General features: G+C 73.7%; 51 protein-coding genes and 3 tRNA genes (2 of these 54 only partly in view). 22 read left to right on the forward strand and 32 right to left on the reverse strand.

Annotated features, from left to right (window positions below; translation table 11 throughout):
• Window positions 1–897 carry the 3' portion of an ROK family protein gene (locus tag AC4OR8_RS02930; protein WP_492164074.1) on the forward strand. The gene continues 324 nt to the left of window position 1, outside the view, so the window shows 897 of its 1,221 coding nt (coding positions 325–1,221); its start codon lies off the left edge, out of view; the stop codon is at window positions 895–897.
• Between the two features lie 156 nt (window positions 898–1,053).
• Here the strand turns inward: AC4OR8_RS02930 and ppsA are convergent, their stop codons facing one another.
• Window positions 1,054–3,492, reverse strand: a complete 2,439-nt coding sequence (ppsA, locus tag AC4OR8_RS02935; RefSeq protein ID WP_492164075.1) for a phosphoenolpyruvate synthase — start codon at window positions 3,490–3,492, stop codon at window positions 1,054–1,056.
• Entirely contained in the window at window positions 3,489–4,439 is a 951-nt protein-coding gene (locus tag AC4OR8_RS02940; RefSeq protein WP_492164076.1) for a pyruvate, water dikinase regulatory protein, read from the reverse strand. The genes ppsA and AC4OR8_RS02940 overlap by 4 nt, the downstream gene beginning before the upstream one ends.
• Window positions 4,440–4,594: 155 nt before the next feature.
• Here AC4OR8_RS02940 and tpx point away from each other — a divergent pair, with 155 nt between their 5' ends.
• Complete coding sequence (gene tpx, locus AC4OR8_RS02945) at window positions 4,595–5,089, forward strand: thiol peroxidase (protein WP_492164077.1); 495 nt, start codon at window positions 4,595–4,597, stop codon at window positions 5,087–5,089.
• On the opposite strand, the gene AC4OR8_RS02950 is transcribed toward tpx, so the two are convergent.
• Genes AC4OR8_RS02950 through AC4OR8_RS02960 form a run of 3 tightly spaced genes read right to left on the reverse strand, consistent with a single transcriptional unit; the run spans window position 5,059 to window position 9,766 of the window.
• Window positions 5,059–6,324: an MFS transporter gene (locus AC4OR8_RS02950; protein ID WP_492164078.1), complete on the reverse strand. Its 1,266-nt coding sequence runs from the start codon at window positions 6,322–6,324 to the stop codon at window positions 5,059–5,061. The genes tpx and AC4OR8_RS02950 overlap by 31 nt on opposite strands.
• Window positions 6,325–6,348: 24 nt before the next feature.
• A complete protein-coding gene (locus AC4OR8_RS02955; RefSeq protein ID WP_492164079.1) occupies window positions 6,349–7,647 on the reverse strand; it encodes an AI-2E family transporter in 1,299 nt (432 codons plus the stop codon).
• 34 nt (window positions 7,648–7,681) lie between these two features.
• Window positions 7,682–9,766, reverse strand: coding sequence for an MMPL family transporter (locus tag AC4OR8_RS02960; RefSeq protein WP_492164080.1), 2,085 nt, complete (start codon window positions 9,764–9,766; stop codon window positions 7,682–7,684).
• A 65-nt stretch (window positions 9,767–9,831) separates the two neighbouring features.
• Here AC4OR8_RS02960 and AC4OR8_RS02965 point away from each other — a divergent pair, with 65 nt between their 5' ends.
• Together AC4OR8_RS02965 and AC4OR8_RS02970 are read left to right on the forward strand one after the other, a co-directional pair.
• Window positions 9,832–10,293, forward strand: coding sequence for a MarR family winged helix-turn-helix transcriptional regulator (locus AC4OR8_RS02965; protein ID WP_492164081.1), 462 nt, complete (start codon window positions 9,832–9,834; stop codon window positions 10,291–10,293).
• Between the two features lie 90 nt (window positions 10,294–10,383).
• Window positions 10,384–12,045 carry an alpha/beta hydrolase gene (locus AC4OR8_RS02970; RefSeq protein ID WP_492164082.1) on the forward strand — a complete coding sequence of 554 codons (1,662 nt, stop codon included), beginning with the start codon at window positions 10,384–10,386 and terminating at the stop codon, window positions 12,043–12,045.
• 361 nt (window positions 12,046–12,406) lie between these two features.
• Here AC4OR8_RS02970 and AC4OR8_RS02975 read toward each other — a convergent pair.
• Window positions 12,407–12,490 (reverse strand) — tRNA-Leu (locus AC4OR8_RS02975).
• 184 nt (window positions 12,491–12,674) lie between these two features.
• On the opposite strand from AC4OR8_RS02975, the gene AC4OR8_RS02980 reads away from it, so the two are divergent.
• The 7 genes from AC4OR8_RS02980 to pknB all read left to right on the forward strand — a co-directional run bounded on the left by AC4OR8_RS02980 (window position 12,675) and on the right by pknB (window position 21,768).
• On the forward strand, window positions 12,675–13,400 hold the full coding sequence (locus tag AC4OR8_RS02980) for an FHA domain-containing protein (protein WP_492164083.1): 726 nt from the start codon (window positions 12,675–12,677) through the stop codon (window positions 13,398–13,400).
• Window positions 13,393–13,869, forward strand: coding sequence for an FHA domain-containing protein FhaB/FipA (locus AC4OR8_RS02985; RefSeq protein WP_492164084.1), 477 nt, complete (start codon window positions 13,393–13,395; stop codon window positions 13,867–13,869). The genes AC4OR8_RS02980 and AC4OR8_RS02985 overlap by 8 nt, the downstream gene beginning before the upstream one ends.
• Complete coding sequence (locus AC4OR8_RS02990; RefSeq protein WP_492164085.1) at window positions 13,866–15,200, forward strand: PP2C family protein-serine/threonine phosphatase; 1,335 nt, start codon at window positions 13,866–13,868, stop codon at window positions 15,198–15,200. Before AC4OR8_RS02985 ends, AC4OR8_RS02990 begins: the two co-directional genes overlap by 4 nt.
• Window positions 15,200–16,624 (forward strand): FtsW/RodA/SpoVE family cell cycle protein, encoded by a 1,425-nt coding sequence (locus tag AC4OR8_RS02995; RefSeq protein ID WP_492164086.1) that lies wholly within the window; start codon window positions 15,200–15,202, stop codon window positions 16,622–16,624. Before AC4OR8_RS02990 ends, AC4OR8_RS02995 begins: the two co-directional genes overlap by 1 nt.
• A gap of 67 nt (window positions 16,625–16,691) precedes the next feature.
• Window positions 16,692–18,191 carry a peptidoglycan D,D-transpeptidase FtsI family protein gene (locus AC4OR8_RS03000; RefSeq protein WP_492164087.1) on the forward strand — a complete coding sequence of 500 codons (1,500 nt, stop codon included), beginning with the start codon at window positions 16,692–16,694 and terminating at the stop codon, window positions 18,189–18,191.
• A complete protein-coding gene (locus AC4OR8_RS03005; RefSeq protein WP_492164088.1) occupies window positions 18,188–19,852 on the forward strand; it encodes a serine/threonine protein kinase in 1,665 nt (554 codons plus the stop codon). Before AC4OR8_RS03000 ends, AC4OR8_RS03005 begins: the two co-directional genes overlap by 4 nt.
• Complete coding sequence (gene pknB, locus AC4OR8_RS03010) at window positions 19,849–21,768, forward strand: Stk1 family PASTA domain-containing Ser/Thr kinase (protein WP_492164089.1); 1,920 nt, start codon at window positions 19,849–19,851, stop codon at window positions 21,766–21,768. Before AC4OR8_RS03005 ends, pknB begins: the two co-directional genes overlap by 4 nt.
• Here the strand turns inward: pknB and AC4OR8_RS03015 are convergent.
• The gene (locus AC4OR8_RS03015; protein ID WP_492164090.1) at window positions 21,744–22,562 is read right to left on the reverse strand and encodes a DUF881 domain-containing protein; all 819 of its coding nucleotides are present in this window, start codon (window positions 22,560–22,562) and stop codon (window positions 21,744–21,746) included. The two genes, pknB and AC4OR8_RS03015, sit on opposite strands and share 25 nt — an antisense overlap.
• 96 nt (window positions 22,563–22,658) lie before the next feature.
• Between AC4OR8_RS03015 and AC4OR8_RS03020 the strand changes: the two genes are divergently transcribed.
• Entirely contained in the window at window positions 22,659–23,117 is a 459-nt protein-coding gene (locus AC4OR8_RS03020; protein WP_492164091.1) for a cell division protein CrgA, read from the forward strand.
• A 359-nt stretch (window positions 23,118–23,476) separates the two neighbouring features.
• Here AC4OR8_RS03020 and AC4OR8_RS03025 read toward each other — a convergent pair whose 3' ends face one another.
• Window positions 23,477–24,403: a rhomboid family intramembrane serine protease gene (locus AC4OR8_RS03025; protein WP_492164092.1), complete on the reverse strand. Its 927-nt coding sequence runs from the start codon at window positions 24,401–24,403 to the stop codon at window positions 23,477–23,479.
• A 48-nt stretch (window positions 24,404–24,451) separates the two neighbouring features.
• Entirely contained in the window at window positions 24,452–24,964 is a 513-nt protein-coding gene (locus AC4OR8_RS03030) for a peptidylprolyl isomerase (protein ID WP_492164093.1), read from the reverse strand.
• Window positions 24,965–25,133: 169 nt separating this feature from the next.
• Here AC4OR8_RS03030 and AC4OR8_RS03035 point away from each other — a divergent pair, with 169 nt between their 5' ends.
• Complete coding sequence (locus AC4OR8_RS03035) at window positions 25,134–25,898, forward strand: hypothetical protein (protein WP_492164094.1); 765 nt, start codon at window positions 25,134–25,136, stop codon at window positions 25,896–25,898.
• A 213-nt stretch (window positions 25,899–26,111) separates the two neighbouring features.
• Here the strand turns inward: AC4OR8_RS03035 and AC4OR8_RS03040 are convergent, their stop codons facing one another.
• From AC4OR8_RS03040 to dnaA, 14 genes are all read right to left on the reverse strand, one after another.
• On the reverse strand, window positions 26,112–26,540 hold the full coding sequence (locus tag AC4OR8_RS03040; RefSeq protein WP_492164095.1) for a DUF3817 domain-containing protein: 429 nt from the start codon (window positions 26,538–26,540) through the stop codon (window positions 26,112–26,114).
• Window positions 26,537–27,349 (reverse strand): SURF1 family protein, encoded by an 813-nt coding sequence (locus AC4OR8_RS03045; protein ID WP_492164096.1) that lies wholly within the window; start codon window positions 27,347–27,349, stop codon window positions 26,537–26,539. The genes AC4OR8_RS03040 and AC4OR8_RS03045 overlap by 4 nt, the downstream gene beginning before the upstream one ends.
• 60 nt (window positions 27,350–27,409) lie before the next feature.
• Window positions 27,410–28,321 (reverse strand): hypothetical protein, encoded by a 912-nt coding sequence (locus AC4OR8_RS03050; RefSeq protein WP_492164097.1) that lies wholly within the window; start codon window positions 28,319–28,321, stop codon window positions 27,410–27,412.
• Window positions 28,322–28,426: 105 nt separating this feature from the next.
• Window positions 28,427–28,499 (reverse strand) — tRNA-Ala (locus AC4OR8_RS03055).
• Between the two features lie 33 nt (window positions 28,500–28,532).
• The gene (locus tag AC4OR8_RS03060) at window positions 28,533–28,658 is read right to left on the reverse strand and encodes a DLW-39 family protein (protein WP_492164098.1); all 126 of its coding nucleotides are present in this window, start codon (window positions 28,656–28,658) and stop codon (window positions 28,533–28,535) included.
• Between the two features lie 62 nt (window positions 28,659–28,720).
• Window positions 28,721–28,797, reverse strand: a tRNA-Ile gene (locus AC4OR8_RS03065).
• A 116-nt stretch (window positions 28,798–28,913) separates the two neighbouring features.
• Window positions 28,914–29,546, reverse strand: a complete 633-nt coding sequence (locus AC4OR8_RS03070; protein WP_492164099.1) for a DUF3566 domain-containing protein — start codon at window positions 29,544–29,546, stop codon at window positions 28,914–28,916.
• Window positions 29,546–32,311, reverse strand: a complete 2,766-nt coding sequence (gene gyrA / locus AC4OR8_RS03075; protein ID WP_492164100.1) for a DNA gyrase subunit A — start codon at window positions 32,309–32,311, stop codon at window positions 29,546–29,548. Before gyrA ends, AC4OR8_RS03070 begins: the two co-directional genes overlap by 1 nt.
• A gap of 133 nt (window positions 32,312–32,444) precedes the next feature.
• The gene (gene gyrB, locus AC4OR8_RS03080) at window positions 32,445–34,547 is read right to left on the reverse strand and encodes a DNA topoisomerase (ATP-hydrolyzing) subunit B (protein ID WP_492164101.1); all 2,103 of its coding nucleotides are present in this window, start codon (window positions 34,545–34,547) and stop codon (window positions 32,445–32,447) included.
• 239 nt (window positions 34,548–34,786) lie between these two features.
• Entirely contained in the window at window positions 34,787–35,380 is a 594-nt protein-coding gene (locus AC4OR8_RS03085) for a DciA family protein (RefSeq protein WP_492164102.1), read from the reverse strand.
• Complete coding sequence (recF, locus tag AC4OR8_RS03090; protein ID WP_492164103.1) at window positions 35,373–36,614, reverse strand: DNA replication/repair protein RecF; 1,242 nt, start codon at window positions 36,612–36,614, stop codon at window positions 35,373–35,375. The genes AC4OR8_RS03085 and recF overlap by 8 nt, the downstream gene beginning before the upstream one ends.
• 6 nt (window positions 36,615–36,620) lie before the next feature.
• Window positions 36,621–37,565 carry a phosphogluconate dehydrogenase (NAD(+)-dependent, decarboxylating) gene (gnd, locus tag AC4OR8_RS03095; protein WP_492164104.1) on the reverse strand — a complete coding sequence of 315 codons (945 nt, stop codon included), beginning with the start codon at window positions 37,563–37,565 and terminating at the stop codon, window positions 36,621–36,623.
• Window positions 37,566–37,620: 55 nt separating this feature from the next.
• The gene (dnaN, locus tag AC4OR8_RS03100) at window positions 37,621–38,760 is read right to left on the reverse strand and encodes a DNA polymerase III subunit beta (protein WP_492164105.1); all 1,140 of its coding nucleotides are present in this window, start codon (window positions 38,758–38,760) and stop codon (window positions 37,621–37,623) included.
• Between the two features lie 653 nt (window positions 38,761–39,413).
• Entirely contained in the window at window positions 39,414–40,859 is a 1,446-nt protein-coding gene (gene dnaA / locus AC4OR8_RS03105; RefSeq protein ID WP_492164106.1) for a chromosomal replication initiator protein DnaA, read from the reverse strand.
• A gap of 538 nt (window positions 40,860–41,397) precedes the next feature.
• Here dnaA and rpmH point away from each other — a divergent pair.
• From rpmH to AC4OR8_RS03145, 8 genes are all read left to right on the forward strand, one after another.
• Entirely contained in the window at window positions 41,398–41,535 is a 138-nt protein-coding gene (gene rpmH, locus AC4OR8_RS03110) for a 50S ribosomal protein L34 (protein WP_091199530.1), read from the forward strand.
• Window positions 41,536–41,559: 24 nt separating this feature from the next.
• Complete coding sequence (rnpA, locus tag AC4OR8_RS03115; RefSeq protein ID WP_492164107.1) at window positions 41,560–41,892, forward strand: ribonuclease P protein component; 333 nt, start codon at window positions 41,560–41,562, stop codon at window positions 41,890–41,892.
• Entirely contained in the window at window positions 41,889–42,158 is a 270-nt protein-coding gene (gene yidD, locus AC4OR8_RS03120; RefSeq protein ID WP_492164108.1) for a membrane protein insertion efficiency factor YidD, read from the forward strand. The genes rnpA and yidD overlap by 4 nt, the downstream gene beginning before the upstream one ends.
• 3 nt (window positions 42,159–42,161) lie before the next feature.
• Window positions 42,162–43,163: a membrane protein insertase YidC gene (gene yidC, locus AC4OR8_RS03125; RefSeq protein WP_492164109.1), complete on the forward strand. Its 1,002-nt coding sequence runs from the start codon at window positions 42,162–42,164 to the stop codon at window positions 43,161–43,163.
• A 209-nt stretch (window positions 43,164–43,372) separates the two neighbouring features.
• Window positions 43,373–43,828 carry a Jag family protein gene (locus tag AC4OR8_RS03130; protein ID WP_492164466.1) on the forward strand — a complete coding sequence of 152 codons (456 nt, stop codon included), beginning with the start codon at window positions 43,373–43,375 and terminating at the stop codon, window positions 43,826–43,828.
• Between the two features lie 98 nt (window positions 43,829–43,926).
• The gene (gene rsmG / locus AC4OR8_RS03135) at window positions 43,927–44,664 is read left to right on the forward strand and encodes a 16S rRNA (guanine(527)-N(7))-methyltransferase RsmG (RefSeq protein WP_492164467.1); all 738 of its coding nucleotides are present in this window, start codon (window positions 43,927–43,929) and stop codon (window positions 44,662–44,664) included.
• A 176-nt stretch (window positions 44,665–44,840) separates the two neighbouring features.
• Window positions 44,841–45,779: a ParA family protein gene (locus tag AC4OR8_RS03140; RefSeq protein ID WP_492164110.1), complete on the forward strand. Its 939-nt coding sequence runs from the start codon at window positions 44,841–44,843 to the stop codon at window positions 45,777–45,779.
• Window positions 45,776–46,825 (forward strand): ParB/RepB/Spo0J family partition protein, encoded by a 1,050-nt coding sequence (locus AC4OR8_RS03145; RefSeq protein ID WP_492164111.1) that lies wholly within the window; start codon window positions 45,776–45,778, stop codon window positions 46,823–46,825. Before AC4OR8_RS03140 ends, AC4OR8_RS03145 begins: the two co-directional genes overlap by 4 nt.
• Window positions 46,826–47,011: 186 nt before the next feature.
• Here the strand turns inward: AC4OR8_RS03145 and AC4OR8_RS03150 are convergent, their stop codons facing one another.
• Window positions 47,012–47,785 (reverse strand): lysophospholipid acyltransferase family protein, encoded by a 774-nt coding sequence (locus tag AC4OR8_RS03150; RefSeq protein ID WP_492164112.1) that lies wholly within the window; start codon window positions 47,783–47,785, stop codon window positions 47,012–47,014.
• A complete protein-coding gene (locus AC4OR8_RS03155; RefSeq protein WP_492164113.1) occupies window positions 47,785–49,110 on the reverse strand; it encodes an aminotransferase-like domain-containing protein in 1,326 nt (441 codons plus the stop codon). Before AC4OR8_RS03155 ends, AC4OR8_RS03150 begins: the two co-directional genes overlap by 1 nt.
• A 105-nt stretch (window positions 49,111–49,215) precedes the next feature.
• Between AC4OR8_RS03155 and AC4OR8_RS03160 the strand changes: the two genes are divergently transcribed.
• Window positions 49,216–49,944, forward strand: coding sequence for a GNAT family N-acetyltransferase (locus AC4OR8_RS03160; protein WP_492164114.1), 729 nt, complete (start codon window positions 49,216–49,218; stop codon window positions 49,942–49,944).
• On the opposite strand, the gene trxA is transcribed toward AC4OR8_RS03160, so the two are convergent.
• The 7 genes from trxA to AC4OR8_RS03195 form a co-directional block, all read right to left on the reverse strand.
• Window positions 49,916–50,242, reverse strand: a complete 327-nt coding sequence (trxA, locus tag AC4OR8_RS03165) for a thioredoxin (protein WP_492164468.1) — start codon at window positions 50,240–50,242, stop codon at window positions 49,916–49,918. The two genes, AC4OR8_RS03160 and trxA, sit on opposite strands and share 29 nt — an antisense overlap.
• Window positions 50,243–50,349: 107 nt before the next feature.
• Window positions 50,350–51,375 carry a thioredoxin-disulfide reductase gene (gene trxB / locus AC4OR8_RS03170; protein WP_492164115.1) on the reverse strand — a complete coding sequence of 342 codons (1,026 nt, stop codon included), beginning with the start codon at window positions 51,373–51,375 and terminating at the stop codon, window positions 50,350–50,352.
• 155 nt (window positions 51,376–51,530) lie between these two features.
• Window positions 51,531–52,511, reverse strand: a complete 981-nt coding sequence (locus tag AC4OR8_RS03175; protein ID WP_492164116.1) for a hypothetical protein — start codon at window positions 52,509–52,511, stop codon at window positions 51,531–51,533.
• A 73-nt stretch (window positions 52,512–52,584) separates the two neighbouring features.
• Window positions 52,585–53,262, reverse strand: coding sequence for an RNA polymerase sigma factor SigM (gene sigM, locus AC4OR8_RS03180; RefSeq protein WP_492164117.1), 678 nt, complete (start codon window positions 53,260–53,262; stop codon window positions 52,585–52,587).
• The gene (locus AC4OR8_RS03185) at window positions 53,259–55,217 is read right to left on the reverse strand and encodes a protein kinase family protein (RefSeq protein ID WP_492164118.1); all 1,959 of its coding nucleotides are present in this window, start codon (window positions 55,215–55,217) and stop codon (window positions 53,259–53,261) included. The genes sigM and AC4OR8_RS03185 overlap by 4 nt, the downstream gene beginning before the upstream one ends.
• A gap of 98 nt (window positions 55,218–55,315) precedes the next feature.
• Window positions 55,316–57,088: a murein biosynthesis integral membrane protein MurJ gene (gene murJ / locus AC4OR8_RS03190; protein WP_492164119.1), complete on the reverse strand. Its 1,773-nt coding sequence runs from the start codon at window positions 57,086–57,088 to the stop codon at window positions 55,316–55,318.
• Window positions 57,085–57,671: the 3' portion of a DUF6049 family protein gene (locus AC4OR8_RS03195; protein ID WP_492164120.1), read on the reverse strand. It continues 1,777 nt past the right edge of the window; the window shows 587 of its 2,364 coding nt (coding positions 1,778–2,364); its start codon lies beyond the right edge, outside the window; it ends in the stop codon at window positions 57,085–57,087. Before AC4OR8_RS03195 ends, murJ begins: the two co-directional genes overlap by 4 nt.

The raw sequence follows: 57,671 nt of genomic DNA on the forward strand, positions 1-57,671 counted from the left end.
CAGATCGGCCTCTTCGACCTCGCCGGGCGCGAGGTGGTCGGCGACACCCGCGACCACGTCGTCGGCACCTCCCCCGACGCGCTGATGCCGGCCGTCGCCGAGCGTCTCGCCGGGCTGCTGGAGGGCACCACGCTGCCGGTGGCCGGCATCGGCATGAGCCTGCCCGGCACCGTCGACCCCGAGAAGGCGATGAGCGTGGACGCCCCGGTGATGGGCGGCTGGGACGGCGTCGCGCTGGCGCCGTACCTCGCCGAGGTGTGCCCCGCGCCCCTCCACCTCGCCAACGACACCGCCGCGCTGGCCCGCTCCGAGCTGTTCGGCGTCGTCCCGCCGGCCGACGCGCTGGTGGTGAAGGCCTCCACCGGGCTCGGGCTCGGCGTCGTCGCCGACGGCCGCCTGCTGGGCGACGCCCGCGGTGTCACCGGCGAGCTCGGCCACACCCGCGTGGAGGCCGCCGCCGACCTGCTGTGCCGGTGCGGGGCCACCGGCTGCCTCGAGGCCGTGGCGGGCGGCTGGGCGCTGGTCAACACCATGGTCGACGAGGGCCGCGACGTGCGCCACGTGCGCGACCTGGTGCACCTCGCCCTCGACGGCGACACCCTCGCGCGTCGGCTGCTGCGCCAGAGCGGACGCCACCTCGGTGAGGTGCTGGCCACCGCGGTCAACCTGCTGCACCCGCAGGTCGTGGTCGTCGGCGGCGACATGGGCGCCGCCTTCGACCTCTACACCGCGGGCATCCGCGAGACCGTCTACGCCCGCGCCGCCGCCTCGGTGGTGCGCGACCTGCGCTTCGCTCCCGCCACCCACGGCGAGTCGGCCGGCCTCGTCGGCTGCGCCGCCATCGCCATCGACGCCGCGCTCACCCCCGCCGCCGTCGACGCCCGCCTCCGCGCCTGACCCCCGCCGCCACGGGTCTCGACACGCTCGCTGGCGCTCGCTACTCGACCACCGAACCGGGGCCCCTCGCTGGCGCTCGACCGACCGACCGGTTCTCGGTGGTCGAGTGCCGAGGAGCGCCAGCGACGAGGTGTATCGAGACCCGGCGGGCAGGCCTCAGCCGGCGGTGACCCCGCCGAGGCGCAGCCAGGTGTCGACGACGGTGTCGGGGTTCAGCGACATCGACTCGATGCCCTGCTCGAGCAGCCAGTCGGCGAGGTCGGGGTGGTCGGAGGGCCCCTGGCCGCAGATGCCGACGTACTTGCCCTGACGCTTGCAGGCCTCGATGGCCGACGACAGCATGTGCAGCACCGCCGGGTCGCGCTCGTCGAAGCCGTCGGCCACCAGCGCGGAGTCGCGGTCGAGGCCGAGGGTCAGCTGGGTCATGTCGTTGGAGCCGATGGAGAAGCCGTCGAAGTGCTCGAGGAACGCCTCGGGGATCACCGCGTTGGACGGCACCTCGCACATCATCACGACCTTCAGGTCGTTCTCGCCGCGGCGCAGGCCGTGCTCGCCGAGCAGCTCGATCACGCCCTTGGCCTCCTTGACGGTGCGCACGAACGGGATCATCACGCGCACGTTGGTCAGCCCCATCTCGTCGCGCACGTGGCGCAGCGCCTCGCACTCCATGGCGAAGCAGTCGGCGAAGTCGGCCGAGAGGTACCGCGACGCGCCGCGGTAGCCGATCATCGGGTTCTCCTCCTCCGGCTCGTAGCGGGTGCCGCCGACGAGGTTGGCGTACTCGTTGGACTTGAAGTCGCTCATCCGCACGATCACCGGCTCGGGGGCGAAGGCCGCGGCGATCATCGAGATCCCCTCCGCGACGCGCTGCACGAAGAACTCGCGCGGCCCGGCGTACGCCGCGATCGTCTCCTCGATCTCCGCGCGCAGGTCGGCGGGCAGCGCCTCGGGGTCGGCGGCGAGCTCGAGCAGCGCCTTGGGGTGGATGCCGATCTGGCGGTTGATCACGAACTCCAGGCGCGCCAGCCCGACCCCGCGGTGGGGCAGCCGGGAGAAGGCGAAGGCCTGCTCGGGGGTGCCGACGTTCATCATGATCTTGACCGGCACGTCGGGCATCGAGTCGAGCTCGGTGCGCTCGACGGAGAAGTCGAGGACGCCCTCGTAGACCAGGCCGGTGTCGCCCTCGGCGCACGAGACGGTGACCTCGCGGCCGTCGGCGAGGTCGCGGGTGCCGCTGCCGGTGCCGACGACGGCCGGGATGCCGAGCTCGCGGGCGATGATCGCGGCGTGGCAGGTGCGCCCGCCGCGGTTGGTGACGATGGCCGAGGCGCGCTTCATGATCGGCTCCCAGTCGGGGTCGGTCATGTCGGCGACGAGCACCTCGCCCTCGTGGAACTCGTGCATGTCGTCGATCGAGCGCATCACCCGCACGGCGCCCGCGCCGATCTTCTGCCCGATGGCGCGGCCCTCCACCAGCACGTCGACGCCGCTGGTGGCGGCCTTGTCGATGCGGTAGCGCTCCAGCGCGCCGGCGCGGCGCGACTGCACGGTCTCGGGGCGCGCCTGCAGCACGTAGAGCAGCCCGTCAAGGCCGTCCTTGCCCCACTCGATGTCCATCGGGCGCCCGTAGTGCTCCTCGATGGTCAGCGCGTGGCGGGCCAGCTCCTCCACCTCGGCGTCGGTGAGGCTGAACAGCCGGGCCTGCGCGGGGTCGACGTCGACGAACTCGGTGGTGCGGCCCACCGCGGTGTCCTCGGTGTAGACCATCTTGGTGGCCTTGGCCCCGATGCCGCGCTTGAGCACCGCGGGGCGCCCGGCACGCAGGGCGGGCTTGTAGACGTAGAACTCGTCGGGGTTGACCGCGCCCTGCACGACGCCCTCGCCCAGGCCGTAGGCGGAGGTCACGAAGACGGCGTCGTCGAAGCCCGACTCGGTGTCCATGGTGAACAGCACGCCCGAGGAGCCCACGTCGGAGCGCACCATGCGCTGCACCCCGGCCGACAGGCCGACGGCGTCGTGCTCGAAGCCGTGGTGCACGCGGTAGGCGATGGCGCGGTCGTTGTAGAGCGAGGCGTAGACCTCGCGGATCGACTGCAGCACCGCGTCGATCCCGCGCACGTTGAGGAACGTCTCCTGCTGCCCGGCGAACGAGGCGTCGGGGAGGTCCTCGGCGGTGGCCGAGGAGCGCACCGCGAACGACGGCTCCTCGCCGTCGGCGCCGCGCGACTGCTCGACCAGCACGTCGTAGGCCGCGCGCACGTCGGCCTCGAGGTCGGGCGGGAACGGCTGGCCGACGACCTCCTCGCGGATGGTGCGGCCCACCTCGGCGAGGCGGCGCACGTCGTCGGTGTCGAGGTCGGCCAGCAGCCCGCTGATCCGCTCGGTCAGGCCGCCGGAGCCGTCGACGTCGGTGGCGATGAAGCGGTGGAAGGCCTCGGCGGTGGTGGCGAACCCGTCGGGCACGCGCACCCCGAGGTCGGTGAGGTGGGAGACCATCTCGCCCAGCGAGGCGTTCTTGCCGCCCACCTGCTCGAGGTCGCCGAGGCCCAGCTCGGAGAACCACCGGACGTTCGAGTGGGGGGTCTGCTCGCTCACGGGATGCCTCTTCCTGGTGGGGTGACCGGACGCGGGGGTGTGGGGGTGCGGCGGCTGGTCGGTCGACCGCCGCGCCTGAGGGTCTGGATGATCAGCGCCGAGATCTCCTCCACGGACTTGGCCGAGGAGTCGACCACCGGCACGCGGTGGGCGGCGAAGAGCTCGGTGGCGCGACGCAGCTCCCAGCGGCACTGCGCCGTGCTGGCGTACGTCGAGCCGGGCCGGCGCTCGTTGCGCACCCGGCTGAGCCGGTCGACGGTGGTGGTGATGCCGAAGCAGCGCTCGCGGAAGTCGCGCACCGGGCGCGGCAGCTCGTCGGACTCGAGGTCCTCGTCGACCAGCGGGTAGTTGGCGACGAAGAAGCCGTGCTGCAGCGCGAGGTACATGCTCGTCGGTGTCTTGCCGCAGCGCGACGGCGCCAGCAGGATCACGTCGGCCTTCTCGAGCGCGCGCAGGCTCTGCCCGTCGTCGTGCTCGATGGTGAACTCCACCGCCGCCATCCGGGTGTTGTAGCGCTTGATGTCGCCCACGCCGTGCAGTCGCAGCGGCGCCCGCACCCCCTGCTGGCCGAGGATGGCCTCGACCTTGGTCATGTGCATGTCGAAGAAGTCGATCAGCGGCGCGCGGGTGCGGGCCAGCGCGAGGCGCACCTCGTCGACCGCGGCGGTGGTGAACGCCAGCGGCGTCACGGGGCCGTCCATCGCCTCGTCGAGGATCTCCACGACCGCCCGGGCGTCGTCGACGGTGGAGATGAACGGGATCAGCGTGCGCTCGAAGTGCCGGTCGGGGAACTGCAGCAGCAGGGCGTTGCCCATGGTCTCCGCGCTGATGCCGGTGCTGTCGGAGAGGAAGAAGACGGGCACGACCTCCGCAGGGTCGACCTCGGGGTCGACCTCGGTCTCGGGGTCGGGCTCGGGGCCGGCCGGCGGGTCGTCGGACTGCGACACGATGCCTCCGGTGGTCGGGATCCCCGGAGGCTACCGCGCGGGTCCCCCGGTGCGCCCGGGGCTCAGCCCGCGGACGCCCCTCCCCAGCCGCTCCCTGCGCCGGCCTGCAACGGCCCCGCACCGGCCGCTACCCCGCTCCTGCTACACCTGGGCCCATGACCACGACCACCGCACTCGGCGGCACCCCCTGCTCCCTGGTCGGCGACCTGCCCGCCGTCGGCACCATCGCCCCGGAGGTGGCCCTGGTCGGCGCCGACCTCGCCGACGTCACCCGCACCCCGGGCCTGCGCACCGTGCTCAACATCTTCCCCAGCGTCGACACCGGCGTCTGCGCCGCCGGCGTGCGCGGGTTCAACGCCCGCGCCGCCGACCTGGTCGACACCGAGGTCGTCTGCGTCTCGCTCGACCTGCCGTTCGCGCTGGCCCGCTTCTGCGGCGCCGAGGGCATCACCGACGTCGTCGCGGCCTCGGCGTTCCGCTCCACCTTCGGCGACGACTACGGCGTGCGCCTGGTCGACGGCGGCTTCGCCGGGCTGCTGGCCCGGGCCGTGGTCGTGCTCGACGTCGACGGCACCGTGCTGCACTCCCAGCTCGTGCCGGAGATCGGCGAGGAGCCCGACTACGACGCCGCGCTGGCCCCGCTGGCCTGACCCGGCCCGTACGCCTGCGCCGCCCGGCGGCGCCGCTCGGCGGCCACCATCGCCACCGCCCCGAGCGCCGGGCCGAGTGCCAGCACCACCAGGGCCGCGCGCCACGACGCCGCCTCCACCAGCGCCGGCACCAGCCACAGCGTCACCGTGGTGGTGAGGTAGCCCGCCGCCAGCTGCACCGACAGCGCCCCGCCGACGCTGCCGGGCGGCGCGTGCTCGGTGACCATCGCGGAGAACTGCGCCGAGTCGGCGACCACCCAGAAGCCCCAGCAGCAGCACAGCGCGACCACCACCGCGAGCGGGGCGACGTCGTGCGTCGCGGCCAGGGCCAGCGCCGAGCCGCCGGAGCAGACCAGGCTCAGCAGCGCCGAGCGCGGGCGTCCCCACCGGTCGGCCAGCAGCCCGCCCACCAGGCAGCCCGCGGCGCCCACGCCGATGCTGGCGAAGGCCAGCACGGCGGCCAGGGTGGCGGCGTCGGGGCGGGCGGCGACCTGGGGCAGCGCCGCCAGGAACACCCCGATCCCGGCCCACATCGCGTAGAGCTCCCACATGTGGCCGACGTAGCCGAGGTCGGCGAGCAGCACGTCGCGCCGGCGCAGCGCGCGGAAGCCCGCGGCCAGGCTCACCGCGCCGCGGGGGAACGGGTGGGGTCCCTCGCCGCGCACCACCAGCAGGAGCAGCCCGCCCGCCGCGGCAAGCACGCTGGTCACCGTCACGACCAGGCGCCAGTCGGGGCCGGCGCCGGGGTACGACGTGCCGCCGAGCGCGCCCACGAGGTGGGGCAGTGCCGAGCCGAGCGTCAGCGCGCCGACCATCAGCCCGAGGGCGGTGCCGCGCCCGCGGCCGAACCACGACGACACCTCCTTGAGCGCCACCGGGTAGAACAGCGCCAGGGCGACCCCGGTGAGGGCGCGCAGCGCCACCGCGGCCGCGGGCCCGTCGGCCAGCAGCAGGCCGGCGTTGGCGGCGGCGGCCCCGCAGGCGCCCAGGAGCATGAGCCGGCGGGCCGGCACCGCGTCGGCCAGGCCCAGCACGGCCGAGCCGACCGCGCCCACCACGAAGCCGAGCTGCACCGCCACGGTGAGCAGTGCGGTGCCGTCGAGCGCCCACTGGTCCTGCAGCTGGCGCGCCACGACCGTGGCGGAGAACCACACGCTCATCGTCAGCAGCGTGCTGGCGGCCACCACGGCCAGGGCGGTGGTGGGCCGGCTCGGGCGCGCGCCGGCGGCGCTCACCGGCGCCTCACCCGCGCCCGGCGCTCAGGCGCGCGCCGGCGGCGACGCGTCGGGCGCACCCGGCTCGTCGGTGTGGGCCTGCTCGCGCACGTCGTCGGGGTCCACCTCGCCGCGGCGCAGCTCGTCGGCGTGCCGGTCGAGCTCGGCCCGCTCGGCGTCGGTGCGCTCGGCGATCACGGTGTCGGAGCCGGGGTGCGGCATCGGGCCGTCGCCGGTGCGGGCCGTGAGCACCTCGTCGAGGTAGCGCAGCACGACGGCCACCACGGCCACCACCGGCACCGAGAGGAACGCACCGGCCACGCCGAAGAGGGTGGAGCCGAGCACGATCGCCAGCAGCACGACGCCGGCGTGCAGGCGCAGGCTCTTGCCCTGCAGCCACGGCAGCAGCACGTTGCCCTCGAGCTGCTGCACGGCGAGCACGATGGCCAGCACGATCAGCGCCGAGACCCAGCCCTCGGCCACCAGCGCCACCAGCACCGCCACCGCGCCGATGGTCACCGCACCGACGATCGGGGCGAAGGCCGCGACGAAGGTGAGCACCGCGAGCGGGCCGGCCAGCGGCACGCCGACGATCACCAGGCCCAGGCCGATCAGCACCGCGTCGATGAGGCCGACCAGGGCCTGGGTGCGGATGAACGTGCCGAGCGTCGACCACGCCCGGCGCAGCACCTCGGCGAAGTGGACGCCGACGCCGCGGCCCGAGACGTGGGTCAGCCACGGCAGGAAGCGGTGGCCGTCCTTGATGAAGAAGAAGGTGAGCACCAGCGTGAGCAGCAGGTTGATCAGCGCGCCGCCGACCGCGCTCACGCCGACCAGCACGCCGGAGGCGATCGCGCTGGCGCTGGCCTGAAGCCGGTCCTGGGCCGCGGCGACGCCGTCGTCGATCTGCTCGGAGGTGACCGGGAGGCTGCTGTCGAGCAGCGTGTCCTGGAGCCGCGAGAGGCCCTGGGAGGCGCTGTCGGCGATGTCGACGACCTGGTCGCCCACCGAGGGGGCGATCAGGCCCACCACCAGGGCGACCGCGGCGAGGGCGCCGAGGATGACCAGGGCGGCCGCCAGCGCACCGGGCATCCGGGTGCGGCGCTGCAGCGCGTGGGCGCCCGGGGCGAGCACGGTGGTGACGATCAGGGCGAGCACGATCGGCAGCAGGATGCTCCACAGGTACTGCACGAGCTCGCCGAGCACGTAGGCCCCGACCGCGATCACCAGCCAGCGCAGCGTCCAGCGCGACAGCCAGTGCACGCCGCGACCGATCTCCTGCTCCCGCGTCGCGGGGCGCGCGTCGTCGATGCGGTGGTCGCGCGTGGTGTCGAAGGGGGTCACGGGGCGCATCCTCCCAGCGCAGCCCCCCTCGCTCCTACACCGCGAGGGGGGAGCGGTCGCCCGCGGTCCCGCCGGCCCCGCCTGCCTGCGCCGGGCCGACCCGGGCCGGCCACCAGAAGCGGTCACCGAGCTGCACGGCCAGGGCCGGGACCAGCACGGTGCGCACCAGCAGCGTGTCGAGCAGGACGCCGACGCAGATGATCGTGCCGAGCTGGGCCAGCACCACCAGCGGCAGCACGCCCAGCACCGCGAACACCGCGGCCAGCAGGATGCCCGCGCTGGTGATCACCCCGCCGGTGGCGGTCAGGGCGCGCAGCATCCCGGCCCGGGCGCCGTGGACGACGGCCTCCTCGCGGGCCCGGGTGACCAGGAAGATGTTGTAGTCGACGCCCAGCGCCACCAGGAAGAGGAACGCCAGCAGCGGGACGCCGCTGTCGAGGGCGTCGAAGCCCAGCACGCCGGTGAACAGCCACCACGACGCGCCGAGGCTGGCGGCGTACGTCGCCACCACCGTCGCGACCAGCAGCAACGGGGCCACCACGGAGCGCAGCAGCACCACGAGGGCGCCGAGCACCAGCGCGAGGATGAGCGGCAGGATCACCAGGCGGTCGCGGGCGGCGCCCTCCCCGGCGTCCAGGGCCTCGGCCTCGCTGCCCGTCACGTGGGTGTCGGGGAGGTCGGCGAGCCCGGCGCGCAGGTCCTCCACCGCGGTGCGGGCGGCGTCGCTGCCGGGGGACGCGTCGAGCACGGCGTCGACCTGGGTGATGCCCTCGGCGCTCTCGGTGACCCGGGCCGAGGCCACCCCGGGGCTGTCCTCGACGAGGGCCAGCACCTCCTGCGCGGGCGCCCGGGTGAGCACCTGGGTGGGGTCGGAGACCCCGGCGGGGAACGACTCGCCCAGACGATCGGCGGCGGCGATGGCCTCCGGCTCGTCGAGGAACTGGTCGGCGGGGTCGAGGCCGGTGTCGATGCGCAGCACGCCGAGCGCGAGCACGGCCAGCACCGCGAGGGTGCCCACCACGAACGCCGTCGGTCGCCGCGCCACCCGCGCACCGACGCGGTGCCACAGCGAGTCGGTGTCGGCGAGGGCGGGCTGGCCGACCCGCGGCACCCGTGGCCAGAACACCCAGCGCCCGAGGCACACCAGCGCTGCCGGCAGCACCACCAGCGCCGCCGTCGCCGCGACCACGACCCCGATCGCGCAGGCCAGGCCCAGGCCGCGGGTGGTCGGCACCAGCGAGAGCAGCAGGGTGAGCAGGCCCAGCACCACGGTGACCGAGCTCGACAGCACCGCCTCGGCCGTGCGCCGCAGCGCCGTGGCCATCGCGACGTGGCGCGACTCCTCGTGGCGCAGCTCGTCGCGGTAGCGGGAGATCAGCAGCAGGGCGTAGTCGGTGCCGGCGCCGAAGACCAGCACCGACAGGATGCCGATGGTCGACTCGTCCCACGCCACGCCCAGGCCGGCCATCACCTGCGTGGAGACCACGGCGGCGAGCCGGTCGGCCACCGCCACCACGGTCAGCGGCACGACCCACAGCACCGGGCTGCGGTAGGTGAGGATCAGCAGCACGGCGACCACGGCGGCGGTGGCGCCGAGCAGGCGCAGGTCGGCGCCGTCGAAGACCGCGGCGAGGTCGGCCTGGGTCGCCGCCGGCCCGGTCACCTGCGCGCTCACGCCGTCGGGCACGGCCTCGGCGAGACGCTCGCGCAGGGCGGTGACGGCGTCGGCGGTCGCGGTCGCCGAGCCGGCCCGCACCGGCACCACCACGAGCGCGGCGGTGCCGTCCTCGGCCAGGGTGACCGGCCCGTCGGGACCGGAGCCCACCCCGCCGACGTCCTCGGCCAGGGTCGCCAGCTCGCGCGCGGTGGGCGGGGTGAACGACCCCTCGTCGGCACTCAGCAGCACCACGGCGGCGCTGGACTCCTCGGCGGGCAGCGCGTCGCGCAGCTCGGTGCCGAGCGTGCTGTCCAGCCCGGCGGGGACCGCGTCGGTGCTCCTGGTGTCGCGCTCGCCCTCCCCCACCAGGAAGATGGCCAGCACCGCGAGCAGCAGGGGCACCAGGGCCACGACCGCAGCGGTGCGGCGTCCGGTGACCGTGGTGACGAGGCGGTCGCGCATGAGGTGCTCCTGGGATCGACGTACGATGTAGTTCACAACCTTAGTCGCTAAGTTGGTGAAAGAAAATGCCGGAGCCCGCCGGCCCTCCCGAGGGACCCGTCTCCTCCTACCTCCTGCGGGAGGTCGTCGGTGCCGCGCTGCGCCTGCGCCACGAGCTGGCCCGCCGCACCCGCGTCAGCGACTCCGAGCTCACCGCGCTGGAGCACGTCGTGCGCGAGCCGTTGGGGCCCGCCGAGCTCGCCCGCCTGCTGGAGGTCAGCACCGCCGCGTCCACCGGCATCGTCGACCGGCTCGAGGCCAAGGGGTACGTGCAGCGCAGCCCCCACGCCGCCGACCGGCGCCGCACCGTGGTGACCCCCACCGACTCCGGGCGCGCCGAGCTGCTCGGCCACCTGATGCCGATGTTCGAGGGGCTCCGGGCGCTCGACGCCGACCTCGACGACACCGAGCGGGCCGCGGTGGAGCGCTACCTGCGCGGGGCTGCGGCCGCCCTCGACGCCGCCACCACCTCCCACCCCGACCGCTGACGCCCTCCCCCACGGCCCGTCGGGAACGGCCGCACCAGAGTGGGTGACACGTCTGTTGCCAGGGGGTCCGCGGGGCAGCATGCTGACGCGGTGAGAAAGCAAAGGCCCCGCGCCCGGTCCACCCGTTCACCCCTCGTCACCGGCCTGCTCGCGGCCGCCCTCGCCGTCGGCCTCTCCGCCGCCGCCGTGCCCACCGCCCTGTCCACCGCTACCGCCGCCCCGGCGTCCCCCGCCGCCGCGACCTCGGCAGCCACGGCACCCGCCGCCGAGCGCGCCGTGCCGCGCGCCGACTTCCGCCGCTGCGGCAACGGCTACCGCTGCGCCACGGTGGAGGCCCCCCTCGACTACGACCGTCCCGGCGGCGCCACCGTCGACCTCGCCGTGCTGAAGGTGCCGGCGCGCGACCCCGAGCGCCGCATCGGCACCCTGTTCGTCAACCCCGGCGGCCCCGGCGGGTCGGCCACCGACTTCGCCACCTACGCCGGCCAGTTCCTCGGCCCGCGGGTCAGCAACCGGTTCGACGTCGTCGGCATCGACCCGCGCGGCGTCGGTGGCACCGGCGAGCTGATCTGCCGCGGCAACGGCGACGCCGCCTACCCGCGCACCGCCTACCCCCGCACCGCCTCGCAGATCGAGGCCTGGCTCGACTTCGACGCCCAGGAGCGGCGCCTGTGCGGCGACCGCCGCATCGTCGACCACATGACCACCGCCGACGTCGCCCGCGACATGGACCTGGTGCGCCGCGCGATGCGCGAGGACACCGTCAGCTACTTCGGTGCGTCGTACGGCAGCGTGCTCGGCGCCACCTACGCCTCGATGTTCCCCGACACCATGCGGGCCTTCGTCGTCGACGGCGTCCTCGACCCGGTGGAGTGGACCGCCGGGCGCGACGGCACCGGCACCACCGTGCCGGTCACCACCCGCATCCGCAGCGGCGAGGGCACCCGGGAGGCGCTCGAGGCCGGCCTGGCCGCCTGCGACGCCGCCGGGCCCGACGCCTGCCGCCTCGCCGGCCGCTCGCAGTCGGCGATCGAGCGCTACGACGCCGTCGCCGACCGGCTGAAGAACGACACCCGCACGGCCCGCGCGATCGGGGTCCGCTACGACGACCTGATCTACACCACCGTGGGTGTCCTCTACTCGGGCGACGTGCGCTTCATCGCCCGGCTGACCCGCCAGGCCGAGCGCGCGATCGCCGCCCACGACGCCGACGCCCGCGTGGTCGGCGGCGCCGGCCGGCTGCAGGCCGCGCTCCGCGACGCCGAGGAGGCGGCCGAGGCCGCGCCGTTCCCCGGCCCGTACGCCCGCACCAGCATCAGCGGCTCGTTCCACGGCGTGCTGTGCTCCGACAGCACCAACCCGTCGTCCATCGACGCCTGGCCCGCCGCGGCCGCCGCGTCGGACGCCGCCGACGCGAAGCACTTCGGGCCCTACTGGACCTGGGCGTCGTCGGCCTGCCTCGGGTGGCCCGGGTCGTCGGCCGACGCCTTCCAGGGTCCGTTCACCACCCCCGACCCCGGCAAGGTGCTGATCGTCAACAACCGCTACGACCCCGCCACCCCGCTGTCGGGCGCCCTCGCCCTGCAGCGTGAGTTCGCCGGATCCCGCCTCGTGCTGGCCGAGGACTACGGCCACGTCGCCACCGGCACCAGCCAGTGCGCGACCGCCCTGGTGTCGCGGTACCTGCTCACCGCCCAGCCGCTCGCGGCCGACGTCGTGTGCCCGAGCGAGCGGCCGCCCTTCCGCGGCTGAGCACCGCCCGGACACGGGCGCCTCGCCCCACCCCGACGCGGACCCCGAGAATTTTCTGCACGAACGAGGTTTGCCGGCCCGGCCTGCCGGGCAAGGAGGATGCAGGCACCCGAGCAATGCGCTCCCCGCCCCCGCCCCAGGTCGACGACCAGGGTCGGGGGCGGGTCGCATTTGCGGCCGTTGCGACTCCACCGTCCGCGTGACGCACCCACCCGGACCCCGGCGAGGCCGGACGTCATCCGAAACGTGGGTGCGACCCCACCGTCCGCACGACGCCCGCCCCGACCCCGGGGCGCGAGCCGAACGGCCGGGAACGACGAGACCCGCAGGCCGGGGGCCTGCGGGTCTCGGTGCCGCTCGGTGCGCGAGGGGGGAGTTGAACCCCCACGTCCTTTCGGACACACGGACCTGAACCGTGCGCGTCTGCCTATTCCGCCACTCGCGCGAGAAGCATGAGGACCGTATCCCAGCCCCCGGGTCTTCCCCAAACCGTCACCGACCCCCCGGCGGAGGTGAAGGCCCCACGAGCGCGGTCCCGTTACGATCGCTGCCAACCCGGGCCGACACCGGGTCGGTCCGCCTGCCGTGGCGCAGGTGCCGGTCGACGACGACGGAAGGGAGGCGACACCGTGGGTGGCCTGCAGAAGTTCGAGCAGCGGCTCGAGAACGCTATCTCCGGCGCCTTCGCCCGCGCCTTCCGCTCGGCGGTGCAGCCCGTCGAGATCGCCGCCGCGCTGCAGCGCGAGTGCGACAACAACGCCCAGATCCTCTCGCGCCAGCGCCGGCTGGTGCCGAACGCCTTCCACGTCGAGCTGTCGATCACCGACCTCGACCGGCTCGCGCCGTACGACTCGGCCCTCGCCGACGACCTGACCCGCCAGCTGCAGGAGCACGCCGACGCCCAGGGGTACGCGTTCCCGGGGCCGATCGTCATCGAGTTCGAGGAGGCCGGCGACCTCAGCACCGGCCGCTTCCGCATCCGCAGCCGAGCCCAGGCCCGCGTCACGGGCAACGCCACGCACACCCAGGTGAGCCGGGCGCGCGCGCTGCTGGAGGTCAACGGCACCCGCCAGCCGCTGTCGCCCCCCGGTGTCGTGGTGGGCCGCGGCAACGAGGCCGACCTGCGCATCAACGACCCCGGCGTGAGCCGCCGCCACATCGAGTTCCGCGTCGCCACCCGCACCACCGGCACCGACGAGGGCGTGCACATCGAGGTGCACGACCTGGGCTCGACCAACGGCATGCTCGTCAACGGCCAGAAGATGACCCGCTCGATCGCCGACGACGGCACCGAGGTGAAGATCGGGAACACCACGCTGACGGTGCGGATCGTCGAGGAGCGCGTCGATGTCTGAGCTCACCCTGCTGCTGATCCGCATCGCCTACCTGGCGATCCTGTGGATCTTCGTCCTCTCCGCGATCTCGGTGATCCGCTCCGACATGTTCGGCGCACGGGTGCCCGAGGCCGCCCGCGGGGCCGCCCCGCGCACGGCCAAGGAGAAGAAGGCCAAGCCGGTCAAGCCGCGCCGCGGCTCCCCCAGCCACGTGCTGGTCGTCGAGGGCTCCAGCGCCGGCGAGCGCGCCGAGCTCGAGGCGGCCCCGATCCTCATCGGCCGCGGCAGCGACGCCGCCATCCGCCTCGAGGACGACTACGTCTCCACCCGGCACGCCCGCATCGCCGCCTCCGGCGACCAGTGGTTCGTCGAGGACCTCGGCTCCACCAACGGCACCTACATCGGCGCGGCCCGCATCACGCAGCCCACCACGATCACGCTCGGCACCCAGGTGCGCATCGGCAAGACGATCCTGGAGCTGCGCAAGTGACCTTGCGACTGGACTACTCAGCGATCTCCGACGTCGGTCGGGTGCGCAAGGACAACCAGGACTCGGGGTACGCCGGCCCGTGGCTGCTCACCGTCTGCGACGGCGTGGGCGGCGCGGCCCGCGGCGACATCGCCAGCAGCACCGCCGTGCAGCAGCTGCGCCGTCTCGACGACGCGCCTCCCGGCGAGGTCTCGCCCGAGGACCTGGTCGGCCAGGTGGCCGGCGCGCTGCACCGCGCCCACGACCGCATCGGCGAGCTCGTCGACGAGGAGCCCGCGCTCAACGGCACCAGCACGACCGCCACCGTGCTGCTCTTCGACGGCTCGCGGGTGGCGGTGGGCCACGTCGGCGACAGCCGGGCCTACCTCTACCGCTCCGGGGAGCTGAGCCAGCTCACCACCGACCACACGTTCGTGCAGAGCCTCATCGACGAGGGCCGCATCACCGAGGCCGAGGCGCGGGTGCACCCCCACCGCAACGTCATCCTCAAGGCGCTCGACGGCGTGCACGAGGCGGAGCCCGACCTGTTCCTCATCGAGCTGCAGGCCGGCGACCGGGTGTTCCTGTGCAGCGACGGCGCCTGCGGCGTGCTCGACGACACCCGCCTGGCCGACATCCTCTCCTCCGGCACCCCCGACTTCGCCGCCGTCGAGCTGGTGCGCGCCAGCCTGGAGGCCGGCAGCTCCGACAACGTCACCTGCCTGGTCGCCGACGTCCTCGACGACGACGGCGCGGCCCGGCGCGCCACCGAGCTGGCCGAGCTCGAGCCGCTGCTGGTGGGCGCGGCCGCCGAGCTGCGCCGCCGGGTGCCGCGCGGCACCCGCAGCCCGGCGCTGTTCCGCGGCCACCGCTCCGGTGACACCGGCGAGCTCGACCCGGTGCCGGGCGACATCCCCGACGGCCTGCCCCCCGGCGCCCACGCCATCCCGTCCGACCCCGTCGACCCCGAGGTCGCCCGCTACGCCCTGCGCCCGCCGAGCCGCTTCGGCTGGCTGCGCTGGCTGATGCTCGCCCTGGTGGTGGCCGGCCTGGTGTGGGTGGCCGCGGCCGCCGCGTGGTCGTGGAGCCAGCAGCAGTACTTCGTCAGCGAGGACGACGGCGTCGTCTACGTCTACCGCGGGGTCAACACCGAGCTGCCCGGGGTCTCGCTCAACGAGCCGTACGAGCGCACCAACGTCGACCTCGAGCGGCTCACCGCGCTGCAGGCCGACGACGTGCGCGCCGGCATGAGCTCCGACAGCCTCGACGGCGCCCGCCGCATCGTGGAGAACCTGGTGGCGGCGATGGAGCCGGTCGAGACCGGCACGACCACGTCGGCGGGGGCCCGCTGATGGCCCGGGCGAGCCGCGCCGCGGCGACGGCCCCCGGGTCCACCGGCAACAACCCGATCATGGGCTTCGTGCACCGGCGCCGCCGTGGCGCCGAGCTCTTCCTGCTCGTGCTGGCGCTCATGGTCGGCGTCGGCGCCTACGCCGCGGTCGGGATCGGCGTCGAGGGCCGGGTGCCGGCCGACGTCGTCGGCTACGGCGGCTGGCTCACCGCGCTGGTGGTGGCCGCCCACGTCGTCGTCCGCCTCGTCGCGCCGTACGCCGACCCGGTGCTGCTGCCCGTGGTGGCCGCGCTCAACGGGCTGGGCCTGGCCTTCATCCACCGCGTCGACCTCGCCGACGACGGCTCCCTGGCGCGGGCCCAGCTCACCTGGATGACCCTCGGCGTGGTGCTCTTCATGATCACCCTGCTGGTGCTGCGCGACCACCGCGTGCTGACCCGGTTCACCTACACCGCCGGCCTGGCGGCGATCGTCCTGCTGCTGCTGCCGATGATGCCGGTGATCGGCAACGAGATCCGCGGCGCGAAGATCTGGATCGCGGTCGGGCCGTTCAGCTTCCAGCCCGGCGAGGTCGCCAAGGTGCTGCTCGTCATCGCCTTCGCCGGCTACCTCGTGCTCCACCGCGACGCGCTGGCGCTGGCCGGTCGCCGCGTGCTGTTCGTCGACCTGCCCCGCGGGCGCGACCTGGGGCCGATCCTCGGCATGTGGCTGGTCAGCCTCGGGATCCTGGTGCTCCAGAAGGACCTCGGCTCCAGCCTGCTGTTCTTCGGCCTCTTCCTGGTGATGCTCTACGTCGCCACCGAGCGGCCCGGCTGGCTGGTCGTCGGCGCTGCGCTGTTCCTCGCCGGGGCGTTCACCGCGTGGCGGATCTTCAGCCACGTGCAGACCCGGGTCAACGTGTGGCTCGACCCGTTCGCCTACTACGGCGAGGGCACCAACGAGACCGCCTTCCAGCCCGTCGAGGCGACGTTCGGCATGGCGTGGGGCGGCCTGCTGGGCCGCGGCTTCGGCGGCGGCGACCCCACCCGGGTGCCGTTCGTGGAGTCCGACTTCATCATCGCCGGGCTCGGCGAGGAGCTCGGCCTGACCGGCGTCCTGGCCGTGCTGCTGCTCTACGGCCTCATCGTGGAGCGCGCCCTGCGGGCGGCGATCATCTCCCGCGACGGCTTCGGCAAGCTGCTGGCCACCGGCCTGGGCAGCGTCTTCGCGCTGCAGGTCTTCGTGGTGGTCGGCGGGGTCACCGGGCTGATCCCGCTCACCGGCCTGACCACGCCGTTCCTGTCGCAGGGCGGCTCGTCGCTGGTGGCCAACTGGGTGATCATCGCGCTGCTGCTGCGGGTCTCCGACCTGGCCCGCCGTCCCGTGCCCGACCTCGCCGCCGAGGAGGAGGAGGCCGAGGAGTCGACGCAGGTGATCAGGCTCTGACGATGGCGCTGACGTCCCCCGGGTCCCCCACGACCTGCACCCCACCCCTGGCGAAGGAGGCAGCACGATGAACAAGCCCATCCGCACGATCTCCGTCGGCATCCTGCTGCTGTTCGTGGCGCTCATGCTCAACGTCACCTACCTGCAGTACTGGCGCGCCGACAGCCTCGACAGCAACCCGCAGAACCGGCGGGCGGTCGACGCGACCTTCTCCCGCGAGCGCGGCGCGATCGTCGTCGGCCGCGACGCGGTGGCCGAGAGCAAGCCCGTCGACGACCGCTACGACTACCAGCGCACCTACAGCACCCCGCTGCTGTACGCCCACGCCACCGGCTGGTTCAACTACTACAACGCCCAGTCGAGCGACTGCACGACCTGCCAGCAGTGGATCGAGCAGACCCAGAACGACATCCTCTCCGGCGACGACGACCGCCTCTTCGTGACCCGGCTGGTCGACCTGCTCAGCAACCAGGGCCAGACCGGCGGCAACGTCGAGCTGACCCTCGACCCCGAGGCCCAGCGGGCGGCGTACGACGGCCTGCTCGACGTCGTCGGCCCCGACGGCCAGGGCTCCGTGGTGGCGATCGAGCCCCGCACCGGCAAGATCCTGGCGATGGTCTCGCTGCCCAGCTTCGACCCCAACCGGCTGGCCTCGCACGACCTGACGGAGGTCAACGACGCCTACGACGCCCTCGAGGCCGACGAGGACGAGCCGCTGACCAACCGCGCCATCCAGACCACGCTGCCGCCCGGGTCGACGTTCAAGCTCGTCACCGCTGCGGCCGCGATCGAGAGCGGGCGCTACGCCGCGGAGGACCAGGTGCCGGGCGGTGCGACCTACCAGCTGCCGCTGACCTCCGGCGACAGCGGACTGGTGGACAACGAGGGCCGTGACTGCGGCACCGACCTGATCCCGTTCACCCAGGCCATGGAGCAGTCGTGCAACACGACCTTCGCCCGCCTCGCGGTCGAGGTCGGGGCCGACGCCATGCGCGACCAGGCCGAGGCGTTCGGCTTCAACCAGGACTACCTCGAGGACCTGCAGCCCCAGGCGACGTCGGTGTTCCCCGAGGACATGAACGAGCCGGAGACCGGCCAGAGCGGCATCGGCCAGTTCGAGGTGCGCGCCACGCCGCTGCAGATGGCGATGGTCGCCGCCGGCATCGCCAACGACGGCTCGGTGATGCGTCCCTACCTCGTCGACGAGGTGCAGTCGCCGGAGTTCGAGCGCATCGACGCCACCGAGCCCGAGGAGCTCTCGGAGGCCGTGAGCCCGTCCACGGCCGACCAGCTCACCGACCTGATGGTCTCCACCGTCGACAACGGCACCGCCAGCCCGGCCGCCATCGAGGGCTTCGACGTGGCCGGCAAGACCGGCACCGCCCAGAGCGGCGTCGACGAGGTGCCGCCGTACGCCTGGTTCACCTCGTTCGCCCCCGCCGACGACCCGCAGGTGGCCGTCGCGGTGATGATCCAGGAGGCCCCGGGCGTCGAGCGCGGCGAGATCGCCGGCGGCCTGCTCGGCGGCCCGATCGCCAAGGCCGTGATGGAGGCGGTGCTCCGGTGACCACCTCGACCGGGGAGCGCTTCGCCGACGACGCCGACCGCTACCGCCTCGAGTCGCGCATCGCGACCGGCGGCATGGGCGAGGTGTGGCGCGCCAGCGACACCTCGCTGGAGCGCACGGTGGCGGTCAAGCTGCTGAAGACCGAGTACGCCGACGACCCCACGTTCCGCTCCCGCTTCGAGACCGAGGCCCGCCACGCCGCGTCGCTGCACCACCCCAACATCGCGGCCGTCTACGACTTCGGCGAGGCCGGCAGCACCGACGGCTCCGGCGTGCCCCGGCCCTACCTGGTGATGGAGCTCGTCGAGGGCCAGCCGCTGTCGGCGCTGATCCGCCCCGGCGTCGGGATGGACCCCGCCGTCACCCGCGACCTGCTGGCCCAGGCCGCCGACGCCCTGGGCGCCGCCCACGCCGCGGGCATCGTGCACCGCGACGTGAAGCCGGCCAACCTGCTGGTGACCGGCGACCGCCAGGTGAAGATCACCGACTTCGGCATCGCCCGCGCCGCCCAGGCGGTGGGCCTCACCCAGACCGGCCAGGTCATGGGGACCCCCCAGTACCTCTCCCCCGAGCAGGCCCGTGGTGCCACCGCCACCGCGGTCAGCGACGTCTACAGCCTCGGCGTGGTGGCCTTCGAGTGCCTCGCCGGTCGTCGCCCCTTCCAGGGCGAGAGCCCGGTGACCACCGCGCTGGCCCACCTCAACCAGCCGGTGCCCGACCTGCCCGACGACGTGCCGGCCGACCTGGCCCGGGTCGTGCACCGCGCCCTGGCCAAGGACCCCGCGCAGCGCTACCCCGACGCAGCGGCGTTCGCCGCGGCCCTGCGCGACCCGTCGTCGAGCGCCGCCGATCCCGACCCCGGCGACGCCACCCAGGTGCTCGGCGCCGCTGCGCTCCCGCTTGCCGGCGCGACCCAGGTGATGCCGGCGGGGGCCGCCTCGGTGTCCGACCCCACCCCCACCCCGACGTCCTCCACCCCGGTCACCCCGGTCACCCCCGCCGATGACGACGACCGCCGGGGCACGCCGGGCTGGGTGTGGGCGCTGCTGCTCCTGGCCCTGCTGGGCGTCGCCGCGCTGGTGCTGTGGCTGGTGCTCGGCTCCGGCGGTGACGACGAGGACGCCCCCGAGACGCAGTCCACCCCGACGCGCACGCGGGAGACCCCGCGCGAGCCGTCGTCGAGCGCCCCGAGCGCCGAGACCGTCACCGTCGACGCCGGTCAGTACGTCGGGCGCGACTACCGCGACGTCGAGGAGGCGCTGCAGGACCTCGGGCTGGAGGTCACCCTCAACGAGGTCGACAACCCGGGCGAGGAGTCGGAGGGCGTCGTGGACGCCGTGAACCCCACCGGCACGCTGACCGTGGGCGACACCGTCACCGTCAGCTACTGGGGCGCGGCCCCCGAGCCCACCCCGACACCGACCCCGACGCCGACCCCCACGCCCACGCCGACCCCCACGCCGACACCGACCCCGACGCCGACCCCCACGCCGACCCCGACCCCCACGCCGACGACCGCGACGCCCACCCCGGTCTCGCCGCCGGCCGGCGGGAGCCCCGGTGAGTCCGACCGGCAGCCGGTGGAGCCCGCCCAGCCCGAGGCGACGCCCGGCGCCGCCGGGTCGTCGTCCGCGTCGCGCCCCGAGGCGGCCACGCCGTGACCGGCTCGCCGTCGACCATCGGTGGTCGCTACGAGGTGGGCGAGCTGCTGGGCCGCGGCGGCATGGCCGAGGTGCGCAAGGGGACCGACACCCGGCTGGGCCGGGTGGTGGCGATCAAGCGGCTGCGCACCGACCTGGCCAGCGACGCGACGTTCCAGGCGCGCTTCCGTCGTGAGGCGCAGTCGTCGGCCTCGCTCAACCACCCCTCGATCGTCGCGGTCTACGACACCGGCGAGGAGCAGGCCACCGACGGCTCCAGGGTGCAGCAGCCCTACATCGTCATGGAGTTCGTGGCCGGGCGCACCCTGCGCGACATCCTGCGCGAGGGTCGCAAGATCCTCCCCGAGCGGGCGCTGGAGATCACCTCCGGCGTGCTCTCGGCCCTCGACTACAGCCACCGCGCCGGGATCATCCACCGCGACATCAAGCCCGGCAACGTGATGCTCACGCCCAGCGGCGACGTGAAGGTGATGGACTTCGGCATCGCCCGGGCCATCAGCGACGCGGCGTCGACGATGACGCAGACCGCGGCCGTCGTCGGCACCGCCCAGTACCTCTCCCCCGAGCAGGCCCGCGGCGAGACCGTCGACTCCCGCTCCGACGTCTACTCCGCGGGCTGCCTGCTCTACGAGCTGCTCGCCGGCCGGCCGCCGTTCGTCGGCGACAGCCCGGTCGCGGTGGCCTACCAGCACGTGCGCGAGCAGCCGCAGCCCCCGTCGGACCACGACACGTCGCTCCCCGACGAGATCGACGCCATCGTGATGCGCTCCCTGGCCAAGCGGGTCGAGGACCGCTACCAGTCGGCGGCGTCCATGCGCAGCGACATCGAGCGCTACCTCGCCGGCCGGCCGGTGCAGGCCACCGTGCCGCCGCCCGTGGTGGCCGCACCGCAGACCCCGCCGCCGCGACCGATGCCGGTCGCCGCCGGGGCCGCCGGAGCCGCTGTGGCCGCGGCACCCACGGGGGCCACCGCGGTCGCCGACCAGGACGACGACTCCCGCGGCCCCCGGGCCGGGCTGCTGGTCGGTCTCGCGCTGCTGCTGGTGGCCCTGGTGGTCGCCGGGGTGCTGGCGTGGCCGCGGCTGTTCCCGTCGGCGCCCGAGCAGACGCAGGTGCCGGACGTCGTGGGCCTGCCCAAGGCACGCGCCGAGGCAGCGCTAGGCGACGCCGGGCTCGCCATCGGCAATGCCGACTACGTCGCCAGCGACACCGTGGCGTCGGGCCGCGTCATCGAGCAGGACCCCACCGGCGACCAGTTCGTCGACCCCGGCAGCGAGGTCGTGCTGACCGTGTCGACCGGCGTCCCGGAGGTCGCCGTGCCGGCCGTGGTCGGGCAGGGCCGGCGCGCCGCCGTGAGCGCGGTGGAGGCCGCGGGCCTGGTGCCGGCGGTGGTGGTCGGCGAGTCCGACGCACCCGAGGGGCAGGTCACCAGGTCGAGCCCGCCGGCCGGGCAGGAGGTCGAGGAGGGCGCCACCGTCACCCTCACCGTCTCCGACGGCCTGGAGACCGTGCCGTCGGTGGTGCAGACCAGCGAGGCGGAGGCGCGGCGCGCCATCGTGGACGCCGGGTTCAACCCCGTCACCCGTCCCGACACCTCCGGCGAGGTCGACCCCGGCGTGGTGGCCGACCAGTTCCCCCAGGCCGGCGAGCCGCTGGAGCAGGGCAGCGACGTGCTCATCTTCGTCGCCGTGGAGCCCGAGGAGCCGTCCGACGAGCCCTCCGAGGAGCCGTCGGACCAGCCGTCCGACGACCCCAGCGACCAGCCCGGCGACCAGCCGAGCGACGAGCCCGGCGATCCGTCCGCCCAGCCGTCGGACGAGCCGTCCGACGGCCAGGGCTCCGGGGGCGCGTCCGACGGCCCGGGCCGGCCGCAGGGCGTCGGCCGCCCGGGTCAGCCGTCGAGCGGCTCCGCGTAGCCGAGGTCGAGCAGGCCGTCGTACGCCGGCGCCGCCACCTCGGGCTCCAGGGCGAGGTCCCACCCGATCTGCACGTCGGGCAGCTCGCTCTGCTCGCGGTAGAAGCCGAGGTAGTCGTCGTCCTCGATGGCCGCGGCGATGCGGTCCTGGTCGCCGACGGCCTCGATCACGTAGGGCTGCGGGTAGGGCACGTCGTGCAGCGTGACGGAGTTGCCCTCGCACTTGATGCCGGTGGTCGACACGATGCGCTGGCCGGCCACGGTCACCGCGCTGGCACCACCGCGCCACATCGCGTTGACCACCGCCTGGATGTCCTGCTCGTGCACCACGAGCAGCCGCTCGTCCTGGGTCGAGGTGCGGGCGACGTCCTCCGGGGAGTCGGCCAGTGTCACCGACACGCCCTCGCCCGCCCGCGGCTCGAGGCCGGCGGGGTCGCGCAGCGCGGCGACGTCGGCCTGTGCGCGCCGCGACGCGGGGTCGTCGCCCACCAGCTCGCTGAGGGCGGCCACGTCTGCGGTGGTCTCCTGCACCTCGCGGCGCAGCCGCTCGTAGCGCTGCGACTCCGCGCGCACCAGCGAGGCCACGTCGCTGTAGCGGCCGGGACGCAGGTCGGTGCCGTCGCTCGACTCCGCGCTGACCACGAACAGCGCGCCGCTGAGCAGCACGACCAGCGGCGTGCCGAGGCGCCACACCAGCGGGCGGTGCGGGCCGTCGCCGGTCGTGCGCGCAGGCAGCCGCCAGCGTCGCGCAGGGCCTCCGGGCTCCGGCGCGCTCGCGTGGGAACCGGCGCTCATGGCGACTAAGGTAGCCCGCGACCCCGCGTGGACCGCACCCGACGGCCCCGCCCGACCGCACGACGCCGGCGCCTGTCCGGACGAGGAGCCCCCACCGTGAAGCTGAAGGACAAGGACCCGTTCGCCGAACCCCGCCTGGGCCCGGCCGTGGGACCGCGCTTCATCGTCGCGCTCGTGCTGATCGCGGCCGGCATCGCCTGGATCGTCTACTACTACACCGGGGTGCGCGCCGACCCCGAGGTGCTCGACTCGAAGACGTCCGGGCCGGCCTTCATGGGCGACATCGAGCGGTGGAACTACGTCATCGGCTTCGGGCTGGTCCTGCTCGGCCTGGTCATCTCGGCGCACCCCTCCACGCCGCTCGGACGCGGCCGCGGCGTCGTCGTCGGCATGCTCGGGTGCTTCCTGGTGGGCCTGGTGTGGATCTGCACCTTCTACATCTTCAGCGACGACCTCACCGGCGTGCCGGTCTTCAACGACCTGAACCAGAGCAACCTGATCGTCGGCATCGCGTTCATGGCCGTCGGGTTCGTCTTCGCCACCCGCTGGGAGTGACCCCCGCGCCCTGAGCGTCCGCCCGACCGAGCCGCCCGTCGTCCACCCGGACGGCGGGCGGTTCTGCACACCTGGGGACAAACCTGTGGAGAACTACACCGATGTAGTTCTCCACATGTGATTCCACAGCTGTGGACAACCCGGGCACGCCGGGGCCCCCGCTCGTCGGTCGAGGTGGGCACCCGTTCGTCGGTCGATCAGGGAACGCAGCGCCCCGTTCCCGTTCGTCGGTCGAGCAGGGCGCGCAAGGTCCCGGCCCCGCTCGTCGGTCAAGCAGGGCGCAGCGCCCGTGTCGAGACCCCCGCAACCGACGACGAGGTCGGCACCGCTCCGGTCCCGGCGGAAGGTCGGGTGCAGCCTCAGAGAGAGACGGCGCGGAGCGCGATGGCGACGGCGATGAACGCCGCGACGCCGACCAGGCCGGCGACCTGCACCCGGGTGCGGCGCTCGCCCTTGGGCGCGTAGGCCAGCACCAGCGCGATCACCGCGCCGCCGAGGAAGCCGCCCAGGTGGCCCTGCCACGAGATGAAGCTGCGCCCCACGACGGTGATCAGGAAGTTCAGCCCGATCCACATCAGGATCTGCTGGTAGTTGCCGCCCACCTTGTAGGCGATGACGAGCAGCGCGGCCATCAGGCCGAAGATGGCGCCCGAGGCGCCCAGCGTGCCCTGGTACTCCGCGGCCGCCCACATCACCAGGGCGGAGCCCGCGAGGGCGGAGAGCAGGTAAAGCGCGAGGAACCGGGCGCGGCCCAGCGCGAGCTCGAGCTGTGGGCCCAGGACGTAGAGGGCCAGCATGTTGAACAGGATGTGGAACGTGTCGAGGTGCAGGAACGCACTCGACAGCAGCTGCCACACGGCGCCGTCGGCGACCCCGGGCAGCCAGGTGCCGCCGGCCGCGCTGCAGGCGGCGGCGCCCTGGTCCTGGAAGTAGCCGTTGTTCAGGTCGCAGTAGCCGTTGGCCCGCAGCACCAGCCAGTCGAGCAGGCGGCTGGCCCGCCCGCCCGAGGCCTGCACCATCAGCCAGACCACGACGTTGATGCCGATCAGCACCATCGAGGTGATCGAGGCGTTCGTGGGGCGGAGCCCGCCGTACGCCGTGCGCCCGCTCCTGGTCGTCTTCGCGCCCGCGGCCACGCAGTGCGGGCACTGGAACCCGACGGCCGCGTCTCGCATGCAGTCGGGACAGATGCGGCGACCGCACCGCTGGCAGCGGATGTGCGCCTCCCGCTCGGGGTGCCGGTAGCAGGTGGGCACCCCGGTCTCGGGGGTCGGGTCAGCGGTCACGGCGCGGTCGGTCCTGGGCGGTCGGACGAAGCAGGAGCGGGCGGTGGGTCAGATGTCGCGGATCTCGACGGACTCGAAGACCACGGGCTCCGAGGGACGGTCGCCGGGGCCGGTCTTCATGGCGCCGATGGCGTCGACGACGTCGCGGGAGGCCTGGTCGGCCACCTCGCCGAAGATCGTGTGCTTGAAGTTCAGCCACGGGGTCGCGCCGACGGTGATGAAGAACTGCGAGCCGTTGGTGCCGGGGCCGGCGTTGGCCATCGCGAGGAGGTAGGGCTTGTCGAAGGTGAGCTCGGGGTGCGGCTCGTCCTTGAACGTGAAGCCGGGGCCGCCGGTGCCGGTGCCGAGGGGGCACCCGCCCTGGATCATGAAGCCCGCGATCACGCGGTGGAAGCCGAGGCCGTCGTAGAACGGGCCGGTGTGGCCGTTGCCGGCGTCGTACTTCTTCTCACCCGTCGCGAGGCCGGTGAAGTTGGCCACGGTCTCGGGGGCGTGGTTCGGGAAGAGGTCGAGGACGATGTCGCCCTTGTTGGTCTTGAGGACCGCCTGCGGCTGCGCCATGACTGCCTTTCGGTGCTGATTGGGTACTTCGGGGTGTGCGAAGAATGCCCACCCGTGCGGGACGATCCTCGCACGAGCCGCAAGGCCGACCCCGCCTGCCCGGGGGTCGCCCGGTCACGCCCGACCGTGGTTCGATGGACGAGCACCCCGACGGAAGGAAGTGACGCGAATGCGTCTGCGCAAGAAGAAGTCCCTGATCGAGCAGGCAGGTGACTACGTCGAGTCGGTGAGGCCCCAGATCGAGCTGGCCGTCGCCGCCGCCCGCGAGGAGGCCGTGCAGCTGATCGGCGAGGCCCGCGAGCGCGCCGTGCCGGCGTTGGCCGACGCCCGCGACAAGGCGACGCCGTACGTCGTCGACGCCCGCGACAAGGCCGCCCCCTACCTCGCCGACGCCCGTGAGAAGGCGGTCGTGCTCGGCGCCGAGGCCAAGGTCCTGGCCGCCGAGCTCGGCGACAAGGCGGCCGAGACCGCCTCCACGGTCGGCAGCGAGGCCAAGACCCGCGCCGCCGCGGCGTCGGTCGCCGGGGTCGCCCTGGCCGGCAGCAAGGCCACCGACCTGCAGGAGGCCGCCCAGGCCACCGTGGCCCGCCTCAAGGGCGAGCCCGAGCCGCCGAAGAAGAGCGGTCGGCTCAAGAAGCTGCTCGTCGTCGGCGCGCTCGCAGCCGTGAGCGGCGTGGTGGCCAAGAAGGTCACCGGCGGCAAGCACGCCGACAACTGGCAGTCCTCCTACGTGCCGACCCCGCCCCCGGCGCCGGCCGCGACCGCACCGGGCGTCGTGACGCCGGCCGCCCCCCTGGGCGCCGAGCTGACCGACGACGCCGCGGGTGCCTCGCCCGACGAGGCGCTGGCCGACCAGGCCGAGACCGCCCACCCCATCACCACCCCGGACGAGCCGGCCGAGGTCGTCGACCTCGACGACACGACCACGCACTAGCTCGCAGCCACCAGCGCCGGCCGGAGGACTCGTCCTCCGGCCGGCGCTGCTGCGTCCGGACGACGGTGGTTTCGAGACGCTCGCTGGCGCTCGCTCCTCAACCACCGTGCGTGCGTGATCCCGGTGGTCGATGAGCGAGCACACCAGAGAGTCCCCTCGGTGTTCGGGAGCGAGGAGCGCCAGCGACGAGCGTCTCGAAACCACCAACGGCAATCAGCCGACGGGCGTGGGCACCGTCGCCGCGCGGGTGCGGGCCGTGGCGCGGTGCTCGGCCCAGAAGCTCAGCAGCGGCACGGTGCCGCACAGCAGGGTCACCACCGTGAAGCCCGGCTCCCAGCGCGCCTTGCGCGAGAGCAGGAACGCGGTGACCAGGAAGATCATGTAGAGCCAGCCGTGGGCCACCCCGAGGTACTCGGTGATGGCCTCCCCCACGCGGTGGGCCGTGGAGCCCGCCGACCAGATGTCGGGGGTGCTGGGGAAGATCCCCCACATGCCGGTGCCGTCGAAGTTGGCCAGCGGCACCCCCACCAGGATCAGCACGACGAGCAGCACGCCGACGATCGTGGCCATCACGCGGTAGCGCAGCAGCGCGCCCCGCACGTCGTGCTCGGCGACCGGGGGCGGGGAGGCGGGGATCGTCACGGCTGCGACGCTACCGGGTCGCGCGCAGGCTCCGGCTCGGCCTCCGGGCCGTCGGTCTCGGCGGTGACCTCGCGCACGTAGCGCCACCAGATGAAGGCCGCGAACACCGCGAACACCCACCACTCGAGGGCGTAGAGGAAGTTGCGCAGCCCGGTGGACGCGCCGGCCTCCGGCAGCTGCTCGAGTGCGGCCGGCTCGAGGCCAGCGGTGCCGTCGTTGACCGCCGCGTCACCGCTGGGCCAGGCGCCCGGGGCGACGTCGGAGGCCACCACGCCGTAGGCGCCGTACAGGTCCTGGTCGACGTGCTGGATGAGGTCGGCGGTGCGCACCTGGGGGATCACGTCGTCGCTGCGGTCGGGGTCGGCCTCCCCGGTGCCCTCGGTGGGCTGCAGCCAGGCGACCAGCTCGGCGTCGCCCTCGGGGGCGGCCGGCGCCTGCTCGGGCTCGTCGACGAACCCGCGGACCACGGGCAGCGCCGGCTGGGCGTCGCCGCCCACGGCCAGAGGGGTCACCACCCAGTAGCCCTCGCGGCCGTCCTGCTCGCGCCCGGAGACGTAGACGGTGCCGTCGGACACCCAGGTGCCGTCGACGACCACGGGCTGGCCGACCCGGTCGCCCGGGAACGGGTCGTCGGCGCCGATGACGTCGGCCAGCGGCACGGGGTCGAGGCGGGTGAGGTCGGCGGCCTCCGCGGTGCGCTGGGCCTGCCACGCGTCGAGCTGCCAGAAGCCGAGGCCCGAGGCGGCCACCACCGCGGCGACCCCGATCGCGTGCACGCCCCACATGCGCGGGGCGAAGGGCGAGGTCACCCCGCCAGTGTACGAACGCCTCCGCGGGGGGACGGCAGGGTCACGGCGCCGTGGGCGGGGTCACGGCGCGCAGACGGTGAACGGCAGCCCACCCTGCTCGGCGAGCTCGACGGCGGCCGGGGGGTCGACGAGGCGGAACCCGACCCGGCCGTCGGCGGGGTCGGCCACCCCGCCCGAGAAGGCCGCGGTGAAGGCGGGGTCGTCCTCGCCGAGCCGCATCCGGACGAAGGCGTCGGAGCGGTCCGGGCCGAGGGTCGCGGTCGCCAGGCCGCCCTGGAAGCCGACCGCCCACACCTCGAGGGGCTCCAGCTCACCGGTGTCGGCCCCGGAGGCGTCCTCGGTGCACCCGCGGTCGAGGTACGTCGAGATCGCGGCGTCGCCCACGAGCGCGGCGATCGCGGGGTCGTCGGCGAACGACCCGCCCGAGGCGTCGAGGCCCTGCACCACGACGCCCTCCTCGGCCAGCACCTCGGCACCGGCGAGCGGGCCGACGCCGGCGTCCACGGCGTCCTGGAGGGCGGCGGGCTCCACGGACTCGTCCATGCCGAGCACGAAGCCCAGCTTGGAGCCGGCCTCGTCCAGCACCGTCGCCTCCCAGGCCACCTCCTCCTGGCCGAAGCCGAAGCGCTGCACGAGGGTGTCCCCCACGCCCCGCAGCACCCCGTCGCTGAGCACCGCCGTCTCGGCGGCGGCGCGGCGGTAGAACGACGCGCGGTCGGCGGCGGGGTCGCCGGAGCTGATGTCGTCGACGCCGAGCTGCAGCGCGACCCGCGCCCAGTCGGTGACCAGCACCCGGTCGGCCTCGGCCGGCACGTGGGGCAGCACCAGGACGGCGGGCTCCGGGTCGTCGCTTGCTGCGGTCTCCACCGTCGGCGCGGCCGGAGCTTGCACGGCGTCGGGGGGCGGGATCTCGTCGGCGCAGCCGGTGAGCAGCAACACGGCGCACACGGCGAGGGGCAGGCGGGCTAGCACGCGCGGCAGTCTGCCATCGCCGCGAGCTCAGCGCGGGCGAAGTCGGCACAACAAGATTGCTCGCTCGGGAAGGGCACTACCGAGTGGTGCGACGTGGAGGAGGGGTGGAGCCTAGGGGACTCGAACCCCTAACCCCCTGCTTGCAAAGCAGGTGCGCTACCAATTGCGCCAAGGCCCCGTGGCGGCCGTGGCCGCGGGTGGTGGAGCAGCGTCAGGAACGCGCGACCGGGTCGGTGGCCTCGGCCCAGAGGGCCTGCTCGGCGCGGCCGTCGTCGATCTTGCGCTTGGCGAGCACGGCGCCGGCTGCGGCGGCGACCAGCAGGACGATCTTCTTCACGACGTTCCTCCGCGGGTCGGGGTGGGGCTCGTGCCCCGGTGCTGCCGGGGCCGGAGCCCCGGTGGTGGGCCTAACAGGACTTGAACCTGTGACCTCTTCCTTATCAGGGAAGCGCTCTAACCGTCTGAGCTATAGGCCCGCTCCCTGGACGGACCAGGGGAGTGGACGCCGGGCGACCGAGAGGGGACACTACCCCACCCGCCGACGGCCCGACAAAACGGCTGCCGGGCCGGGTCGCGGCGTACGTGCGGAGGGTCAGCTGTCCTCGGACAGCGTGACCTCGATGCCGCCGAGCAGGGCGGCCGCCATGTTGTAGAGGAACGCGCCGAGCGTGGCGATCGCGGTGATCAGCACGACGTCGACGGCCGCCACCAGCATGGTGAAGCCGATGACCCGCGACGTGCCGACGTACTCCTCCACGTCGAAGTCGCCGGCGTCCTGGCCGCCGATCATGTCGCGCACCGTCTGGTTGATGGAGTCCCAGACGCCGGCGGCGCCGAGCACCGACCAGACCATCAGCACCGACACGACGGTGACCACTGCGAAGGCGATCGCGAGCAGGAACGACGTCTTCATCACCGACCACGGGTCGATGCGGGTCAGCCGCAGCCGGGCCCGGCGCGGGCCGCGCCCGCCCGGCACCGTCGCCGAGGACGACGCGGCCGCCGGGGCGGACGACGGACCGGTCGAGCGGGTCGACCGCGAGGCGAACGCCGCCTGCACCCGCTCGGTGATGGCCGGTCGGGTCGCGGTGTCGTCGCTGCTGCGGCTCGTCGACTCCGTCGAACCCCGGGTCACCTCCCGGGTCGCGTCCGGGCCAGCGCCCTGCGGCGCGGCGTGCTGGGCATCGGTGCGGGTGGCGCCCGGCTCGGTGGGTCGGTCGGTCATCAGTCCTCGCCCTCTCCGTCGCCAGCGGGTGCGGCGGAGTCGGTGTCGGTGTCGGCGGAGGCCGCGTCGTGGTCAGCGAGCACCTCGGGAGACGTACCCACGCCGTCGATTGTTGCATCCGGGTCCGCATCCGCGGAGCCGGCGACGGCCTCCTCCACGAGCTCCTCGACCTTCGCCTCGACCGAGCGGGCCACCACGGCCACGGCGTCCCCGGCCTTGGGGCCGACGAACTTCACGCCCATCGTGGAGCGACCGGTGGGCCGGAACTGCTCGTTGACGGGGCTGCGGACGACCTGGCCGTTCTGCGTGATCGCCATGACCTCGTCGCCGTCCTCGACGATGAACCCGCCCACCAGCACGCCGCGGTCCTCGTTGGCCAGGGCCATCGCCTTGATGCCGAGACCGCCGCGCGACTGCAGGCGGTACTCCGAGATGCGGGTGCGCTTGGCGAAGCCGCCATCGGTGATCGTGAAGACGTACTGCGGCTTCACCTCGTCGCCCTCCTCCACGGGGGAGACCAGGTCGTGGGAGGCCGGGTCGACGTCGGGGGTGTCCTCGTTGCGCTCCGAGAGGCCGGCGGCCACCTCGGCGGCCACCTGGGAGGCGCGGATGACCGACATCGACAGCAGCGCGTCGCCGGCGCGGAACTTCATGCCGGAGACGCCGGACGTCGCGCGCCCCATCGGCCGCAGCTGGGCGTCGTCGGCGCGGAACCGGATCGCCTGGCCCTTGCGGGAGACCAGCAGGATGTCGTCGTCGGAGCTGACCAGCTCGGCGCCGATCAGCTCGTCGTCGTCCTCGCGGAAGTTGATCGCGATGACGCCGGCCTGACGCGGGCTGTTGTAGTCGGCGAGCCGGGTCTTCTTCACCAGGCCGCTGCGGGTGGCCAGCACCAGGTAGGGAGCCTGCTCGTAGTCGCGGATCGCCAGCACCTGCGCGATCGACTCGTCGGGCTGGAACGACAGCAGCCCGGCGACGTGGCCGCCCTTCGCGTCGCGGGAGGCCTCGGGCAGGTTGTACGCCTTGGTGCGGTAGACGCGGCCGGCGGTGGTGAAGAACAGCAGCCAGTGGTGGTTGGACGTCGCGATGAAGTGCTCCACCACGTCGTCGCCGCGCAGGGTGGCCCCGCGCACGCCCTTCCCGCCGCGCTTCTGGGTGCGGTACTGGTGGCGCAGGGTGCGCTTGGCGTAACCGCCGCGGGTGATGGAGACGACGAGCTCCTCGTCGGGGATCAGGTCCTCCATCGAGAGGTCGCCGTCGGCGGCGATGATCTGCGTGCGGCGGTCGTCGCCGTACTTGTCGACGATCTCGGCGAGCTCGTCGGCGATGATCTGCCGCTGCCGCGCCTCGTTGGCCAGGATGTCCTCGAGGTCGGCGATGACGACCTCGATCTCGGCGAGGCGGTCCATGATCTTCTGTCGCTCCAGCGCCGCGAGGCGGCGCAGCTGCATGTTGAGGATCGCGTCGGCCTGCACGTCGTCGATGCCGAGCAGCTCGATCAGGCCCTGGCGGGCGTCGTCGACCTCGGGCGAGCGCCGGATCAGCGCGATCACCTCGTCGAGCGCGTCGAGCGCCTTGACCAGGCCGCGGTAGACGTGGGCCTCGCGCTCGGCGGCGGCGAGGCGGTAGCGGGTGCGCCGCTGGATGACCTCGACCTGGTGGGCGACCCAGTTGCTGATGAACTGGTCGATCGACAGCGTGCGGGGCACGCCGTCGACCAGTGCCAGCATGTTGGCGCTGAAGTTGGTCTGCAGCTCGGTGTGCTTGAGCAGGTTGTTCAGCACGACCCGGGCGACCGCGTCGCGCTTCAGCACGACCACGAGGCGCTGGCCGGTGCGGTCGGAGGTGTCGTCGCGGACGTCGGCGATGCCCTGCACCTTGCCGCTGAGCGCCAGGTCGGCGATCTTCTCGGCCAGGTTGTCGGGGTTCACCATGTACGGCAGCTCGGTGATCACCAGGTTGGTGCGGCCGCGGGCGTCCTCGTCGACGTCGATGACCGCGCGCTGGGTGATCGAGCCGCGACCGGTGCGGTAGGCCTGCTCGATGCCCTGGCGTCCGGTGATCAGCGCGCCGTTGGGGAAGTCAGGACCCTTGATCCGCTCGATCAGCGCGTCCTGCAGCTCCTCACGGGAGGCGTCGGGGTGCTCCAGGGCCCAGCGGGCGCCGTCGGCGACCTCGCGCAGGTTGTGCGGCGGGATGTTGGTGGCCATGCCGACCGCGATGCCGGCCGAGCCGTTGACCAGCAGGTTGGGGAACCGCGAGGGCAGGACGACGGGCTCCTGCGAGCGGCCGTCGTAGTTGGGCTGAAAGTCGACGGTGTCCTGGTCGATGTCGCGCACCATCTCGAGCGCGAGCGGGGCCATCCGGCACTCGGTGTACCGCATCGCGGCCGCCGAGTCGTTGCCCGGCGAGCCGAAGTTGCCCTGGCCGTTGATCAGCGGCGCGCGCATCACCCACGGCTGCGCCAGGCGCACCAGGGTGTCGTAGATCGCGGAGTCGCCGTGGGGGTGGTACTGACCCATCACGTCGCCGACGACGCGGCTGCACTTGGAGAACCCGCGGTCGGGGCGGTAGCCGCCGTCGAACATCGCGTAGAGCACCCGGCGGTGCACCGGCTTCAGCCCGTCGCGCACGTCGGGCAGCGCCCGGCCCACGATGACCGCCATCGCGTAGTCGATGTAGGCCCGCTGCATCGAGGTCTGCAGCTCGACGGGCTCGATGCGGCCGCCGGGAGGGGTGGTCCCGTCGGTGGGCGTCTCAGTCATGGGGTCTTACCTTCCGGGAATCAGCGTGGGGAGGGCCGTGTGCTGGCGAGGCGGAGGAGCGAAGGCGGCCTTCGAGCGAAGCGGGCCGTCAAGCGACGACAACGCCGCCAGTGCGCGGCCGTCGCCGCGCTGATCAGATGTCGAGGAACCGGACGTCTTTCGCGTTGCGCTGGATGAACGAGCGGCGCTGCTCGACGTCCTCGCCCATCAGGATCGAGAAGATTTCGTCGGCGTGGGCGGCGTCGTCGAGGGTGACCTGCAGCATCAGGCGCTGGTCGGGGTCCATCGTGGTCTCCCACAGCTCCTTGGCGTTCATCTCGCCGAGGCCCTTGTAGCGCTGCACCGGGTTCTCCTTGGGCAGCTTCTTGCCCGCGGCCTGGCCGTCGCGCAGCAGCGCGTCGCGCTCGGAGTCGGAGTAGACGAACTCGTGCTCGGCCGGCTTGTTCCACCGCAGCCGGTAGAGCGGCGGCTGGGCCATGTAGACGTAGCCGCCCTCGATCAGCGGGCGCATGAAGCGGAACAGCAGCGTGAGCAGCAGGGTGTTGATGTGGTGGCCGTCGACGTCGGCGTCGGCCATCAGCACGACCTTGTGGTAGCGCAGCTTGGCCTCGTCGTACTCCTCCTGGATGCCGGTGCCCAGGGCAGAGATGATCGACTGCACCTCGGTGTTGCCGAGCACGCGGTCGATGCGCGCCTTCTCGACGTTGAGGATCTTGCCGCGGATCGGGAGGATCGCCTGGATGCGGGGGTCGCGGCCCTGGCGGGCCGACCCGCCGGCGGAGTCGCCCTCGACGATGAAGACCTCGCACTCGGCGGGGTTGGTGGACTGGCAGTCCGACAGCTTGCCGGGCAGGCCGCCGCCGCTGCCGAAGCCCTTGCGGGAGCGGGCCAGGTCGCGCGCCTTGCGGGCGGCGATGCGGGCCGAGGCCGCCGCCTGCGACTTGCGGACGATGTCCTTGCCCTCGGCGGGGTTCTGCTCGAACCAGGCGCCGAGCTGGTCGTTCATGATGCGCTGCACGAAGCCCTTGGCCTCGGTGTTGCCCAGCTTGGTCTTGGTCTGGCCCTCGAACTGCGGCTCGCCCATCTTGATCGAGATGATCGCGGTGAGGCCCTCGCGGATGTCGTCGCCCGACACGCGGTCCTCGGGCTTCTTCATCAGGCCCCACTCGAAGCCCCACGTGTTGACCAGGCTGGTCAGCGCCGCGCGGAAGCCCTCCTCGTGGGTGCCGCCCTCGTGGGTGTTGATGGTGTTGGCGAAGGTGTGGACCGACTCGGTGAAGGTGGTGTTCCACTGCATCGCGACCTCGAGGCTCATGTGGTTGTCCACCACCCCGGGGGTCTCGGCCTCGAAGGAGATGACCGTGGGGTTGGCCACCTGCTTGCGTCGGTTGAGGTGGTCGACGTAGTCGACGAGGCCGCGCTCGTACTTGAAGACCTGCTCGAGCCCGCCGGACTCCGCCTTCTTGATCGCGTCGTGGCCCGCGGAGTCCATGGTCTCGTCGGCGGTGATGTCGTCGACGGCGTCGGCCACGCCCTCGGCGCTGCTGCGCTCGTCGCGCACCACGATCTCGAGGCCCTTGTTGAGGAAGGCCATCTCGCGGATGCGGCTGCTGATGGTCTCCAGGGAGTACTGCGTGGTCTCGAAGATCTCGGGTGAGGCCCAGTAGGTGATCGTGGTGCCGGTGCGCTCCCCCGGCTCCATCTCGCGCACCTGCTCCAGCGGGCCGTCGGGCACGCCGATGGTGAAGCTCTGGCGCCACAGGTGGCCGCGGTTGCGCACCTCGGCGACGAGGTGGGTGGACAGCGCGTTGACGACCGAGACGCCGACGCCGTGCAGGCCGCCGGAGACCTTGTAGCCGCCGCCGCCGAACTTGCCGCCGGCGTGGAGCATGGTCAGCGCCATGGTCAGCGCCGCCATCTCCTGGCCCGGGGCGGTGTCGGTGGGGATGCCGCGTCCGTTGTCCTCGACGCGCACGGAGCCGTCGTCGGCGAGGCTCACCACGATGCGGTCGCAGTAGCCCGCGAGCGACTCGTCGACCGCGTTGTCCACGATCTCCCAGATCAGGTGGTGCAGCCCGCGCTCACCGGTGGAGCCGATGTACATGCCCGGACGCTTCCGCACGGCCTCGAGGCCCTCGAGCACCTGGATCGCCGACGCGTCGTACTCGACGCCGTTGGGCGGCTGGGGGGCGGTCGTCTCCGGGATCTGGTCCTGGTTGTCCTCGGACACGTCCACCTCTTCTGACCTGGCTCCGCGACGGAGCGTGACATGGCACGGGTCGCACGGGGCGACCCACGGTCCATGGTAGCCCGCTGAGGGCCTCCTGCCACGCCACCCGCCCCGGGCGGGGGACGACGGTTGTGCGCGCAGGCCCCTCAGGAGCTGTCAGAGGCGGCTGGGAGCGCCGTCCAGGGGGGCCGACAGGGTCCCGTACGTGGACGACCCCACCGGAACGTCTGGCACGCCGGCCGGGGTCAGCCGTAGGTGTCGCGCGGACCGCGGCCGTCGCGCACCGAGCGCGGGCCCTTCTTCCACGACGGCCCGTGCGGGCCCAGCACCTCGATCACGGTGACCGTGCCGTGGCCCAGCTCCTCGTTGAGCCGGCGCACCACCGTCGGCGCGAGCAGCTTCAGCTGGGTGGCCCAGGCCGTCGACGTGGTGCGCACCACCAACCGGCCGTCGGCGAACGACTCCGGCTCGCAGTGCGCCGAGATCTCGGCGCCGACCAGCTCGGGCCAGCGGCCCAGGACGCCGTGCACCCGCAGGTCGAGCTCCCAGCCGTGGTCGCCCACCAGCCGGGCCAACGTGGCGTCGAGCAGCTGCGGGTCGCGGTCGTCGGGGTGGGCCCCGCTCACCCGTCCGGCCACCGGCCGGTCACGACGCGGACGACGGCGCCGCGCGGCCGGGGTCGTGCCGGCCGTGGCGCGGGCGATGGCCCGGGCGAGCTCGAGGCCGTCGGCGTGGTGGACGGCGTCCTCCGCCGGCGCCGCGTCGGTCCCCGCCGGGGGCGGGGCGGGCGCCTCGTCAGGGGTGTCGGTGGGGGTCTCGTCGTCGCGGGGCTCAGTCATCGGCCGCCCGCACCTCTCCCCCACCCACCAGGAACCGGGCGCCGGCCAGCGCCGCGGGGACGTCGGCCCCGACCGCGGCGGTCACCAGCACCTGCTCGGCGCCGGCCACCAGCTCGGCCAGCTGGGCGCGTCGCTCGGTGTCGAGCTCGGCGAAGACGTCGTCCAGGATCAGGATCGGGTCGTCGCCGTCGGAGCGCAACAGGTCGTAGGAGGCCAGCCGCAGCGCCAGCGCGAACGACCACGACTCCCCGTGGGAGGCGTAGCCCTTCACCGGCAGCCGGGGCCCGGTCGCGACCGGCGCCTCCGCGTCCGGGTCGTCGCCGCCGTCGGGCGAGCCGGGGGTGCCGGAGCCGTCGGGGGCGTCGTCGTCGGGCACGCCGTGGCCCAACGTCAGCAGCAGCTCGTCGCGGTGCGGGCCCACCAGCGACACCCCGCGGTCGAGCTCGTCGCCCCGGCGCCGCTCCACCTCGGCGAGGAGCGCCGCAGACAGGTCCTCGGGGGTGCGGGCGCCGCCGAGGTCGAACGACGGGCGGTACTCCACCGCGGCGTCGGAGCGGGTCGCGCCGCGCGCCACCGTGGCGTAGGCGGCGCCGACGTACGGCCGCAGCTCGTCGACGAGGTCGAGCCGCTCGGCCAGGAGCTGCGAGCCGCTCGCGGCGAGGTGGGCGTCCCAGGCGCCGAGGGTGGCCAGGGCCCCCTCCTGCGCGCTGCTGCCGCGCCGCGCTGCGCCTGCGGTCTTCAGCAGCGAGTTGCGCTGGCGCAGCACCCGGTCGTAGTCGGCACGCACCCCCGCCAGCCGCGGGGCCCGCAGCGTCAGCAGGTCGTCGAGGAACTTGCGCCGGTCGGACGGGTCGCCCTTGACCAGGGTGAGGTCCTCGGGCGAGAACACCACGGTGCGCACCAGCCCGACCAGCTCGCGCGCCCGGGGCAGCGGCGAGCGGTTGATCCGGGCGCGGTTGCTGCGCCCGGGGTTGATCTCCACCTCGAGCACCGCCGTGCGCCCGTCGCGCACCACGGCGGCGCGCACCACCGCCTGCTCGGCGCCGGCGCGCACCAGCGGGGCGTCGGAGGCCACCCGGTGGGAGGCCAGGCGGGAGAGGTAGTCGACCGCCTCGACCAGGTTGGTCTTGCCCTGGCCGTTGCGGCCGATGAACGCCGTGACGCCCGGCTCGAGCGCGACGTCGGCCGTGGCGTAGGAGCGGAAGTCGTGCAGCGTCAGGTGGGAGACGTACAACCGGGCCTAGCCGGCGTCCGCGCCCGCGCCCGGGCCCGCGTCGGTGTCGTCGGGGTTGGCGTCGCCGCCGAGCGGGGCGTCGGTGTGCACGGCGTGGCCGCCGAACTGGTTGCGCATCGCCGCGATCGCCTTCATCGCCGGGCTGTCGTCCTGGCGCGAGGTGAACCGGGCGAACAGCGACGCCGCGATCACGTGCATCGGCACGGCGTTGTCGATGGCGGCCTGCACCGTCCAGCGGCCCTCGCCGCTGTCGTCGGCGTACCCGCGCAGGGCGTCGAGGTGGGTGTCGTCCTCGATCGCGGAGACGAGCAGGTCGAGCAGCCACGAGCGGATCACGGTGCCGGAGCGCCACGAGTCGAAGACCGCGGGCACGTCCTCGACCAGGTCGACCTTCTCGAGCAGCTCCCAGCCCTCGGCGTAGCTCTGCATCATCGCGTACTCGATGCCGTTGTGGACCATCTTGGCGAAGTGGCCCGCGCCCGGCTTGCGCCCGGCGTGCACGAACCCGCCCTCCGCCGGCTTCAGGGCGTCGAAGGCCGGCTGCACCTTGGCGACGTCCTCGTTGCTCCCGCCGCACATCAGCGCGTAGCCGTTCTTCAGGCCCCACACGCCGCCGGAGACGCCGCAGTCGACGAAGCCGACGCCGCGCTCGGCCAGCGCCGCGGCGTTCTCCTGGTCGTCGGTCCACTTCGAGTTGCCGCCGTCGACGACGAGGTCGCCCTCGCCGAGCAGCCCGCCGAGGGCGGTGACGGTCTCACGGGTCGGGTCACCGGCCGGCACCATCACCCAGACCACCTTCGGCGAGGGCAGCTGCGCCACCATCGCCTCGAGGCTCTCGACGTCGGCCAGGTCGGGGTTGCGGTCGTAGCCGACGACGGTGTGCCCGGCCTCGCGAAGCCGCGTGCGCATGTTGCCGCCCATCTTGCCGAGTCCGACGAGTCCGATGTGCATGGCGTACCTCCGGTGCGCGGGGAACCGGACCCCCGAGGGCCGGCGTGGGGGTGGGTCAGGAGAGCAGGCGGCGCGGCATCAGCAGGTAGCGGAACCCGGTGTCGGTGCCGGACTCGCCGGCCGACCCGCTGATCACCACGGGCTTGGCGGCCTGGGTGAAGGCCAGCTCGACCACGGGCTCGTCGATGGCGCCGAGGCCGTCGAGCAGGAACTGGGGGTTGAAGCCGGTGGTGATGTCGTCGCCGTCGATCTCGGCCTCGATCGACTCCGAGGCCTGGGCCTCGTCGCCGGAGCCGGCGTCGAGGGTGAGGACGCCGTCGCTGAAGGCCAGCTGCACCGCGGTGTTGCGCTCGGCGACCAGGGCGACGCGCTTGACCGACTCGATCAGCGCGGCCTTGTCGACCTTGGCGACGGTGAGGTGCTCCTGCGGGAAGAGGCTGCGCACCTTGGGGAACTCGCCGTCGAGGAGACGCGTGGTGGTGCGTCGCACTCCCCCGGGCGCTGCGCCCTCGAAGCCGATGATGCCCTCGCCGCTGCCGGTGGCGGCCAGCGCGATGGTGACCTCGCTGCCGGCGGTCAGCGACTTGGCGGTGTCACCGAGCACCTTGGCCGGCACCAGCGCGGCCACGGTCTCGTCGGGGGTGCGGGGGTCCCAGCCGAGCTCGCGCTGCGAGAGGCGGAACCGGTCGGTGGCCAGCAGGGAGATGCTGGCGCCGTCGATCTCGATGCGGACGCCGGTCAGCACCGGGAGCATGTCGTCGCGTCCGGCGGCGGTGACCGCCTGGGCCACCGAGTGCGCGAACACGTCGCTCTGCACCGTGCCGGTCGCGGCCGGCATGTCGGGCAGCGTCGGGTAGTCGTCGACCGGCATCGTCTGCAGGCTGAACCGCGCCGAGCCGCAGGTGAGCGAGACCCGAGACCCGTCGAGCACCATCTCGACCGGCTTGGCCGGCAGGCTGCGGCAGATGTCGGCGAGCAGCCGGCCGCTGACCAGCGCGCGTCCCTCACCGGTGACGTCGGCCTTGAGGGTGGCTCGGGCGGAGGTCTCGTAGTCGAACGTCGACAGGACCAGGCCCTCGTCACCGGCCTCCACGAGCAGACCGGCCAGGACGGGGACGCTCGGACGGACCGGCAGGCTGCGGGCAGCCCAGGCGACGGCATCGGCGAGCACGTCGCGTTCGACGCGGAACTTCACGGTGGGTCCTCCGGGAGCGGGCGGGGCCTTGGACGACAGATAGTGCCACGTCGCCGACGGTGGCGGCAGGCCGGTCGGGAGCTCGACGCGGGCCGTTCACCGGGCGGGGTCGCCGGGTGCCACGACCGACGGCGGTGGCGCAGTGTCCTGCGGCTGTCGCTCGGGTCCGTCCAACCGGGCACGTGCAAGGCCGTCCTGGCACCTGCTCCGGTGCCTGGAGCGAGCGAGTTGTCCACAGGCAGAGGTCCGGGATCAGGTTGGCCGATGATCGATCCATGGAGAGGTACGCAGGAGTCGTAGCAACGGTGGAATCTGTGGAGAGGGCTCATCGGTGCAGGTCAGGCCGCGTGGCGTCGGTGCACAGGGGGTGTGCACGGCGAGGTGGAACCACAGCGGGCCGTGTGCACGGCGCGGGCCGGCCCGGTGGTCGTGCACCGCTCCTCCACAGGCTCTCCCGGGGCGGCGCGGCGGGTCGCACAGGGCGCTCCCCATCTCACACGCGTGTAGTTCGGGTGCTCCGGAGGCCGGCGCGGGCCCGCTGCCGCGGCGCCGGACGCACCACAGCCTCCCGGACCGGCTGGGTCACGGGAGGCTGTCGGGCGGAGGACCGGTCGAGACCGGCGAGTCAGGACTGGCAGGTCAGGACTGGCCGGTCAGGACTGGCGGGCCTGGAGCTTCACGCGGTTGGTGAGCTCGCTGACCTGGTTGAACACCGCACGGCGCTCGGCGAGCAGCTGGTTGATCTTGCGGTCGGCGTACATCACCGTCGTGTGGTCGCGGTTGCCGAACTGCGCACCGATCTTGGGCAGCGACAGCGCGGTGAGCTCGCGGCACAGGTACATCGCGATCTGGCGGGCCATCACCAGGTGGCGCCCGCGGCTGGGGCCGGTCAGCTCCTCGATCGACAGCCCGAAGTACGCCGCGGTCTGGGCGATGATCAGCGCCGCGGTGATCTCGGGCTCGCCGCCCTCGGGGATCAGGTCCTTCAGCACGATCTCGGCAAGGGTCATGTCGACCTCCTGGCGGTTGAGGTTGGCGAACGCCGTCACCCGGATCAGCGCACCCTCGAGCTCGCGGATGTTGGTCTGGATCTTCGAGGCGATGAACTCCAGCACGTCGGGCGGGGCGGTGAGCCGGTCCATCGCCGCCTTCTTGCGCAGGATGGCGATGCGGGTCTCCAGGTCGGGCGGCTGGACGTCGGTGATCAGCCCCCACTCGAAGCGGTTGCGCAACCGGTCCTCGAGCGCCTCGAGCCGCTTGGGGGCGCGGTCGGAGGTCAGCACGATCTGCTTGTTGGCGTTGTGCAGCGTGTTGAAGGTGTGGAAGAACTCCTCCTGCGTCTGGGTCTTCCCCTCCAGGAACTGGATGTCGTCGATCAGCAGCACGTCGACGTCGCGGTAGCGCCGCTTGAACCGGTCCTGCCGGTCGTCGCGGATCGCGTTGATGAACTCGTTGGTGAACTCCTCGCTCGACACGTAGCGCACCTTGGCGCCGGTGTAGAGCGAGCGCACGTAGTGACCGATGGCGTGGAGCAGGTGGGTCTTGCCCAGCCCGGAGTCGCCGTAGACCAGCAGCGGGTTGTACGCCTTGCCGGGCGCCTCGGCCACCGCCACGGCGGCGGCGTGGGGGAACCGGTTGGACGAGCCGATGACGAAGGTCTCGAAGGTGTACTTGGGGTTGAGCCGGGTCTCCAGCGACGTGCGCTCGCCGGAGGCACCCGACGTGCTGGAGGCGTGGCCGGCGTCGGCGGCCACCGACATGTCACCGCGGTGTGCCGCCAGGTCGTCGCGGCGCGGCGGCGGGGTCTCCACGACCGGGATCGGGGTCGGCTCGGTGTCGACGGCCTCCTCGAGCTGGGGGTTGACCGTGACCGCGATGCGGATCTCCCGGCCGAAGGAGACCGTCAGCGCGTCCTCGAGCTGCCCGCGCAGGCGGCCCTCGAGCTGGCTGCGGGTGAAGTCGTTGGGCACCGCGACGATCGCGGTGTTGCCGTGGAGGGTGACCGGCTCGCTGGCGGTCAGCCACGCGCGCTGGTTGGGCTGCAGGTCGGCGACCACGGCGCGCCAGGCGGGTGCGAGGTCGGGGTCCGTGTCGTCCATGGGGTGCCGCTTCCTGTCGCTGTGCGGGGCTGGTGGCCGGGGGCGGTCGTGGTGTGTGGGACCAGAGGTGCGGATCGGTCGTCCACACCTTTGTCCACAGGTTGTGCATCCACGGTCGGCGCCACCTCCCGGACCGCGGACGGCCAGGGCCGGACCGCGCTGCGGACCACGTTTCCGCAGGTCACAGGCGTCTGCGGGCGCGGAGCGGGTGGTGACCGGGCCGGGCAGGCCCGGGGACCGCGACGACGTGGGGAGCCGGCGGATTCGTCGAACGTAACGCCCGGTCGGAGGCCGCGGCAAGACGTCATCCACAGGCTGGGGGGTGTGGGTAGGCTGGCCTCGACCGAGGGTTTGACCCTGTCGAATCGCAACGCGTACCGTTTGCCGGTCACCCGGCGTCGACGGGTGCCGCATGTCCACGTGGCCCTCGGGGCACGCGGGTGGGCGGTGCCGGCCGACACCCCCGGCTCCCGCCCGCGGGACGTGGCGGTACGGCTCACGCCGTGCCGGACCCTTCCCCGAACCGAAAGAGAAGCTCGTGAGCAAGCGTACCTACCAGCCGAACAACCGTCGTCGCCACAAGGTGCACGGGTTCCGCCTGCGCATGCGCACCCGCGCCGGCCGGTCGATCCTCTCCTCGCGCCGCCGCAAGGGCCGCAAGGAACTGGCCGTCTGAGACCGACGGCGCCCGGTCGCAGCAGTGCTGCCCCCTGACCACCGGCTGCGCGACGCGGACTCGTTCCGCCTCGCCGGCCGGGGTCGGCGCGCCGGAGGGCGGACGCTCGTCGTCCACCTCGCCCGGCGCGAGGGGCCCGCTGCGGCCCAGGTCGGCTTCGTCGTGAGCAAGGCCGTGGGCAACGCCGTCGTCCGCAACCGGGTCAAGCGCCGGTTGCGCCACCTCGCCCGGGAGCACGTCTCGACGCTCCCGGGCTCCGCTGTCCTCGTCGTGCGGGCGCTGCCGGCCTCCGCCTCGGCGTCGAGCGCGGAACTCCGCACCGACCTCGACCGTTGCCTGCACAAGGTGACGTCGTGAAATACCTGCTGATCGGTCTGCTGCGCGTGTACCGCGCGGTCATCAGCCCGCTCTACGGCCAGGTGTGCCGCTACCACCCGTCGTGCTCCGCGTACGCCCTCGAGGCGGTCACCGAGCACGGCAGCGTGCGCGGCAGCTGGCTCGCCGTGCGCCGCATCGGCCGCTGCCACCCCTGGGCGGCCGGCGGCTACGACCCGGTTCCGCCCTCAGACCGTTCGACCCGCCGCTCGGCGGGTGCCACCTCCACACCCCAGCAAGGAGCCTGACCGGTGGGCGCCATAGGCGATTTCTTCGGCTTCATCGCGACCCCGCTCTACTACGCCATCTCCGGCGTGCTGATCGGGTGGCACAAGCTCTTCACCGCGGCGGGCCTCGACCCCGAGGGGGGCTCGGCCTGGGCGCTGTCGATCATCGGCCTGACGCTGGTCATCCGGGCGGCCCTGATCCCGCTGTTCGTCAAGCAGATCAAGTCCAGCCGCAACATGCAGCTCATCCAGCCCAAGGTGAAGGAGCTGCAGAAGAAGTACGGCCACGACCGGGAGCGTCTCGCCCAGGAGACGATGAAGCTGTACAAGGACACGGGCACCAACCCGTTCGCCTCGTGCTTGCCGATCCTGCTCCAGATGCCGATCTTCTTCACCCTGTTCCACCTCCTCAACGAGGCCGCCAAGGACGGGACCGGGCGCGGCTTCCTGACCCAGACCCTGGCCGAGGACTTCGGTGAGTCGAAGCTGTTCGGCCGCATCCCGCTGGCCGACAGCTTCTGGGGCGCCGGCGTGTGGCGCTCCGGTGGCGGCGACCTCAGCGTGATGCTGCTGGCGCTGTTCCTGGTGCTGGCGATGACCGCCACCACCTTCATCACCCAGCGCCAGCTGATGAGCAAGAACATGCCGGCCGACGCGATGTCGGGCCCCTACGCCCAGCAGCAGAAGCTCCTGCTCTACGTGCTCCCCGTGGCCTTCGGCCTCGGTGGCGTGGCGTTCCCCATCGGCGTCCTCCTCTACTGGACGACCTCCAACCTGTGGACGATGGGCCAGCAGTTCTACGTCATCCGCAACAACCCCGCCCCGGGGACGCCGGCGTTCGCGGCCAAGGCCGAGCGCGACAAGGCGAAGGCCGAGAAGTCCGGCACCGCTCCCGCCGTCGAGCCGGTGCCCGAGGTCGAGCCGCCCCGCCCGGTGGTGCGTCAGCAGCCCAAGAAGCAGACCAAGCAGCAGCGCAAGTCGGGTGCCTCGAAGCAGGCCGGCCCGGGCAAGGGAGGCAGGAAGTGAGCCAGGACGTGGGCGAGGACGTGGGCGACGACCCGACTGACGACCAGGGCCAGGAGCCGGTCGAGGCGTCGGTGCCCGAGCAGGGTGAGGGGCCAGGCCCGGACGACGCGCGCACGACCACCGACGCCGGGGTCGAGGCCGTCACGCACCAGCTCACCGCCGCCGCGGCCGAGGGCCCCGGCAGCGAGGAGTCGGCCCGCGAGCGACGCCTGCGCGAGCTCGAGGCGGAGGGTGACATCGCCGCCGACTACCTCGAGGAGCTCCTCGACATCGCCGACCTCGACGGCGACCTCGACATCGACGTCGACGGTGACCGCGCTGCGGTGTCCATCGTCGGTGCGGAGCTGACCCAGCTCGTCGGTGACGGTGGCGAGGTGCTCGACGCCCTGCAGGAGCTCACGCGGCTCGCGGTCTACCGCGAGACCGGTGAGCGCTCGCGGTTGATGCTCGACATCTCCGGGTTCCGTGCGCAGCGACGCACCGAGCTCGAGGAGCTGGCCGCGCAGAGCGTGGCGCAGGTGCGCGAGTCGGGCGAGCGGCTGTCGTTGACGCCGATGAGCCCGTTCGAGCGCAAGGTGGTGCACGACGCCGTCGCCGCCGCCGGGCTGTCCTCGGAGTCGGAGGGCGTCGAGCCCCGCCGCTTCGTGGTCGTCGTCCCGGTCTGAGCGACGTGGAGCAGACCCCCTCCCCCGCTCCCGGGTCCTCCCCGGACGCGACGGCGCCGGGCGCGACGGAGCCGGGCGCCTCGGCGCCGGACGGGACGGTGCTCGACGAGACCGGGGCCGCACGGCCGGAGGCGGCGTCGGCGGCGTTCCCCGCTGACCGGCTCGAGCTGGCCGACCGGCTGTGGGCCCACCTGGCCGGCGCCGGGGTGACCCGCGGCCTGATCGGGCCGCGTGAGGTCCCGCGGCTGTGGGGCCGGCACCTGCTGAACTGCGCCGTGGTGGGCGAGGCGCTGCGGGAGGGTGCCCGGGTGTGTGACATCGGTTCGGGGGCCGGCCTGCCGGGGCTGGTGCTGGCGGTGGCCCGCCCCGACCTCCAGCTGACGCTGGTCGAGCCGCTGCTGCGGCGGACGGTGTTCCTGCAGGAGGTCGTCGACGACCTCGGACTGTCCCAGGTGGTGGTCCGGCGCGACCGGGCAGAGGCCTTGCATTTCGAACAGGTGTTCGATGTGGTGACCTCGCGGGCGGTGGCGCCGCTCGCCCGGTTGCTGGACTGGTCGATGCCCCTGGTCGCCGCCGACGGGCGCCTGGTGGCCATGAAGGGGTCCTCGGTGTCCGACGAGGTCGCCCGTGCCGAGCCGGCGCTCGCCCACTGGGGGTGTGCCCCGCCGGTGGTCCGCACGGTGGGTGTCGGCCTGGTGGACCCGCCGACCACGCTGCTGGAAGTGGCCTGGGCCGACCCGGCGGCGGTATCTTGGCCGCTTGCCCCCTTCGCTCCCTCGCGAACGGCTCCGCCCGCTCGTCGCCGCGGTCGTCCGCGTCGGGGTGGTCGCGCGTAGCTGCCGACGGGGTGTGTCCGCTGGATCCCCGCTCAGAGAGGCCCGTCTTCCCGATGGCCGACCACCGCTCCCCCGCTGCTGACACGCCCGCTGCTGGCGATGTTTCACGTGAAACCGGGAGCACTCCCCCGCCTGTGACAGCCGATGTTCCACGTGAAACCAGTCGAGGGTTCACCGTGCGCACGGCCGCCGACGTGGCCGAGGAGTCGCCGTCCTTCCACGACGACGCCACGCCGCTCGCCCGCGCCGCCGAGCACACCGTGCTCGCCCGCGAAGGGCTGCGGATCGGACCGGGTGTCCCCCGACCGGCACACACCCGGGTGTTCGTGGTGGCCAACCAGAAGGGCGGCGTCGGCAAGACCACCTCGACGGTGAACGTCGCCGCGGCGCTGGCCCAGCTCGGGCAGCGGGTCCTCGTGGTGGACCTCGACCCCCAGGGCAACGCCTCCACCGCCCTCAACGTGGAGCACCAGCGTGGAGTGGCGTCGACGTACGACGCCCTGGTGGAAGGCACCCCCATCGTCGACCTCGCCGTGCCGTGCCCCGACGTCGACCGGCTGTGGGTGCTCCCCGCGACGATCGACCTGGCCGGGGCCGAGATCGAGCTGGTCGGCGTCGATGCACGCGAGCAGCGCCTGCGCACCGCGATCCACGCCCACCCGTGGGTGGGGACGCTCGCCGAGGTGGGCGACGAGCGCCTCGACTACGTGCTGATCGACTGTCCCCCGTCGCTGGGCCTGCTCACGCTGAACGCGCTGGTGGCCGGTGACGAGATGATGATCCCGATCCAGGCGGAGTACTACGCGCTCGAGGGTCTCGGGCAGCTGCTGGAGACCGTCGGCATGGTGCGCCAGCACCTGAACGCCGGCCTCGACGTCTCCACGATCCTGATCACGATGTACGACGGCCGCACGCGCCTCGCCGCGGGCGTGGCCGGCGAGGTGCGGGAGCACTTCGGCGCGCAGGTCCTGCGCACCAACATCCCGCGTTCGGTACGCGTCTCGGAAGCGCCGTCGTACGCGCAGACGGTGATGACCTACGACCCGGGCTCCCCTGGCGCGTTGAGCTACCTCGACGCGGCTCGCGAGATCGCGTCGCGGGCGGTGACGGCGTGAGCGGCCCCCGGACGCCGGCCCGCCGCGGCCTCGGGCGCGGCCTGGGCTCGTTGATCCCGACGGCTCCGGCGCCGCAGACGGCGCCGGACACCGCGTCGGGGGACGCCGCGACGCCGGAGCGCGCGGCGGCGGCGTTCCCCGCGGGCGCGACGGCGCCGTCGGGTGCTCCCGACGGTGGCGGCACTGCGCTCAGCAGCGCAGACGCGGCCGCGGTGGAGCACGACGGGCTCGCCCCGGTGGCGGGCGCGTACTTCGCCGAGCTGCCGATCACCCAGATCCACCCCAACCACGTGCAACCGCGCCAGGTGTTCGACGAGGACGCGATGGCCGAGCTGGTCCACTCCATCCGAGAGGTCGGGCTCCTGCAGCCCGTGGTGGTGCGCGCCGTCGGGCCCGACTCCTACGAGCTGGTGATGGGGGAGCGGCGCTGGCGTGCCTCGCAGGAGGCCGGCTCGACCACGATCCCGGCGATCGTGCGCTCCACCGACGACGTCGACATGTTGCGTGACGCGCTGCTGGAGAACCTGCACCGGGCGCAGCTCAACCCGCTGGAGGAGGCGTCGGCGTACGCCCAGCTGCTCGAGGACTTCGGCTGCACCCACGACGAGCTCGCGCAGCGCATCGGGCGCTCCAGGCCGCAGATCAGCAACACGCTGCGGCTGCTGCGGCTCGGGCCTGCCGTCCAGCGGCGGGTCGCGGCGGGCGTGCTGAGCGCCGGCCACGCGCGGTCGCTGCTGGCGGTGCCCGACCCCGAGGTGCAGGACCGGCTGGCCTCCCGCGTGGTGGCCGAGGGCATCAGCGTGCGGGCGCTCGAGGAGATCGTGTCGCTGGGGGAGACCGGGGGAGAGGACCGGCCCCGGGTGGCCCGGCGCCGCGACGCGGCGCCCGGGCTCGCCGACGTGGCCGAGCGCCTGTCGGAGCGGTTGGAGACCAGGGTCAAGGTCGACCTCGGCAAGGCCAAGGGCCGGGTGACGGTGGAGTTCGCGTCGGTCGAGGACCTGCAGCGCATCGTCGACGTCATCGACCCGCCGTCAACAGGTCGCTAAAGCGACATGCCGACACGGCGACTTCTCGACAAGTCGACTTATTGCGCACCGGAATGTTGTGTCAGCGGCGATCTGAGCGAGGTGCCGGTGGTCCGGCGACGGCCGCAGGCGCCCTGAACGCCGCAGGAGCGCGCTCCCAGCGGCCCCGACAGCCGTCGACCGCCCGCCCCGCGGGGTGGGGCGGTGTCAGGAGCTCTCGGTCGAGCGTCGAGCGGCCCGGCGCGCGGCCCGCTCACGCTTCTCGGCGAGGTCGAGCTCCTCTGCCTCGGCCGGTGTCGGGGCCGAGCCGCCGTGGCGCGCCGGGAGCCACCAGCTGCCGGGGGGCTGCTCGGCGGCGGGGTAGCGCGCGATGGTGTCGTCGAGCATGCCCGCCATGACGTCGCGCAGCTGCGTGGTCTCGGCGACGGGGTCGGCACCGGTGGGGTGCAGCGGTGCGCCCACGGTGATGGCGATGGTCGTGCCGCGCGAGAAGTCCTTCGGGTGGTCCTTCGTCATCATCCGCTGGGTGCCCCAGAGCACGACCGGCACCAGCGGTACGCCGGCGGCCGCGGCGATGCGCACCGCGCCGGTCTTGAACTCCTTGAGCTCCATCGACCGCGAGATCGTGGCCTCGGGGAAGATGCCGACGGCCTCACCGGCGCGCAGCTGCTCGACGGCGGTGTGGAAGGACGCCACGCCCTCGCCGCGGTCGACCTCGATGTGGTGCAGCGAGCGCATCAGCGGGCCGCCGAGCCGGTGGTCGAAGATCTCCCGCTTGGCCATGAACCGCACCAGCCGACCCGACGGGTTGGCGGCCAGGCCGCCGTAGACGAAGTCGACGTACCCGATGTGGTTGTAGGCCAGCAGCACACCGCCGCGGCGCGGCACGTGCTCCGTGCCGGACATGTCGAACCGCTGGCCCAGGAGCCGGAACCCGGTCTTGGCGACAGCGATGACCGGGGGATAGGTGAGGTCGCGCATCAGGAGAGGTCCGTCCCGGGGGCGTCGTAGGACTGGTAGGGGCCGATGCCGCGGTCGGGGGCGGAGGCGCCGAACGTGGCGCGCAGCTCCATCTCGGCCTCGAGGACGCCGGCGAGGCGCCGCACCCCCTCGCGGATGCGCTCGGGGGTCGGGTAGCAGAACGACAGGCGCATCGAGCTCGACCCGTAGCCGTCGGCGAAGAACGCCGTACCGGGCACGTAGGCCACCCGCGCGGTGACCGCGCGCGGCAGCATCGACTTGGCGTCGATGCCCGGGGGCAGGGTCAGCCAGACGTAGAAGCCGCCGTCGGGCACGTTCCACCGGCAGCTGGCGGGCATCAGGTCGTCGAGGGCGTCGATCATCGCGTCACGGCGCTCGCGGTACATCTCGCGGAACTGCTTGATCTGGCCCTGCCAGTCGTGGGTCTCCAGGTAGGCCGACACCGCCATCTGCGAGAACTGCGGCGGGCACAGGGTGGCGGACTCCTGGGCCAGCACCAGCTTCTCCCGCACCGGGTGGGGGGCCAGCGCCCAGCCGACGCGGAACCCCGGGGCGAAGGTCTTCGAGAACGAGCCGAGGTAGATGACGCCCTCGGCCTCGTCGGCGCGCAGCGCCCGCATCGGCTCTTGGTCGAAGCCGAGCAGCCCGTAGGGGTTGTCCTCCAGCACCAGCACGCCCTCGCGGCGGCAGATGTCGAGGATGCGCGGACGGCGCTCGGCGCTCAGCGTCACACCGGCCGGGTTGTGGAAGTTGGGGATCGTGTAGAGGAACTTGATCCGCCCGCCCGCGGCCTGCACCGTGGCGATGGCCTGCTCCAACGACTCCGGCACCAGCCCGGCGGCGTCCATCTCCACGTGCACGACCTCGGCCTGGTAGGCCTTGAAGACGCCCAGCGCGCCGACGTACGACGGGGCCTCGCAGAGCACGACGTCGCCGGGGTCGATGAAGATGCGGGTCACCAGGTCGACGGCCTGCTGCGAGCCCACGGTGACCACGACGTCGTCGGGGTGGGCCTCGATGCCCTCGAGGCGCATCACGTCGGTGATCTGCTCGCGCAGCCGCGGCACGCCCTGGCCGGAGCCGTACTGCATGGCGACCGGGCCCTGGGTGGTGACCAGGTCGCCGATCGCGCTGGCCACGACGTCGAGGGGGAGCCCGGAGATGTTCGGCATGCCCCCGGCGAGCGAGACCACCTCGGGCCGCGAGGCGACCGCGAACAGCGCGCGGATCTCCGAGGCGGTCATGCCGGCCGTGCGCGCGGCGTATCGGTCGACGTAGGAGTCGAGGCGGGACTGCGAGCGCGCGGGCGTGGGCGTGGGATCCATGACCCCCCTAGCATGAGGGATGGGCGGGCGAGGTGCACGCAGGGATCGCTGTTCGTTCGGCCACCTCGTGCGTCCGCCACGGGGTCTGCGATCGGGGGAGTGCCGGTGTCGCGTCGGGTCGAGCCGCTGCAGGTCGACCACCTGGCCGCGCTGCCGGGGTCGTGCGGCTCCTGCGCGTTCTGGCAGCTCGACCCCGTACGCCGGGCACGCGCCGACGCCGCGGCCGCGCAGGCCGAGGCCAAGGCCGACTGGGTGGCGCGGGTGCAGCGCGACTGGGGCACGTGCGGACAGGTGGTGCTCGTCGACGACCGCCCCGTGGCCCACCTGCTGTACGCCCCGAGCGCCCACGTGCCGGCCGCCGACGGGTTCCCGACCTCGCCGGTCTCCCCGGACGCGGTGGTGCTGACCACCGTGCGCGTCGACGCCGAGCACGCCGGCGGTGGCCTGGGCCGGCTGCTCGTGCAGGCCATGGCGAGTGACCTGGTGCGGCGCGGGGGCTACCGGGCCGTCGAGGCGTTCGGCCGCACCGGGGGTGGGGCGGGCGCCGGGTCGACCTGCGTCGTGCCGGCGGACTTCCTCGGCAGCGTCGGGTTCGCGACGCGTCGGCCGCACGACCGGGTGCCCCGGCTGCGGATGGACCTGCGCGCCGCGGTGACCTGGCGCGACGAGGTCGGGGCGGCGTGGGGCCGGCTGGCCGGCGTGGTGCGCCCCGCCCGGGCCCCGGCCCCGGACGCACGCGTCCCCGCCGCCCTGGGGGCGACGGGGACGCGGTGGCGCGGTGCGGGGGACGAGACCCCCGCGGGGATCACGCGATGTAGTCGGAGAGCTCCTTGAGCAGCGCGGCCTTGGGCCGGGCGCCGACGATGGTCTTCACGACCTCGCCGCCCTGGTAGACGTTGATCGTCGGAATGCCGGTGACCCGGTAGGACGACGGCGTCACGGGGTTCTCGTCCACGTTCATCTTCAGGAACGTGATCTTGTCGCCGTGGGCGGTGGAGATCTCGTCGAGGATCGGGGCGACCTGGCGGCACGGGCCGCACCACTCGGCCCAGAAGTCCACGAGGACCGGCTTGTCGGACTTGAGCACCTGAGCCTCGAACTCGGCGTCGGTGACGGCACTGATGTTGCCCACGATGGATCCCTTCTGGTGGTCGTGCGGGGTGTGGAGGTGGAACCACGGCACCGGGCGGGATGTTCCCGTCGGCGTCGTCCCGGGCCGGCGGCCCGGGCTGCCGCGGCTCAGAGCCCGGCGGTCTTGACCGCGTCGGAGGCCGCGGAGCCGGCGACGGCGTCCTGGGCCTCGGCGCGGGTGGCGTCGCTGTGGTCGAGCTCGGCGACGTAGCGCTCGGCGTCGAGGGCGGCCGCGCAGCCGGTGCCGGCCGCGGTGATCGCCTGGCGGTAGTGGTGGTCGACGAGGTCGCCGCAGGCGAAGACACCGGGGATGTTGGTGGCCGTCGAGGGGTGGGCGACGAGCACGTAGCCCTCGTCGTCGAGGTCGACCTGGCCGGTGAGCAGCTCGGAGCGCGGGTCGTGGCCGATGGCGATGAACAGCCCGGTCGCGTCGAGCGGGCGGGTCTGGCCGGTCACGGTGTCGCGCAGGGTCAGCGACTCGAGCCGGTCGGCGCCGTGGATCTCCTCCACGGTGCTGTTCCACACGATCTCGAGCTTGGGGTCGGCCAGGGCGCGCTCCTGCATGATCTTGGAGGCGCGCAGCTCCTCGCGACGCACGATCAGCGACACCTTGGAGGCGAAGCGGGTGAGGAAGGTGGCCTCCTCGACCGCGCTGTCACCACCGCCGACGACCGCGATGTGCTGCTGGCGGAAGAAGAACCCGTCGCAGGTGGCGCACCACGACACGCCGCGGCCGGACAGCTCGTCCTCGCGGGCGATGCCGAGCTTGCGGTAGCCCGAGCCGGTGGCGAGCACCACGGAGCGGGCGGTGTAGGTGTCGGTGGCCGTGCGGACGACCTTCACCGCGCCGGTGAGGTCGACCTCGACGACGTCGTCGGAGACCAGCTGGGCGCCGAACCGCTCCGCCTGGGCGCGCATCTCGTCCATGAGCGCCGGGCCCATGATGCCGTCGCGGAAGCCGGGGAAGTTCTCCACCTCGGTGGTGTTCATCAGCGCACCGCCTGCGGTGACCGACCCCTCGAACACCAGCGGCTCGAGGCCGGCGCGCGCGGCGTACACGGCTGCGGTGTAGCCGGAGGGACCCGAGCCGATGATGATGACCTGGCGGGTGACGTCTGGGCGGGTGTCGGACATGGATCCGGTCTCCTCGGTGGACGGGGTGGTGCGGGACGTGCGCGAGCACCTGGGACCAGAACCGGTCCACGGGCGGCGGCATTCCCGTCGAGGGTGCCGCAGCGGCGCCGCCGACGCCAGCCCGCGCGCTCCCGTGGGGGCCTCGTGGGGAGCGGTCAGTCGCGGGGGAGGGTGACCGCGCGCAGCACCTCACCGGTGCCGCACTGCAGCAGCTCCACCACCTGGGTGTCGCCGGCCGGGGCGCGGTAGGCCAGCACGGCCGGCTCGCGGTCGTAGCGCACCCGCACCAGCAGCCCCGGGCCCCACGGCGCCGCCGGGCACGCCTCCCACCGGGCCAGGGCCACCCGGGCGGCGGCCGGGCCCAGGGCGGGCCCGGTGGCCCGCCGCCCTCGGTACGTCTGGGGGTCCGACCGCGGACCCTGGGCGGTGACGTCGGAGCGCCGGCCGGCGGGGGTCAGCTCGGCCCGGATGCGGTCGACGCCGCGGGTGAAGTCGTCGTCGGAGAGGGGGCGCACGTCACCGCGGGCGACGAGGGCCAGCGCACCCAGGTCCTCCAGCTCGCCGGCTGCCGGCGCGTCGCGGTCCAGGCTCTCGCCCCCGCTGTCCGCCCCGCTCGCCACCCCGCTCTCCGCGTCGCTGAGCGCGGGACCTCGCTCGCTCAGCTGCGCGTCGGCACCGGCGGACCCGGCCGACTCGTCGGACCCGGCGGACTCCATGACGGAGTCCAGCGTCTCGGCCGACGACGACGACTCGTCCTCGCCGCCGGTGTCCACGACCTGGCCCACGCCGACGCCGGCCACGACCACCGCGGCGGCGGCCAGCAGCATGGCGCCCGCGCGGCGGCGGCGGGTGGCGTGGGCGGCGTGCGTGTCGTGCGGGGAGAGGTGGCGCACCACGCCCGCCGGGCCCGCGTCCGTGGTGGTGCCGGTGGCCGCGTCGCCGCTCTCGTCGGTGCCAGCGGTGTCGGTGTCGGTGGCCATGGCGGTGGCGGGCTCGACGTCGGAGACCGAGAGCCGCGCCAGGGCCGCGTCGAGGCGGGCGACCACGTCGACGGGTGCCGGCTCGGTGTGCCGGGCGTCGGCCAGGCGGCGCGCGACGTCCTGCTCCTGCTCGGGGGTGAGGGCCGGGTCGTCCATCGTGGCCTCCTCTCGGTGCTGGTGGGTGCTGGTCGGTGCTCGGTGGTGCAGGGGCGGCGGGGGGGTGCGGGGCTCAGCGCGGGGGCGGACCGCGCGGGTCGCCGGTAGATCGGACGGGCGCCGACGGCGGCGGGTTCCCCGCGGTGGTGTGGGTGGGCTCACGCTCGGCACGCAGCACTCCCAGCAGCACGGCGAGGCGGGCGCGTCCGCGCGAGCAGCGCGACTTCACCGTGCCGACCGCACAGTCGAGCACGGCCGCGGCCTCGGCGACCGACCAGCCCTCCATGTCGACCAGCACCAGCGCGGCGCGCTGCTCGGCGGGCAGGGTCGCCAGCGCGTCGAGCACGACCCGGCGCTGCTCGTCGCGCACCGCCAGCTCGGCGGGGTCCTCGGTGCCGGGACCGGCCACGGCGCGCGAGCCGCGGTCGGCGTGCTCGTCGAGGTGGTCGGGCAGCGGCTCGGTGCGGCGCACCCGGGCCGCGCGGTGGCGGTCGAGGCAGGCGTTGACCACGACGCGGTGCAGCCAGGTGGTCACCGCCGCCTCGCCGCGGAACGACGCGGCGCGCCGGTAGGCGGCCACCATGGCGTCCTGCAGGCCGTCGGCGGCGTCCTCGGGGTTGCCGGTGGTGCGCAGCGCGACGGCCCACAACCGGTCGCGGTGGCGCGCGAACAGCACCCCGAAGGCCTCGGGGTCGCCGGCGACGTGGGCCGCGAGCAGCTCGGCGTCGGTGGGGGCGTCGTCAGGGCTCACCCGCGCACCTGCACCTCGGCGACCTCGCCCCGGAAGCCGCCCTCGACGGCGGGGAGCGAGGTGAGCCAGACGACCAGGTGCGACCCGGTGACGGGCTCGTCGAGCACGACCTGCTCCTGCCGGCCGGCCTCGACCTCGGCGACCGCGGTCAGGTCGGCGACCGCGGTGGGGGCGGCGTCGGCGACGTAGAGCGTCACGCCGGTGCCCTCGCCCACCAGCGTCAGGTCGACCTCGGCGACGTCCTGCTCGCCCCCGAGGTCGACGACCAGGCCCACGCCGGTCTTCAGCCCGGCGGGACCGAGGTCCTGGAGGTAGGTGGCGGTGCGCCAGCTCGTGGCGGGATCACCGTCGACGGCCAGCGGCGCGAGCTCGGGGTACTCCTCCTGCGGGTCGCCCTGCGGGTCGAGGTCGGTGGCCGCCAGGTCGGTGAGCAGGGCCGGCGGCGCCGTGGACGACGGCGCGGAGCTCGGCGCCGGGCCCGAGGTGGTGGGGTCGGCGTCGGGCTCGGCGCCCAGCGGCGTGCGGCCACGGCCCAGGTTGACGACCACGACCACCACCACGACCAGCAGGAGCAGCAGGAGCAGGGCGGCGGCGAGGCGGAAGGTGTTGCGTCCCGGCACGTCGGTGGCGGTGGCGGCGGCGGGGGCGGCGGAGCCCGGCGGAGGGGGCGGTGAGGCGCCGGGGCTGCCCCAGGGCCAGAACTCCGCGGAGTCGGGGGCGACCGTCCCGGGTCGCGGCCGGCGCACGGGCTCGCCGTCGGAGGGCTCGGGGGCGAACAGCGGACGCTCCGGAGGGTCCTCGAACGGCGGGGGCGGCGGCACCGGCTCGGAGCGGGCGCGCAGCCACGACACGTCGTCGGTCTCGTCGTCGAAGATGGGCAGACCGGCCTCGGTGGGGTGCTCGCCGGGCCCGCGCGACGTCCTCGCGTCGTCGGGGGGTGCGTCGCCGCGGTGCTGGCCGCCCGCCGGTGTGGCGTCGGGCAGCACGGTGGTGGCCTCGTCGGCACGGGCGTCGGCCGCGGTGGCCCCACCTGCGACGGCGAGCGCCACGGTCGGGTCGGCGGCGGCGGTGGGCGCGGGGGCGGGCGGGGTGTCCCGGGGGGTGGGCAGCGGCACGGCGGGCAGGTTGATGGTCTCGTCGCCGCGGTCGACGGTGCGGGCGGCGAGCTCCTCGGGGAAGCCGGCCGGGTCGCCCACCAGGTCGAGCAGCGCCGTGGTCATGGCGGCGGCGGTGGTGGGGCACCGCCGGTCGCCCAGCGGGAGGTCGGCCGACGGGTTGAGCACGTTGTCGCACAGCTGGTCGAGGGTGCGGGGGATGCCCGCGCGCACCTGACGCGGCCGCAGCAGCCGGCCGTGCTCCTGGGGCGCCGGGGCGACCGCCGAGCCGGAGATGCCGGCCCAGCGGCCGGTGAGCGCGGCGTAGAGCAGGCCGGCGAGGTCGGTGACGTCGTCCTGCGGGTCGAGGGTGGCCAGGCCGTGCAGGGCGGCGTCGACGCACAGGCCGATGATCCGCACCGACCCGGCGCGGTCGACCAGCACGTTCTCGGGGTTGAGCCGGCCGTGGGCCACCCCGGCGGCGTGGGCGGTGGCGATGCCGGAGGCCACCTCGGCCACCAGCCACGCCGCCCGGCGGGCCTGCAGCGGCCCGCCCGCGGCGAGCATGATGTCGAGGGAGGTGCCGGAGCCCCACTCGTTGACGACGTAGCAGAGGTCGTCGGTGCGCTCGGCGTCGAGCACCCGCAGCAGGTGGGGGTCGTGCACCACCGCGGAGCGGCGGGCGGCGGAGAGCAGCGTGTCGGCGCGCACGTCGTCGGCGGGGATGACGTGGATCGCGACCTGGCGCTCCAGCACCCGGTCGTTGGCCCGCCAGAACCGGCCCCCGCCGCTCTCGCTGAGCAGGTCGACCAGCCGGTAGCGCCCGGCGAGGACGTCGCCGTGCGAGATCGAGTGGGCCACGGTGCTCCAGGCTCCTTCGCAGGCTCGACGCGGGGCTGGCTGGTCTGGCCGGGGCCGGGGGGTCCGGACCGCCCACATCGTAGGCGTCCGCCGCCGGGTCAGCGACCTCGCAGCACCGGCAGGCGGGCCGAGACCACGGCCAGCACCGAGGTGACCTCGGTGAGGCGGAACAGCCGGGCGAGCAGCAGGAACGCGACGCCGTCGACCCCGGCCACCGCGGCGCCGCGCAGCAGCGTGGTGAGCACGCCCGCGTCGACGGCGAGGTCGCCCAGCAGCGCCGAGACGCCGTACGCCGCCGCGGTCGAGAGCGTCACGACCAGCGCCAGGCGCACCAGGAAGCGGGAGGTGGTGCGACCGCCGAGGTCGCCGGTGCGGCGCTCGAGCACGGTGTAGGAGATCGCGGAGCCGACCAGGTACGACGCGGCGTACGCCACCGCCAGCGACGACGCGGTGGCGGCGTCGTCGGTGAGACCCACCAGCGCCACCGCGACCACGATGTTGGTGGCCGCCACCGCGCACTGGATCCAGAACACGGTGCGGGTCTGCTCGAGGGCGTAGAAGCCGCGCAGCATCAGGTAGTGCACGGTGAACACCACGATGCCCGGGCCGAACAGCGCGAGGGTCGGCACCGCGTTGGGCCAGGTGTCGGCGGCCGCGGCGTAGCCCCACACGACGCGGGCGACCTCGGGAGCCACCACCGGCAGCAGCGCGGCGAACGGCACCAGCACGGCCAGCGCCGTGCGCAGCGTGGCGCCCAGCGAGCGCCCGAGCCCGGCGAGGTCGCCGTCGGCGGCGCGCGCCGAGAGCCGCGGCAGCACGGCGGTGGCCAGCGACACCGTGACGACCGAGTGGGGGACCATCACGATGAGGAACGCCGAGGCGTAGACGGTGTTGCCGGTGCCGCCCTCGCTGCCCCCGGCCACACCGGTCGCGCTGAGGCGCACCACCACGGAGTAGGCCACCTGGTTGACCACGACGTAGGCCACGGTCCACTTCGCCAGCCGGGCGGTCTGGCCCAGGCCGGTGCCGCGGAAGTCGACGCGGGGGGTGAACCGGAAGCCGGCCGAGCGCAGGTACGGCACCAGGATCACCAGCTGCGCCACGATGCCGAGGGTGGAGCCCAGCCCCAGCAGCAGCTCCTCGGCCGCGGTGAATCCGCCGGTGACCTCGTCGCCCGCCGCGGGCCCGAACACGAGCAGGTAGACGACCAGCACGGCCACCGAGATCACGTTGTTGGCGATCGGCGCCCACATCATCGGCCCGAACCGGCCGCGGGCGTTCAGGATCTGCCCGACCAGCACGAACATGCCGTAGAAGAAGACCTGGGGCAGGCAGTAGCGGGCGAAGTCGATCGCCGACTCCCGCGCGCCGGCGTCCCAGCCCGACGGCAGGTAGACCGCCATCACCCACGGCGCGAGCGCCACCAGCAGCAACGTCACCGCCCCGAGGAACAGCAGCGCGAGGGTGACCACCCGGTCGGCGTACGCCGCGCCGCCGTCGGCGTCGTTCTTCATCGAGCGCACCAGCTGGGGCACCAGCACGGCGTTGAACACGCCGCCGGCCAGCAGGATGTAGAGCATGTTCGGGATCGTGTTGGCGATCGTGAAGACGTCGCCGTGCAGCTGGATGCCGAGCGCCGCGGCCAGCAGCGCCGAGCGCACGAAGCCGCTCATCCGCGACACCACCGTGCCGGCGGCCATCACCGCGCTGGACGACAGGATGGAGCGCTGCTCGGCCGCCGACCCGTCGGGTCCCTCGGGACCGGTCAGTCGCTGGGCCTCCCCGACCGCCTCGACCGGTCCCGTGGGGTCGTCGGCGCCGTCGGCGGCGTCGTGGCCGACGACCGGCGGGCCAGGGGCGCGGTGCCTCACGCGGGCCTCGCCCCGGCCGGGTCGCCGGCGGCGGTGGCCGCCCCGCCGGCCTCGCGGTGGGCGTCGCGCAGCCGGCGGACCAGGCGCAGGGCGATGGTGCCGAAGAGCAGCACCATGCCGGTGCCCATGATCAGCCAGATGATCTGGCTGACCTGGGCCGAGCGCACCGGGAGGTCGGCGCTGGTGCCGATCACCCGGCCGTCGCGGTCGGTGAGCAGGAGGGTGACGTCGTGCACGCCGAGCGCGTCGGTGCGGGCGTCCAGCAGCACCGTGGTCTGGCTGTCGGCCGGCACCTCGATGGCGTCCTCGGGACCCCTGATCACCAGCGGTCGGTCGGTGCGGTAGGTCAGCCGCACCGTGACCGGCTCGTCGAGACGGTTGTCGATGGTCGCGCCGAACTTGCCGCTCTCGCTCGACAGCGTCACCCCGGGCGGGGCCATCACGTCGACCGAGCCGAGCAGGACGTCGACGCCGCGCTGCGCTCCCGCGGCGGCCGCCAGGGCGAGCTCGGGCTCCTGCCGCGCGGCGTACGACACGGTGGTGAGCGCCTGGTCGAGCACGGCGGTGCCGACCTGGTCGTTCA

Source organism: Nocardioides sp. FY1077 (assembly GCF_058681775.1).

What these genes read in the sequence shown, in the direction of transcription:
- tpx (WP_492164077.1), top strand. Translation starts at nt 4,595, where the DNA reads ATGACCACGACCACCGCACTCGGCGGCACCCCCTGCTCCCTGGTCGGC.
- AC4OR8_RS02960 (WP_492164080.1), bottom strand. Translation starts at nt 9,766, where the DNA reads ATGCGCGACCGCCTCGTCACCACGGTCACCGGACGCCGCACCGCTGCG.
- AC4OR8_RS02965 (WP_492164081.1), top strand. Translation starts at nt 9,832, where the DNA reads ATGCCGGAGCCCGCCGGCCCTCCCGAGGGACCCGTCTCCTCCTACCTC.
- AC4OR8_RS02985 (WP_492164084.1), top strand. Translation starts at nt 13,393, where the DNA reads ATGTCTGAGCTCACCCTGCTGCTGATCCGCATCGCCTACCTGGCGATC.
- AC4OR8_RS02995 (WP_492164086.1), top strand. Translation starts at nt 15,200, where the DNA reads ATGGCCCGGGCGAGCCGCGCCGCGGCGACGGCCCCCGGGTCCACCGGC.
- AC4OR8_RS03000 (WP_492164087.1), top strand. Translation starts at nt 16,692, where the DNA reads ATGAACAAGCCCATCCGCACGATCTCCGTCGGCATCCTGCTGCTGTTC.
- AC4OR8_RS03015 (WP_492164090.1), bottom strand. Translation starts at nt 22,562, where the DNA reads ATGAGCGCCGGTTCCCACGCGAGCGCGCCGGAGCCCGGAGGCCCTGCG.
- AC4OR8_RS03030 (WP_492164093.1), bottom strand. Translation starts at nt 24,964, where the DNA reads ATGGCGCAGCCGCAGGCGGTCCTCAAGACCAACAAGGGCGACATCGTC.
- AC4OR8_RS03035 (WP_492164094.1), top strand. Translation starts at nt 25,134, where the DNA reads ATGCGTCTGCGCAAGAAGAAGTCCCTGATCGAGCAGGCAGGTGACTAC.
- AC4OR8_RS03070 (WP_492164099.1), bottom strand. Translation starts at nt 29,546, where the DNA reads ATGACCGACCGACCCACCGAGCCGGGCGCCACCCGCACCGATGCCCAG.
- gyrA (WP_492164100.1), bottom strand. Translation starts at nt 32,311, where the DNA reads ATGACTGAGACGCCCACCGACGGGACCACCCCTCCCGGCGGCCGCATC.
- AC4OR8_RS03085 (WP_492164102.1), bottom strand. Translation starts at nt 35,380, where the DNA reads ATGACTGAGCCCCGCGACGACGAGACCCCCACCGACACCCCTGACGAG.
- gnd (WP_492164104.1), bottom strand. Translation starts at nt 37,565, where the DNA reads ATGCACATCGGACTCGTCGGACTCGGCAAGATGGGCGGCAACATGCGC.
- dnaA (WP_492164106.1), bottom strand. Translation starts at nt 40,859, where the DNA reads ATGGACGACACGGACCCCGACCTCGCACCCGCCTGGCGCGCCGTGGTC.
- AC4OR8_RS03150 (WP_492164112.1), bottom strand. Translation starts at nt 47,785, where the DNA reads ATGCGCGACCTCACCTATCCCCCGGTCATCGCTGTCGCCAAGACCGGG.
- AC4OR8_RS03155 (WP_492164113.1), bottom strand. Translation starts at nt 49,110, where the DNA reads ATGGATCCCACGCCCACGCCCGCGCGCTCGCAGTCCCGCCTCGACTCC.
- trxB (WP_492164115.1), bottom strand. Translation starts at nt 51,375, where the DNA reads ATGTCCGACACCCGCCCAGACGTCACCCGCCAGGTCATCATCATCGGC.
- AC4OR8_RS03175 (WP_492164116.1), bottom strand. Translation starts at nt 52,511, where the DNA reads ATGGACGACCCGGCCCTCACCCCCGAGCAGGAGCAGGACGTCGCGCGC.